The following is a 53,466-nucleotide window of genomic DNA, read 5'->3' as shown; positions in this document are numbered from 1 at the left end:
TCGGCGAGGATGCGAGCATCTGGTATAATTGCGTCATCCGCGCCGATGTGAACCGGATACGGATCGGCGCGCGCAGCAATGTGCAGGACGGCACGGTGATCCATTGCGACAGCCCCGGCGACGGGATCGACCGGCCGCTGGAAGGATGGCCGACCATCATCGGGGATGATGTGCTGATCGGCCATATGGCGATGGTGCATGGCTGCACGCTGGAGGACCGGGCGTTTGTCGGGCTGGGCGCGATCGTAATGGACGGCTGCGTGATCGAGAGTGACGGGATGCTGGCGGCGGGTGCCTTGCTGTCGCCGGGCAAGCGGCTGCCGGGGCGGCAATTATGGGCGGGGCGACCGGCCAAATATATGCGCGACCTGTCCGACGAGATGGTGAAGAAGCTGAGCGGCGGCGCGGCGCGCTATGTCGACTATGCGCGGGCGCATAAGCAGGCGGTGGACGCGGTTTAGGGCTTATATTCAATCAGTTTTGCACGGCTCCTGCTCCTCCCCTTTAAGGGGAGGTGTCGGGCCGAAGGCCAGACGGAGGGGTGTCCCGCTATCGAGAGGGTGACACCCCTCCGTCAACGCTTCGCGTCGCCACCTCCCCTTGCAGGGGAGGATCAATTTCAGGGCTGGGCCAGTTGCCCCTTGAGCGCGTCGATGCGGTCATTCTGGCTGTCGACGATGGCGAGGGCCGTGGTGCGGGCGGTGTCGAGGGCGTCGAGGCCGCCGCTTTCCTTGCCATCGGCAATGGCGCTGGTGCGATTGACATAGAGGGTGTCGAGGCTGGCGAGAGCGGAAACGCTGTCGTTACGGGCGGTTTCCAGCGCGCTGATGGCGACCTGCGCGGCAACCCAGGCGTCGCTGGAGACGGACGATCCCGATGCGGCGCGGGCGGCCTTTTCCGCTTTGGCATAGGCAGCGTCGAAGCCGGTCCGGCCGGTTTCCGCCTGCGCCGTGAAGCGGGCGATCTGCTCGGTCAACTGAGCGTCGGCGGCGACCGGGGCGGGGGGCGGCGCGGCCTGCGCGACCGGGGCGCTCTCGATCGGCCGCTTGGCGAGCGAGGGATAGGTCAGCTGTCCGCCGGTGCAGCCGGACAGGAGCAAGGCGAGATAGGGCAGCAGCCGACGGGTCATCATGAACCTGCATCTAGGGTGGCGGGTGACGGCGCGCAATGGCCCCGTCACCCGCGCACGATCATCCGCGCGGAAGGGCGGCGGCGGCGCGCGCCAGTTGCTCGATCTTCGCGCCGTCGACCGGCCCCTTGGGCACGACCCAGCTGCCGCCGACGCATTTGATGAAGGGCTGGGCCAGCCATGTCGGCGCGCTTTCCAGCGTGATGCCGCCGGTCGGGCAGAAACGGGCGGTGTGCAGCGGCGCGGCAAGCGCCTTGAGCGCGGGCAGGCCGCCCGATGTTTCGGCGGGGAAGAATTTGAAATGGGTAAGGCCCATGTCCATGCCGCGCATGATGTCGCCCGCCGTGGCGGTGCCGGGCAGGAAGGGGATGTTCGCGGCGATCGCGGCCTTGCCCAGCGGTTCGGTCAGGCCGGGGCTGACGACGAAGCGCGCGCCTGCTGCCATTGCGGCGTCGAGCTGTTCGGGATTGAGGACGGTGCCGGCGCCGACGACAGCGCCTTCCACCTGGCTCATTTCGCGGATCACGTCGAGCGCGGCGGGGGTGCGCAGCGTGACTTCGAGCGCGGGCAGGCCACCGGCGACGAGCGCGCGGGCGATGGTGAGGGCGTCCTCCACCCGATCGACCACCAGCACCGGGATCACCGGGGCCAGCTCCATCACCTGTTCGACGGTCAATTCGCTCATAATCATTGCTCCCTGAAGGCGGCGGCGGCCCCAAAAAGGCCGATTTCATCATGGACGGCCATGCGGATCGGAACGGATGCCATCAGGCTTTCGAACCGGCCCTTGGCCTTGAAACGGGTGTGGAAGCCGCTGTGCGGCAGGAAATCGCGCATCCGCTGGGTCAGGCCACCGGCCAGCACGACGGCATGGGGACCATGGGCCAGCGCAAGATCGCCCGCGACCGAGCCGTAGCAGAGGCAGAAGCGTTCGAGCGCATTGCGGGCGAAGGCATCGCTGTCATCCAGCGCCGCCTGCCACAATTCGGGGTCTTCCATCAACATCACGCGATGATGGCCGATCGTCGCCATCGCCTTGTAGATATTGTTGAGGCCGGGGCCGGACACGATCCGCTCGGTCGAAACGCGCAGGAACTTGTCGCGCAGATAGGCGAGGATTTTTTCTTCCAGACTGTCGAGCGGGGCGAAATCGAGATGGCCGCCCTCGGTCGCGATGACGTGGGGATGGCCATTGTCATAGGCGATCATCGCAACGCCAAGGCCGGTGCCGGGGCCAAGAATGGTGACACCGCCATCGCGGGGGAAGGGGCGATCCTCGCCGAACAGCAAGGGCAGATTGTCTTGCGGAAGGCGAGAGACGGCATGGGCGACCGCTTCGAAATCATTGACCAGCTTGACCGTGCGAACGCCCAGATCCTCGGCCAGCGTATCGGCGCGGATGACCCAGCTGGAGTTGGTCAGCTTGATGACGTCGCGGCCAATGGCGGTGGCGAAGGCGATGGAGACGGCGTCGGGCAGGTCGCCCGCGTCGCTATCCGCCTCATCCTGCGTGAAGGCGGCCCAGCAGGATTGCAGGCTGGAATAGTCGGCGACCTTATATTTGCGCACCGTGCCGAGCGTCGGCACGCCGCTTTCATCGAGCGAGGCGCGCGCGAAGCGGGCGTTGGTGCCGCCAATGTCGGCAGCGACGATGTTGGTCATCAGGGCATCCTATCATTATGTCCGTCATGCCAGCGCAGGCTGGCATCCCTCTTCCTTTGCGTAGCGCAAGCAGAAGAGAGATCCCGGCGTTGGCCGGGATGGCGGTGGAGATTATAGTTCGGCTTCCATGGCGGCGAGAATCGGGGACGCCCCCTGTTCGGCCAGGTCGCTATGATGGCGGAACAGGGCGAACAGTTCGCGGCCCGTGTCATAGGGCGGGGGCGGCGCGGCGGGGATGTCGCGCGCGTCCCAGGTTGCAGCGTCGACCAGCGCGTCGATAGCGCCGCTCTGCGCGCAGACCCGGACGAGATCGCCGTCGCGCAGCTTGCCGATGGGGCCGCCGCCCAAGGCTTCGGGCGAAAGATGGATGGCGGCGGGCACCTTGCCGGATGCGCCGGACATGCGCCCGTCGGTCACCAGCGCGACCTTGAACCCGCGATCCTGCAGCACACCAAGCGCAGGGGTCAGCTTGTGCAGTTCGGGCATGCCGTTGGCCTTTGGCCCCTGGAAGCGGACGACGACGACGACGTCGCGTTCCAGTTCGCCCGCCTTGAAGGCGCGCAGGACGTCGTCCTGATCGTGGAATATCGCGGCTGGCGCTTCGATGGTCCAGAGCGCGGGATCGACGGCGCTGACCTTCATGACGCAGCGGCCCAGATTGCCCGCCAGCAGCTTCATGCCGCCATCGGCGCTGAACGGATTGGCAACGGGGCGTAGCATGTTTTCATCGCGCGAGGCGGGGACGTCGCGCCACTGGAGCGCTTCATTTTCCAGCACGGGTTCCTTGCCATAATCGGTGAGGTCGCCGCGTGCGACGGTCATGATGTCGCGATGGAGCAGGCCATTGTCGAGCAGTTCGCGGATGATATAGCTCATGCCGCCAGCGGCGTGGAAATGGTTCACGTCGCCCGAGCCATTGGGATAGACGCGGGCGAGCAGCGGGACGGCATCGGAGAGTTCGGCGAAATCGGTCCAGTCGATGCTGATCCCGGCGGCGCGGGCGATGGCGGGCAGGTGGATGGCATGGTTGGTCGATCCGCCGGTCGCCATCAGGCCGATGATGGCATTGACGATCGCCTTTTCATCGACGCAGTGACCCAGGGGACGATAATCGTCATTTGGTTGTCCGTCTTTGGCCCAGCCGATCGACGCCAGCCGGTGAGTCGCGGCGCGGGTAAGTTCCTGACGCAGCTTCGTGCCGGGATTGACGAAGGCGGCGGCGGGCATGTGGAGGCCCATCACTTCCATCATCATCTGGTTGCTGTTCGCCGTGCCGTAGAAGGTGCAGGTGCCAGCGCCGTGATAGCTGGCGCTTTCGGATTCGAGCAGTTCGTCCTTGCCCACTTTCCCTTCGGCATAAAGCTGGCGGATGCGGACCTTTTCCTTGTTGGCAAGGCCGGAGGGCATCGGCCCGGCGGGGATCAGGATGGTGGGCAGATGGCCAAAGCGCAGCGCGCCGATCAGCAGGCCCGGCACGATCTTGTCACAGATGCCGAGCAGGGCGACGCCTTCGAACATGGCGTGGGACAGCGAGATGGCGGTCGACAGCGCGATCGTGTCGCGGCTGAAGAGCGAAAGGTCCATGCCCGCCTGCCCCTGGGTCACGCCGTCGCACATGGCGGGCACGCCGCCCGCCACCTGAGCCGTGGCGCCGACTTCGCGGGCGGCCAGCTTGATCGCTTCGGGATAGCGGCCATAGGGCTGATGCGCCGAGAGCATGTCGTTATAGGCCGTGACGATGCCGATATTCATCGCCGCGCCGGTGCGGATGACCGGCTTGTCCTCGCCACTGGCAGCAAAGGCATGGGCGAGGTTGCCGCAGCTTAGCTGATCGCGGTTGGTGCCAGCGTCGCGGCCACGCTCGATCAGGTCGAGATAGTGGCGGCGGCTCTTGGCGCTGCGCTTTACGATGCGTTCCGTCACCTTGGCGATGATGGGGTTCAGTTCAGTCATGCCAGCTGGCTCCGTCACGTTCGATAAGGGCAATGGCCGAGGATGGACCCCAGTTCCCGGAAGAATAGGGGGCGGGTTTCATATTGGCTTCCTTCCACCCGTCGATGATCGAATCGATCCAGGTCCATTGCGCCTCCACCTCGTCACGGCGGACGAACAGGGTGGGATCGCCGGCCAGAAGATCGAGGATCAGCCGTTCATAGGCGATGCGGCGGCGCTGCCCGGCAAAGGCGGCGGTCAGCGAGACGTCGAGCGTCACTTCGTCGAGATGCACCTGCCGTTCGAGGCCGGGCCGTTTCGACATGATGGTCAGGCGGATATATTCTTCGGGCTGGAGGCGGATGACCATCGTGTTGGATTCAAGCCCCGATCCATGGCCGTCCCGTCCGAAGATGGAGTGCCGGACCGGCTTGAACTGGATCATGATTTCGGACTGGCGTTCCGGCATCCGCTTGCCGGTGCGCAGGTAGAAGGGGACGCCCTGCCAGCGCCAATTGTCGATATAGGCCTTTACCGCGACGAAGGTTTCCGTGGTCGATGGCTTGCCCAGTTCGTCGGCATAGCCGGTGACGATCTGGCCGCCCACGGCGCCCGGCGTATATTGGCCGCGCACACTATGCGTCTTGACGGTTTCGGCGGTCATCGGGCGCAGCGAGCGCAGCGCCTTCACCTTTTCATCGCGCACCGCGGTCGGGTCCATGCGGGCGGGCGGCTCCATGGCGATGATCGACAGAATCTGGAGCATATGGTTCTGCACCATGTCGCGCAGCGCGCCGACGCCGTCATAATAGGAGACGCGGCCTTCCAGGCCCACGGTTTCGCCGACAGTGATCTGGACATGGTCGATGCCGGTCGCGTTCCACAAGGGTTCGAACATCAGATTGCCAAAGCGCAGCGCCAGCAGGTTCTGGACGGTTTCCTTGCCCAGATAATGGTCGACGCGGAAAATCTGATCCTCTTCGAACAGCGCGCCGATGCCGTCATTGACCTGCTTGGAGGAAGCCAGATCCTTGCCGATCGGCTTTTCCATCGCGATCCGGGTGAGCGGGGTGATGAGGCCGGCGTCCGCCAGACCCTGCGCCGTGGGGGCGAACAGCGATGGCGGGGTGGAGAGATAGACCGACAGGCCGCGTTCCAGCCGCCCGTCGATCCGATCGGCAAGGGCGGCGAACTGGGTCGCATTGCCTGCCTCCACCGGCTGATAGCAGATCATCGCGCGGAAGGTGGCGGCGACTTGGCTGTCATAGCGGTCGGCCGCCAGAAACTGGCGCAGCGCCGCATCGACATCGTCGCGGAAGGCGTCATCGTCCAGTTCCGACCGGCCGGAGGCGACGATCAGAAAATCGTCGGGCAGCAGCCCGTCGGACAGGAGGTTATAGAGCGAAGGGAAGATCATCCGTCGCGCGAGATCCCCCGTAGCGCCGAATAATAGGAACGTAGCAGATGATTCGGCCAAAGGATGGTCCTTTTCCGTTGAACATATCTATATCTGCACGATGACGCCCTTATAGCGCGCGCGGATGATAGCGCAAGGAGGCTATCGTCCCGGCGGCGATGCTGCAACGGCTTGCTATCGCATGGTGAAAGTCTGGCGGGCGTGGCGCTTTGGGCGATGATTATGGCCCGGACTGATTTTCGGCTGGACGAGGGAGCCGGATTTTGTCATTTGGCGGCTCCCAGGCCGTGCGGGCGTGGTGAAACTGGTAGACGCGCCGGACTCAAAATCCGGTTCCGCAAGGAGTGTCGGTTCGATTCCGACCGCCCGCACCATTTTTTGGCCGGACTTTGTTTCCGACATTGCAATTCAGATCGAAGTGCATCCTTCCATGGAAGGGCAGGGCGGTTGCATATGACTTTCCGCTATCCATCCAACGTCATGCTGAATTTATTTCAGCATCCATCTGCCCCACAGGCCGCCGCTCGTAAGGAGAAATGGATCCTGAAACGAGTTCAGGATGACGATGAAGGACGAGGCAGTTCATATGCGAAAAGCCTGCCCTTGCAGAGGAGGATTTCCAGCGTTCAACGCCTGCCTTGCGCCTGAAACCATGGCACCATCCGGGCGATGGCATCCTCTACCCGGTCGGTGGAGACGGCGAAGCTGAAGCGGATGAAGTGGTGTCCTTCGGCCGGATCGAAATCTATGCCGGGCGCGGTGGCGACGCCGGTGTCCTGTAGCAGGCGGTGGCAGAAGGCCAGGCTGTCGTCGGTCAGATGGCTGATGTCGGCATAGAGATAGAATGCGCCATCGGGCGGCGCGATGCTGGCGAGGCCGAGCGCGGGCAGGGCGTCGAGCAGCAACTGGCGGTTGCGGCGGTAGGTGGCGACATGGCCGTCCAGTTCGATGCTTTCCTCAAACGCCTGCAGCCCGGCCTGCTGGGCCAGGACCGGGGGCGTGAGGAACAGGTTGCCCATGCGGGCGCGGGCGGCGTCGATCAGGACAGGCGGCACGACGATCCAGCCCAGGCGCCAGCCGGCCATGCTGAAATATTTGGAGAAGCTGTTGACGATGATCGCGTCGGGCGCGAATTCCAGCATCGAGCGGGCCGGGTCGCCAAAGGACAGGCCGTGATAGATTTCATCCGAGACGATGGCGATGCCGCGCGCGGCGCAGGTCGCGGCGATGCGGGCCAGTTCGTCGGCGGGGATGATGGTGCCGGTGGGGTTGGCCGGGCTGGCCACGATGAGGCCGTCGGGCGCTGGATCAAGCGCGGCGAGCGCGTCGGCGCTGATCTGATAGCGTTCCGCCGGACCGCAGGCGACCTCCACGGGGGAGAGATAGAGCGCCTTGAGCGTGTTGCGATAGGCGACATAGCCGGGGCGGGCGGTGGCGACGCGCGCGCCGGGCGCGAACAGGCTGGTCAGTGCAAGGACCAGGCCGGGGGACGCGCCGCAGGTGAGCAGGATGCGTTCGGCATCGATGGCGAGACCATAGCTGTCGCGATAATGGCGGGCGATCCGGTCCTTGAGCGGCTGGCTTTCCCAATAGCCCATCGGGTCGGTGTCCAGCACATGATGGGCCATGGCGATGGACGCGGCCGGTGCGCCGGTGGAGGGCTGGCCAAATTCCATGTGAAGGATGGAGCGGCCCGCCGCTTCGAGCCTGTGGGCTTCGCGGCTGATGGCGATGGCGTGGAACGGGTCGATGCTGGCGATCATGCCGCCTGCCTAGAGGGGGCGGGGCCGGGCTGCAACCTTGGCGGGTGGCGCGGCGTTGGGGCGGGATGGATGAGGCTGTGCTGACGGGGCTGCAATATTATGGCGCGGCGGCGGCGACGCTGGCGGCGTTGCTGGTGTCGCTCAACATCGGGCGGCGCGTGACCGGATGGGCGTTCGTACTGTTCGTCACCAGCTCGATCGCGCTGATCCTGTGGGGGTTTCTGGCGCAGGACAGCGAGGGGATAGGCTGGCAGAATGTCGCCATGCTGGGCATCAATATGGTCGGCGTCTGGCGCTACCTGCTGTCCTCGCACAAGCCGCGGGATTAGCGGGCAGGTTGCGGGAGGTGGGGGAGGATGGGTCGCCTAAGGGGGGATTGGCGACGTTCTGTTGTCGAGGGGCTAAGGCTCGTAAGCGGACGTTGCCTTCTCAACGAAACGGCTCCAGAACGAACGCATGGCGCAGACCCAACATACGTTCAGCAATAAGAAGGACGGCCCAATCTACATATCGGTCGAACCTTGGCCTCAATGCTTCGAACTGGAACCGGGCGATAAGCTCACGTTGAAATGGGATGCCGATGATAGCGGCGATGCGATGCAGATCGATTTCATAAACGAGCGCGAGCTTGTCGTGTGGCCCAACGGCAAAATCGATGATATAGAGTATCTTTTCAACGGCGATCCGGGCGAAGATCGAAGCTGGACCTTCAAGCACAGATAAGCAAGGACGCTTCGCCTAATGACTGCTCGTTGGACGCGCGCGATCTGCCGCTGTTGTCGCCAACGGTCGTTCCCGATCATCCTCCCCTGTAAGGGGAGGTGGATGGCCGTAGGCCAGACGGAGGGGTATCAGCCTCTCGATAGGGCGACACCCCTCCACCACTTCGTGGTCCCCCTCCCCTTGCAGGGGAGGAATTTCCGGGCGCTTCTGGTCGCTTGCAGACTGGCGCTCTTTTTCGGGCGCCCTTCGTCGTCGGCCTTGAACCAGCCGTTTGCGGCGGGCTTACAGGCGCGTGAAAATTGACTGTAACATATGTTTGGTGTAGTGTTCGCGCGATAGAAGAGGAACCGCCATGCAAAGCTATGCCCCGCCGATCGACGATTATCGATTTCTGCTGAACGATGTACTGGGTTTCGACCAGGCGATGGCGGAGTTGGGGAAAGAGGTGGATGCCGATCTGGCGGTGGCGGTGCTGGAGGAGGCGGGGAAGGTCTGTGCCGAGCGCTTGCAGCCGCTGAACCGCGAAGGGGACGAGCAGGGGAGCCGTCTGGTCGATGGCGCGGTGCAGACGCCCGATGGCTTTGCGCAGGCCTATCGTGACTTTGCCGAGGGTGGCTGGACGTCGCTGTCGGCGGACCCGGCGCATGGCGGGCAGGGGCTGCCCTTTGTCCTGCAACTCTGGTTCGACGAGATGATGTCGGCGACCAACCTGTCCTTCGGCCTGTTCCCCGGCCTGTCGCGCGGGGCGTGCGAGGCGATTGCGGCCCATGCCAGCGACGAACTGAAGGCCGCCTATCTGGAGCCGCTGGTGAGCGGCGAATGGACGGGCGCGATGGCGCTGACCGAGAGCGGGGCGGGGACCGATCTGGCGCTGCTCAAGACGCGGGCGACGCCAAAGGGGGACGGCAGCTATGCGGTGGCCGGGACCAAGATTTTCATTTCGTCGGGCGACCATGATTTTGGCGGCAACATCGTCCATCTGGTGCTGGCGCGGCTGCCCGATGCGCCGCCCGGCGTGAAGGGGATCAGCCTGTTTCTGGTGCCCAAGTTCCTGCCGGACGCCGATGGTGGTTTTACTGTGCGCAACGCCATGTCGGTGGGGTCGCTGGAAAAGAAGATGGGCATCCACGCCCAGCCGACCTGCGTGATGCATTATGACGATGCGACCGGCTGGCTGGTGGGAGAGGCGCATCGCGGGCTGGCGGCGATGTTCACGATGATGAACGCCGAACGGTTGATGGTGGGCATTCAGGGACTGGGGATTGCAGGGGGCGCCTATCAGCAGGCGGTCGCCTATGCGCGGGACCGGTTGCAGGGGCGCAGCGCGGACGGGGCGCGCGGCCCGGTGGCGATCATCGAGCATGCCGATGTGCGGCGGATGCTGCTGAATGTCCGCGCGTTCGTGGAGGCGGGCCGGGCGCTGGCGGGATGGACCGCGCTGCAACTCGACCGGGCGAAAGCGCATGCGGATGCGGGCGAGCGGGGACAGGCGGACGCGCTGGTGGCGTTGCTGACGCCGGTGATCAAGGCGGCCTTTACCGACTATGGCTTTGAATGCGCGGTGCAGGCGCAGCAGGTGTTCGGCGGCCATGGCTACATCCGCGAATGGGGGATGGAGCAATTTGTCCGCGACGCCCGGATCGCGCAGATTTACGAAGGCACCAACGGGGTGCAGGCGATGGACCTGGTCGGGCGCAAGCTGCCCATGGCAGGCGGCGCGGTGGTCGAGGGCTTTTTCGACGGGATCGCGGCGGATGTCGCGGCGGCGGGCGACCGCGTGATCGCGGTGCGGACGGGCGAGGCGCTGGCCTTGCTGCGCGAGGCGACGGCATCGCTGCGCGGGGCGGGCGTGGACGCGACCGGGGCCGCGGCGGTCGACTATCTGCGGCTGTTCGCGCTGGTGGCGATGGGATGGATGTGGACGCGGATGGCGGTCGCCGCCGGGTCTGGCGAGACGGCGCTGCATCAAGGCAAGCTGGCGGTAGCGGATTATTATGCCCGGCGGGTGTTGCCGCAGGCGAGCGGGCTGGCGGCGAGCATCGCGGCAGGCGAAGGGGCGATCATGGCGCTGGCGGCGGAGGCGTTTTAGGGGGGCAAGCATCAACCTGTGCGCACCGTTTCTCGACTTCGCTCGAAACGAACGGAGCAGGGTACAATCATCGGGTTGGCTGTTGCCCCATCGAGAGGGTGACACCCCTCCGTCAGGACTGCGCCCTGCCACCTCCCCTTGCAGGGGAGGATTTCATTTGCGCCGGTAGCGGAAGTACCAGACTTCATGGCCCTTTTTGCGGGCTTTGGCCTCGTAGCGGGTCTGGGGCCAGCCGCCGGGGCGGGTGAGGAAGTCGGCGGGATCGTTGGCCAGCCAGTCGAAATCGGGATGGCCGTTCATCACCATCAGCGCCCAGCGCAGATAGATGGGATGATCGGTGCCAAAGCGGAATTCGCCACCCGGCTTGAGCTTGCGGGCGATCATCGCGACCGGGCCGGGGTTCATCATCCGGCGCTTGGCATGGCGCGCCTTGGGCCAGGGGTCGGGGTGGAGCAGATAGACAAAGCTCAAGGCGCCGTCTGGAATGCGGCTGAGCACCTCAAGCGCATCGCCCATGTGCAGGCGGACATTGCCCAGCGCACCGTCGCGGACATGGCCAAGCGCGGTGACGACGCCGTTCAGGAAAGGCTCGCAGCCGATAAAGCCATGGTCGGGCAGCATGTCGGCGCGATAGGCAAGATGTTCGCCCCCGCCAAAGCCGATCTCGAAATGGAGCGGGCGATCGTAACCGAAGAGGGAGGCAGCGGTGATCTCGCCTTCTTCGGGCACGGAGATGGCGGGGAGGAGGGTGTCGACCAGTTCCTGCTGCCCCTGCCGCAGCTTGTGGCCCGATTGGCGGCCATAGAGGCGGTTGAGGGTCGTTGGATCGCCGGATTTATGCGCTGTCATGGGGCGGCTGACTAGCGGGTAGGAGGGGTGGGGGCAAGGCTGCCTATTTGTCCCCGATCGCATCAGGGGAGAAGGTGATGCTATTGTCCTTTCCATAGACGGTCGTAACCGAAACGGGATGTTCCGACTGGACAGCCAGTATCGCCTGAGCGGGCGGGGGCATTGCATCATAGCTGGCATATTGCAGCCATTTGTCATGCTTCTTGACCGTGAGTGACCAGGGGGCAGGGCCATTGCTGCCTAGCAGCAGGCCAGAGAGTGTGTCGCGCTCTACGACAAGCAATTCACCGGAATCTCCGAGCGGAATGAGATAGCCGTCTTCGCGCTTTTCACCCTGATAAATGGGCAGGCGTCCGGATATGCGATCGCTATGGATGCATAGCGCCAGCGGAGCGGGTACTTCGCCTTTGTCCCGCGCTTTGCTGCGATCGTCGGTGTCGACCTTACCGGCCATGGCACCTAGCAGCACGGCCGCGCCGTCCAGTTTGCGCTTTTTGGCGTCCGGGCCGAAGGGGCGGGCCTTTTCGCAGGCGTGGAAAGGTGTCGCGGCGGTCAGCGGCGGGAGCGTTTTGGGCCAGCCGATCTGCCGGATCATCCGGTCCATCGCAGCGTCGAGTTGAGCGGCGTCGTGGACTGGTGAGGTCATGCGCAATTTGACGATCCATTCGCCGAGAGCGATCAGGGCGACGCCGCTACTGCGGCCCAACTGGGTAACTGAAAAGCTCTGACGTAGCCCCGATGCAAGGGTGGCACCGGGAATGGCGAAGGCAACTGGGTCGGCCTGCGGCGTTACGGTGCCGAACTTGCTGTTGGTAGCGATCATGGTCGCTGCGACATCGAACCAGAGTGCTGTCGAGGGTTCAGCGGCATGGTAGACATAGAAATTGGTGTGGGTTTTGGCGACGGGGTCGTCATAGGCGATCGAGACGTCGAGCAGTCGGCCGTTGCTGAGGTCTTTTACTTCGGTACGGGCGAAACGGTCGATCGCGGCGGGGAATAGGATATTGCTGGGTTCGTGGAGCCACGGCTGGTCGGCAGGAGCCGTGATCTCTGTAGGAGCGGCAGGCTGGGCTGATAGCGGTGCAGCAAGCGACGACGCCGCCAGCGCGATGGTCAGAGCAAAAAATCTAATCATCAGTTGCCCCTGCCCGAACCCATATGGAGCAGCAAGGTAACGGAAAGGATTAGAATAACAAGCGTTTGCCCGGCGGGACGGGGTGCCAGGGACAAGTGGGACGACGGCTCTGTAAAAGGAGGGAGGCGCAGAAGGGTATGGCGGATTGTGGCAAGGCGACGGAAGGCAATCGGGGCTAGCGACAGGGCTTGCCTTCATATTCGCGCCGGTTGGGGACATAGGCCTTGCCGTTCCAGCGAACGACCGGAAAGCAGAAGCCCGGTCCGCCGATGGCAATGTCCGGCCAGCCGCCGACGCCTTTGCTTTTCAGGAATTCCGGAATGCCCGTGCTGTTGACCACCAGTTTCCAGCTGCCGTCGGCCTGCTGGCTGACGAGCCAGAAGGCCATGCCGGTATTGCCATAGCAATAGCTGCCGCCTTCGGTGACGACCGCTTCGGGGCGGCCATCGCCGTTGAGGTCAGTGCGTTTTTCGATTGTGCCGGGGGAATAGCTGATCGTGCCCGGATCATCGCAACCGCTGCGCCATTGATTGCCGCGCCGGGTGAAGCCGGCGGCGCGGAATATGGCGGCATCGCCCGATGGCGCGGCGGTCGTAGTGGTGGCGGGGGCAGGGGCGGGCTTCGGGGCTGTCGACGGCGCGATGGCGGCGGCTTTGTCCTTCCCCCCGGCTATGACATAGAGGCTGCCATTATAGCGCAGCGGATCGGTACGCCCGCCATGGGTCCATTCCAGATCCAGCCACCCGCCGGTGCGTGTGGGGAGTGCGCGGACGGTGCCATTGCCCGCCACCAGCTTGCGCCAGCGGCCATCGGCGCCCTTGGCCGCGATGCCGAAGGTGGCCTTTTCGGGCGCGGCGCATGCCGAGTGATGGAGGAAGAGGGCTTCGGCTTTCCTGTCGCCATTCATGTCGATGAAGCGGATGCTGGGCCGGGCCGGTGCGCCGCAGGCGTCGGTCGGCTGGTCATTGACGATCGGAAAACCGCCCGCTGCATAAAGCTGCGCGGCTTCGGCCTTGCTGATGGCGGGGGCCGGCTTTGTCTGGGCCGTGGCCGATGTCGCGAGCGTCAGTGCCAGCAAGGCACCGGATCGACGATAAGCCATATGCGCACCCCCATGGTCAGCCTGTCCGAGTCGTTTCGGTACGGGCTTATACCATGAAGGGCGCGCGAGGCGGTGTCAGTATATGGGCGTCAGGCCAGAGCGGCCTTGAGCGCGTCCACCAGATCGGTCTTTTCCCAGGGGAAATAGTCACCTTCGGGCGTGCGGCCGAAATGGCCGTAGGCGGCGGTTTTCTGGTAGATGGGCTTGTTGAGGCCGAGATGGGTGCGGATGCCCTTGGGCGTCAGGCGCACCAGCGTTGGCAGGGCCGCTTCGATCGCCGAGGCTTCGACGGTGCCGGTGCCGTGCAGGTCGACGTAGAGCGAAAGCGGTTCGGCGACGCCGATGGCGTAGGAAAGCTGGATCGTGCAGCGGCGGGCGAGCCCGGCGGCGACGATATTCTTGGCGAGGTAGCGGGTGATGTACGCAGCCGAGCGGTCGACCTTGGTCGGGTCTTTGCCGCTGAACGCGCCGCCGCCATGGGGCGACGCGCCGCCATAGGTGTCGACGATGATCTTGCGGCCAGTCAGGCCAGCGTCGCCATCCGGCCCGCCGATTTCGAACAGGCCGGTCGGGTTGACGTAAATCGCTTCTTCGCCGGGCATCCAGCCTTCGGGCAGGATGTCGGCCATGACGCCCTTCACATAGTCGCGCAGCCTGGCGCGGCTTTCATCATTGTCCATGCCCGCGGCATGCTGGGTCGATACGACCAGAGCAGTCGCGCGGACCGGCTTTTCATTGATATATTCGAGCGTGACCTGGCTCTTGGCGTCGGGTTCGAGGAAGTCGACGACCTGCGCGTGGCGGTCGGCGGCCATGCGTTCGAGAATCTTGTGGCTGTAATAGAGGGTGGCGGGCATGAGGTCGGGCGTTTCGTCCGACGCATAGCCGAACATGATGCCCTGATCGCCAGCGCCTTCATCCTTGTTGCCGCTTTCATCGACGCCCTGCGCGATGTGGGCGGACTGGCCGTGGAGATTATTTTCGAAGCGGAAGGTCTGCCAGTGGAAGCCGTCCTGCTCATAGCCGATGCGCTTGACCGTGGCGCGGACGGTGGCTTCGATCTCTTCCTGCGCGCCCGGTGCCCAGGCGCCATTTTCATAGACGCCCTTGCAGCGGATTTCGCCGGCCAGGACGACCAGCTGGGTCGTGGTCAGGGTTTCGCAGGCGATGCGGGCTTCGGGGTCTTTCGACAGGAAGAGGTCGACGATGGCGTCGGAAATCTGGTCTGCAACCTTGTCGGGATGGCCTTCGGACACGGATTCCGAGGTGAAGAGGAATTGGTTACGCATGGGACTCCCGTAAACGGCTGAACCGGAAAACGATATAAAGAATAGTTTATGTGGCTATTAGCTTTTGCTGCGCCGCATGGCAATGGCCAGTCCGGCGAGCAGCAGCATGAGGGCGAAGGGCGCCCAGTTGCCGACCCGTGCGAAGAGGGTAGGGGCAAGCGGCGGGGGCAGGCCGGAATCGAGGAAACCGGCGCGGTTGAGGCCCAGCGCATGGACGACATGGCCGCGCGCGTCGATGATCGCGGAGACGCCGGTGGGGGTGGAGCGGATGATCGGGATGCCCTCCTCCAGCGCGCGGAGGCGGGCTTGCGCCAGATGCTGGACCGGACCCCAGCTGCCGAACCAGGCGTCGTTGGAGGGGTTGAAGAGAAAATCGGGGCGGTTGGCGCGGTCGATCACCTGACCCGAAAAGATGATCTCATAGCAGATCTGCACCCCCATTTTGAGGTCGGGACGACCAAGCGTCGCGGGCAGCGGGAGGCTTTGCGGACCGGGACCGGGCCAGAAATCGGCATCGCCCGGTACGAGGCGCGAGAGGCCGATCGGTTCGAGGATGTTCCGCATCGGCAGATATTCGCCATAGGGGACGAGATGCGCCTTGCTGTAGCGGCCAAGCAGGCGGGCGTCGGGGGTGACGATCCAGACACTGTTGTTTGCGCCCGCCAGCTTTTGCGTGATCACGCCATTTTCCTCGACCGGCTCGAAATAGACCTTGTCCGCGCCGGTCATCAGCAGGTCGCCGGGGCCAAGCAGGCTGGCGAGGCGGGCGCGCCAGCCCGGTTCCATGTCGAGATAGGCGGGGATGGCGGCTTCGGGCCAGAAGATGAGGCGCGGGGCGGGCCGAGGCTGGCCGGAGAGGGCGGCAAGCTTGCGGAAATTGGCGACTTCGTTTTCGACCGAATATTTCTGGTCCTGGCCGATATTGGGCTGGACGACGCGGACGCGCGGCGCGCCGGGGGGCGTGACCGGGGCGGGGGCGAGATGGCCCCAGAGTGCAAGGAGGAGAAGCGGGGCAGCGATCGCGGCGGCCGGGCGGTAGTGGCGCTGGAACGCAAGAAGCAGCGCGCCCGCCGCGAGGATGGTGAGGGCGCTCAGCCCATAGGTGCCGATCAGGGTGGCGGCGATGGCGATGCCGGTGGGGAGCAGGGTGACGCCGAGCGGGTTCCAGGCGAAGCCGGTGAAAGCCCAGGCGCGCAGATATTCCGTGCCCAGCCAGAAGGCGGCGAAGAGGAGGAGGGGGGGCAGTGCCATCCATCCTCCCCTTGCAGGGGAGGTGGCATCGCGTCGCGATGACGGAGGGGTGTCGCCCTCACGATAGGGTGACACCCCTCCACCACTTCGTGGTCCCCCTCCCCTTGCAGGGGAGGAATGAGAAAGCCACCATGTCCCCAGCGTCGCGAGGCCGGGATAGACCGCCAGATAGAGCGACAGCAGCAGCACCGCGCCATAGCCGAACCAGTGCGGCATCATGTCCTGAAAGGTGAAGGCGTGGGCGATCCAGTTGAGGCCGAGGGTGAAATGGCCAAGCCCGAAGAGCCAGCCGCGGGTGAAGGCGGCGCGGCGGTCCGGGGCGTGCTGGATCAGGAGGATCAGCGCGACCAGGCAGGCGAGCGTTACCGGCCAGAGATTGAGGGGAGCAAAGCCGGTGGCGGAGGCGAACCCCGCCAGCAGCGCCGCGACTTTGGGATGGCGAGCGAAGGCTTGCTTCAGCACGTCAGCGGATCGATTCCATCGTTGCGGCGCTGCAACTGTCGCTCTTGCCGGGGCCGCCGGTCAGCATGGACGCGGCGATGAAGCCGCCGACGATGAGGACAAGGAACAGGCCCGACAGGAGGGCCAGATATTTTTCGATGAACGCCTTGATCGGGCGGCCGAATTTCCAGAACAGGAAGCCGACCAGCATGAATTGAAAAGCGCGGCTGAGCAGGCTGGCCCAGATGAAGGTGAAGAGCGGCAGGCCGATGAAGCCCGCCGTGATCGTGATCAGTTTGAACGGGATCGGCGTCGCGCCCTTGATCAGGATGATTTCCGCCCCGAATTCACGCAGATAGCAGGCCGCTACCGGGAATTTGGCCGCAAGGCCGAGCGCGGCGAGCAATTGCTGGCCGACCGTTTCATAGAGGAAATAGCCGATCGCATAGCCCATCAGTCCGCCCAGCACGGATGCCAGGGTGCAGATGAAGCCGAATCGCAGCGCGCGTTCCGGGCGGGCGAGGCACATGAGGCCGAGCAGCGGATGCGGCGGGATGGGAAAGAAGCTGGATTCCATGAAGCTGAAGGCGAACAGCCAGCGTTCGGCGTGGCGGTGGGCGGCTTTCGCCAGCATCCATTGGTAAAGCCTGGTCAGCATCGGGGCCGACCCCTAGCCGAGATGATGGCCGGTCGCCAGCGCCTTTTGCTAGCCGGGCGACAGGTGAAGGCGCGGGGATCGCGGCGCTTGATCGGCTGACGTGCTTGGCGATAGGATTGGCCGCCAGAGGAGAGACAGATGCAAGGCATGGGTGAGGGCGGTTGCCCGTTTGAATTCAATACCGATCCGGCGACATTCAAGGTCGGCGATAGCGTGAGCTATCGCGTGACCGGGAGCCTGGAGGGCTTTCCCTTCGCGGGCGTACTGCTGGAGGTGCATGATGATCATGTCGTGCTGACCAGCGATGTCGACGACAAGGCCAGCCGGATGCGCGCGACGCGGGAGAGCAGGCCCGTGGTCCAGGAAGCGGATGTGTGTTGAGGGCGTGTCGGTTTGATCATGCACGAGAGGGAGCATTTTTGAGGCTGCACCGGCCCTAAGGTGCGAAGGCATATTCGCTCAGTCTGACGCGACGGCGTTGACGGGACGGCGACGTCTGGGCATGAGCCATCATTAGTCCTGTTCGGTCGGCGCGTTTGACAGTTTCAACCATATCCTGGGCCAGAGTGCGGCAACGCGCGGGCGGCATGGCGTTTGCGCTGGTGCTGAACGCTATCCTGCTGCTTGCGCTGTTCACGCTGGCCCCCAAGCCCGAACCCAAAAGGGTGGACGACCGGATGCCGGTGACGTTCGACGTCGAGACCGGGCAGAAGGCGGAGACGGAGCAGAAGCGCGCGCCCAAGGCGGAGCGGCGCGAGAAGGAGGATGCGGCAGCGCCCAAACAGGCCGAGGCGGTGGTGCGGCCCCCCGTGCCGGTCGCCAAGCCCGCCGAAGATCCGCCATCGCCCTTCCCCTTCCTGACGCTGGATCGGGAGCAGATGGCGTCAGCCGATATTGGCCGCATGCCCAAGGCGGCGAAAGGGGCGAGCGCGGCGGGGCAGGGCAACAGCGCCGCGGTTGCGGGACCGGGCGAGGGGCCGGGCGGCGTGCAATTGTTCAACGCCGAATGGTATCGGCGGCCCACCGATGCGGAGCTTTCCCCGTTCCTGCCCGCCAATGCGCCGCCCAATGGGTGGGGTATGGTCGCGTGCAAGACGGTCGATCATTATCATGTCGATAATTGCCAGACGCTGGGCGAATCGCCGCTGGGTTCAGGCTTTGCCCGCGCGGTGCGGCTGGCGGCGTGGCAGTTTCTGGTGCTGCCGCCGCGCGAGAATGGCAAGGTGCTGGTCGGCAGTTGGGTGCGGATACGGATAGATTATACGCGGTCGGTGGCGCGTGCCGGGGGTGGCGCTGGCGCGGGCGGCGAGTGAGCGCCTGCATTAAATAGTTGCATTCTGATACTGTTTCGGCATTTTGCGATCCGGAACAGGACAAGGAGAGATTGCATGATCATCCATGGTGCGCGGCCTTCGCCTTTTGTGCGCAAGGTTATCGTCTTTGCAGCGGAGAAGGGGATTGCGGCAGAGGTAGAGGCGGCCGGTTTCGGGCGCGGGGCGGAAGGCTATCTGAAGGGGTCGCCGTTCGGCAAGATTCCGGCACTGGAAGATGGCGATTTCCTGCTATGCGATTCGAGCGCGATCATAACCTATATGGATGCCCTGCGCCCCGGCGAGGAGATGATCCCGGCAGAACCGAAGGCGCGGGCGCGCACGATATGGTTCGAGGAATTTGGCGACACGATCGTCCAGCCGGCGGGGCAGAAGATATTTTTCAACCGGGTCGTGGCGAAGGCGATGAAGGTGCCGCAGGATCTGGCGGCGGCGGACAAGGCCGAGGCGGAGGAAATGCCGCGCATCTACGACTATCTGGAAGGGGTTTTGCCCGATAGCGGCTGGCTGGTCGAGGATCGTTTCACCCTGGCCGATCTGGCGGCGGCCTGTCCGATCATCAATATAGGCTATTGTTCGGACCAGCTGGCGACGGGGCGTTGGCCGAAGGTCGCGGCGTGGATCGAGGCGGTGAAGGCGTGGCCCAGCGTGGCGGAGGCGCTGGTGCTGGAGGCGCCGATAGTGGAAGGGATGATCGCCAAAAACTAACCCATATGGAACATTCTTCTTGACAGCGTCACGCTGTTCTGGCAGAGATGGCCATAGTGGAAAAATGTGAGTCGCCAACGGGGCGACGCAAAAAGGGGCTGATCCGGACGGGTCGGCCCCTTTTGCGTTGGCCAGGGCGCAGGCGGGGAAGGGACGAGCATGGCGGACGGGATGGAGGCGCAGGTGCTGGAACCGGCGCGCCGCAAGATGGCGGGCGCAGAGCGCGCGCAAATGCGCCGTCCGCGCAAGGATGGATGGACCAGGGAGCAGGAGCGGCTGTTCCTGCAGACATTGGCGATGACCTGCAACACCAGCGAGGCGGCGCGGGTGGCGGGCGTGTGCCGGACCAGCGCCTATGACCGCAGGCAGCGCAACCGGCGCTTTGCCGCCGACTGGGAGCGGGCGATGGATATTGGCTATGCCGAGATCGAGGCGATGCTGATGCGCGAAGCCCTGTTCGGCAGCGAGAGCGAGGAAATCCTGCTGGACGGCGAGGGGAGCGTGAAGAGCCGCAAGATCAAGCGCGGGTATGACCTGAAACTGGCGCTGCAACTGCTGACCCGGCATCGCGACCGGGTGCTGGCCTATCGCACGAGCGCGGCGGCGCAGAAGGAGCGGCCCGACAGCCCGGCGGTGGTACGACGGGTGCGGCGTATGGTGGAAGAGGTCGAACGGATGAGGGCGGCGACGGGGACGTGATGCGTGAGGGCGAACCGGCTTCGTCTCTTTACACTTGTCCGATTGGCGATAGACCTGTGGGTCATGAGAAAATTGATCCTGCTCGCTGCTGCTTCGGCGCTTTCGACTTCGCTTCTGGCTTCGCCCGCGCTGGCGGAGGGGAAGGCGCCTGATCCGGCGCGGTTGAAGGCGACGGTGGAGAAGCTGGTGAGTTTCGGGACGCGGCATACGCTGTCTTCGGCGACCGATCCCAAGCGCGGGATTGGGGCGGCGCGGGCCTGGGCGGCGGCGGAGTTTGCGCGGATTTCCAGGGGGTGCGGCGGTTGCCTGAAGGTTGAGAGCGTGTCGGAGCGCTTCACTGCGCCGCGCGTGCCCGATGGCGCGGATATTGTCGATGTGCTGGCGATCCAGACCGGGACGGGCGATCCCAATCAGGTGGTGATCGTCGCGGGGCATATCGACAGCCGGGTCAGCGACGTGATGGACTTCACCAGCGATGCGCCGGGCGCGAACGACAATGGATCGGGCAGCGCGCTGGTGATCGAGGCGGCACGGGTGCTGGCAGGCGAAAAATTCGACGGGACGATCGTGTACGCGCTGCTGTCCGGCGAGGAGCAGGGGTTACTGGGCGGCAAATTGCTGGCGAACACGGCCAAGGCGCGCGGCTGGCAGGTGCGGGCGATGCTGAACAACGATATTGTCGGCAACACGACCGGGCTGAACGGCCAGATCGTGGCGGACCGGGTGCGGGTATTTTCCGAAGGGATACGATCGTCCGAGGATGGCAAGGCGGGGCTGACCCGGCGCGGCATCGGCGGCGAGGATGACGGGCCGTCGCGGGCGCTGGCCAAGGCGATCGACGGGATTGCGGAGGCCAATCCGCAGATCGGGCTGGACGTGTTTGCGGTGCGGCGGCCCGACCGTTTCGGGCGCGGTGGCGATCATACCCCGTTGCTGGAGGCGGGCTATCCGGCGGTGCGTTTTTCGGTGGGGATCGAGAATTACGACCGGCAGCATCAGGACCTGCGGGTCGAGGGCGGGCGCGACTATGGCGACACGGTTGTCGGCATGGATTTTCCCTATCTGGCGAAGGTGACGGCGCTGAATGTCGCGGCGTTGCGTGTTCTGGCAAGCGCGCCTGCGGCACCGGCGAGCGTGTCGCTGGATGGCGCGCTGTCGATGGATACGCGGGTGTTCTGGGACGCGGTGCCGGGGGCGGCGTCCTATCGCGTCTATTGGCGGCGGGCGGATGCGCAGGACTGGACGGATAGCCGGCTGGTGACCGGGGCGACCGAATTGCTGCTGAAAGATGTGGTGGTGGACGATCATTTCATCGGCGTGGCAGCCGTGGCCAAGGATGGAAGCGAGAGCATCGTGACGTTCGGCGGGATGGCGCCGCGCAAATAGGGGCGCGCCTGTCGCCGCCCCTGTAAGAAAAGTCCATGTGTGTGCGTGTTTGGTCGGCGAGCGGCTTAATGAAGGGGCGGTTCGACGCAGAAGCTGACGATGAGGTCTCTCATGATTTCCAGCGTCTCCGGCGTAGCTTCTATGACGCATTTGCGAGAATCGTGCCGGTCTTCGCGCCGCTGAATTTTGCCGTCCCGTTCAAGCCTGCTGAGGTGACGCAGTGCCGTCGTCATCGGTGAGCCGCTGGCGTAACATAAGGATGTGACGCATGACGTGCGATATTCCGTCGCATCCGTGACAAGAGCGAGCAGCATGTTCCAGCCAGGGTCCGATATGGGATAATGCAACGCTTCCCCACGACGCAGCGAGGATTTATGAAAAGTGCGGGCAATTTGCCCTATTTCGGCAGTCAAGACCTGCGGGTGGATGGCAGGGTCAGCGTCCGGTGCGACAGTCGCGTGCGCACGAATCATGGTTGAAAGGTCTGCTATGGCCTTTTTGCTGATCCCAAGCAGGATCATGTGGCGTTCAATCTCTCCTATCCGGTCAACCATCAGTTGTACCTCTTCATTGCTGTTCTGCTGGTGAAGTGAAGGATTCTGACGCATTTTCGTCTGTTCGAAAATGCCTCCGGGCGATCAAATCGGTTAAATATGATCCGATATGGAGTTTCTTCCGGGCACGCCCCGGCGAGAGCATCGTGACGTTCGGCGGGATGGCGCCGCGCAAATAGGGGCGCGCCTGTCGCCGCCCCGGCAAGGGGAGGGCGATGGAGACTTCGCATGACGAATGGCTGGACCAGCAAGAGCAGACGCAGGCGAGGATGTTGCGGCGGCTGAAGGAGGCTGGCCGCGAACGTATGAGCCGCGAATGGGACTGGCTGGCGCGGCCAGGGCAGAAGGCGCCGGGGGGCGATTGGCGTATCTGGCTGATGATGGCCGGGCGCGGTTTTGGCAAGACGCGGGCCGGGGCCGAATGGGTGCGGGGCATTGCGGAGGCCCAACCCGGCGCGCGGATCGCGCTGGTCGGTGCGACGCTGGGCGAGGCGCGGCGGGTGATGGTGGAAGGGGCTTCCGGGTTGCTGGCGATCGCGCCCTGGTGGTGCCGTCCGGTCTTTGCCCCGGCGCTGCGCAAGCTGACATGGCCCAATGGCGCGGTGGCGACCCTGTTCGGCGCGGCGGAGCCGGAAAGTCTGCGCGGGCCGCAGTTCAGCCATGGCTGGGCCGACGAGATCGCCAAATGGCCCTTAGCGCTGGGCGCCTGGGATAATCTGATGATGGCGATGCGGCTGGGGAAAAGCCCGCGCGTCATGGCGACGACGACGCCGCGCCCGGTGGCGCTGGTGCGGCGGCTGGTGGCGGACGGGGATGTCATCGTCACGCGGGGCCGGACGGCGGACAATCGCGCGAACCTGGCCGAGGGCTTCGTCGAGGCGATGGAGCGCAGCTATGGCGGCACGCGGCTGGGGCGGCAGGAACTGGACGGCGAGCTGATCGAGGAGGTGGAGGGTGCGCTCTGGTCGCGCGACCTGATCGAACGATGCCGGGTGGCGCATGTGCCGGGCGCAGGCGACGGGGCGGCGCTGCATCGGGTGGTGGTGGCGGTCGATCCGCCTGCGTCCGCCCATGGCGATGCGTGCGGGATCGTGGTGGCGGGCGTGGGCGGTGACGGGCGCGCCTATGTGATTGCCGATGCGAGCGTCGAGGGCTGCTCACCCGAACAATGGGCGCGCGCGGTGGCTGCGGCTGCGCTGGTGCATGGCGCTGACAAGGTGGTGGCCGAAGCGAATAATGGCGGGGCGATGGTGGAAAGCGTGCTGCGCGCGGCGGACGCCATGCTGCCGGTGAAGCTGGTCCATGCCTCGCGCGGCAAAGTGGCGCGGGCCGAACCCGTGGCGGCCCTGTACGAAGCCGGGCGGGTGGCGCATCGCGGGGCGTTCGCGCGGCTGGAGGATGAGATGTGCGGCTTGCTGGCCGGGGGCGGCTATGTGGGGCCGGGACGATCGCCCGATCGCGCCGACGCGCTGGTATGGGCGCTGACCGAACTGATGCTGGGGCGGCGGGGCGAGGCGCGGGTGCGGGGGTTGTGAGGGGAACCCCGTGGTGCCGTCGGTCGTTTCGGGAGCATCGGATTTGAAGTGGAGATTTGGCGATGAAGATGGTGACGATGCTCGGCGCGCTGGTCGGGGCGACGCTGGTGGCTACCCCGGTGATGGCGGTGACGCTGAGCGCGAAGGAGCGGGCGCGGGTGGCGAGGGCGGCACCGCGCGATCGCGACGATGTGCGCTATTGCCTGATCCAGGGGAAGAAAGGGCGCGACAAGGGCACCGTGATCGGCGCGGCTGGCGGTGCTGGCGTCGGGCTGGTCGCCGGTGGTGGCCTGGGCGAGACGCTGCTGGGCGCGGGCGCCGGGGCGCTGGCGGGCCGGGTGATCGGCAAGAGCGAGGGGACGAACTCGACCTGCGACCGGGTGTTGCGGCGTAATCCTTGATCTAGCGAGGGTAGCTCGACCTTGACCCGTTCGGGTCTGGTTAGGTTGAGAAACGGCGGCGTGCGGTTTCTCGACTTCGCTCGAAACGAACGGAGGTTGGGGGAGCAAACGAAAGCCTTAATGGTTTGACTTGAGGGTGGGGCGGTCTCCCTCTCGCAGCTTCGGCAGGCGGCTTTGCTGCCAGCCTTCGCTTTAGGTTTAGGGCGATTTCCGAATCATCGGAATTCTATCTGATTGGCAATCGCTTTGGCCCTCTCCCCGTCGGGGTGAGGGTTTTTTGTTGTGCGGGAGGAAAGCATGAAATTCTTTGGGATGAAGGCCGCGCAGGCGGATGCGCGGCCGGTGCTGGCGCGCGCCTGGGGGACGGGTGCGGTGGCGCTGGGCGAGTGGCCCGCCAGCTATGAGGCGCAGGTGCGTGGCGGCGTGATCGGCAATCCGGTGGCGCAGCGGGCGATGCGGCTGGTGTCGGAAGGGGCGGGGGCGACTGCGCTGAAAGCCTCTGGCGTGGAGGATGGGGCGCGGGTGCTGGCGCTGGTGGCGCGGGCTTCGGCGGGGCAGGGGCTGGTGGAAGCGCTGGCCTGCCACCTGTTGCTGCATGGCAATGCCTATGTGCAGGTGATCGGCGGGGCGGACGGGATGCCCGCCGAATTGTTCGCGCTGCGCCCTGAGCGGGTGTCGGTGGAAGCCGATGCGCGGGGGTGGCCCGCGGCCTATCTCTATCGGGTCGGGGAGAGCGTGACGCGCCTGTCGCCCGAAGATGGCGCGGGGCGGACCACGGTGCTGCATCTCAAAAGCCTGCATCCGCTGGACGATCATTATGGATTGGGCTGTGTCGGCGCGGCGGCGGGGGCGGTGGCGATCCACAATAGCGCGACGGTGTGGAACAAGGCGCTGCTGGACAATGCGGCGCGGCCCAGCGGGGCGATGGTTTATGATCCGGGGGACGGATCGGTCATGGCGCCCGACCAGTATGAGCGGGTCAAGCGCGAGATGGAGATCGCCTTTGCGGGCGCGGCCAATGCCGGGCGGCCCATGCTGCTGGAGGGTGGGCTGAGCTGGAAGGCGCTGAGCCTGACCCCGGCGGAGATGGACTTTGTGGGGCTGAAGGCGGCGGCGGCGCGGGAGATTGCGCTGGCCTTTGGCGTGCCGCCGATGCTGATGGGGCTGCCCGGCGACAATAGCTACGCCAATTATCGCGAGGCGAACAAGGCGCTGTGGCGGCAGACGATATTGCCGCTGGTGAACAAGATCGGCGCGGGGCTGGGGCAGGGGCTGAGCGGCTGGTGGCCGGGGCTGCGGATCGAGCCGGACCTGGATGGCATCGCGGCGCTGAGCGACGAGCGGGCGGCGCTGTGGGAGCGGGTGGCGGGGGCGGATTTCCTGTCGGCGGAGGAGAAGAAGGGGCTGTTGGGGTTGTGAGGGGGGCTGGGGTTCCCCCGCTCCCAACTGCGCCAAGGGGGCGAGGGGCTTGGAGGGCGTGATGAAACAGGATGGCGAGATGCTGGCGCGGTTGGTGGCGCAGGCGGAAGGTGGGCCGGGGGCGATGGACATGGTGATGATCCGGGCGCTGGTGGAGGAAGCGAGCGAGCTGGGCGCGGGGCGGGCGCTGGAGCGGCTGGGGCTGGCCGACCGGCGGGCGGAGGGCGATGTGCGCGAGCTGCGCGAACTGCTGCGCGCCTGGCGCGACGCGAAGAAGGCGGCGCGCGGGGCGGTGATCGGCTGGCTGGTGCGGATCGCGCTGGCGCTGGTGCTGCTGGGGATTGCGGTCAAGACCGGGCTGGTCGGGTTGGTCAGAACGTGAGCGGCGATGGGGCGCCTGTTCCGTTCGGGCTGAGCGAAGTCGAAGCCCTTGGCCGAGTGGAGCGAGGTCAGAAGCCTTCGACAAGCGCAGGCAAGCCCCCTTCGACTGCCCGCCTGCGGCAGGCGCTCAGGACAGGCTTCGACAGGCTCGGGGCGAACGGAGATTATATGGTTCAAGACGTGCGCTTTGCCGGTTATGCGGCGATTTTCGACCGGGTGGACCGGGGCGGGGATGTGGTGCGGGCGGGGGCGTTCGGTGGCGTGCGGGCGACGGGGGTGCCGTTGCTGTGGCAGCATGGGCCGGGTCAGGTGATCGGCGCGATCGAGCGGCTGGAGGAGGATGCGCGCGGGTTGCGGGTGATCGGCCGGGTGTCGGCGCGGACGGCGGCCGGGCGAGAGGCGGCGGCAGGGCTGAAGGCCGGGGCGCTGGATGGGCTGTCGTTCGGGTATCGCGTGCGGGAGGCGCGCGGGGCGGGACCGCGCGAATTGCTGGCGTTGGAGCTGGTGGAGGTGAGTCTGGTGACGCATCCGATGCAGGATCGGGCGCGGGTGCATAAGGTGGAGGGGTTTACGCCAACGCGCGCCCCCTCATCCAACTGCGCCTAGCCAGCAAGCTGGCAAGGCTTCGTATCCTTCTCCCCCGTGGGGAGAAGGTTTGTTTTTTTAGGGGCGGTCCCATCCGGGGCCGCCCTTTTTTGTGTTTTCTAGCGGGAGAATGACATGACGGACGGCGTGACGGATGCTCTGGAGGGGAGCTTTGATGTGGTGCTTCAGGGGGAGCGGATTGCGGCTTTGGAGGCGGATTTGAGCGCGATGCGGGTGGCGATGCAGCGGCCTGCATTGGATGGTGTGAAGGGCGGGGCGCCAGGAAATTTTGGTGATCCGGCGCGCGCGGCTTTTGTCGATCGTTACCTGCGGCAGGGGCAGGAAGCGGGGGTGGAGCTGAAGAGCTTTTCCGGGGCTAGCGGTGCGACGGGTGGTTATGCGGTGCCGCGCGAGATTGATCAGCTGATCGATGCGACGCTCAAAAGCATTTCGCCCGTTCGCGCCATTGCCAATGTCGTGCGGACCGGGACGGCGGGCTATCGCAAGCTGGTGAGTGCGGGCGGGATCGTGTCGGGTTGGGCCAGTGAGACGGGGGCGCGGGGCGAGACGGGGACGCCAAGCTTCAATGAGATCGCGCCGCCATCGGGCGAGTTGTTCGCCAATCCGGCGGCGAGCCAGGCGATGCTGGACGATGCGCAGTTCGATGTCGAAGGCTGGCTGGCGGGCGAGATTGCCCGTGAATTTGCCGTGGCGGAGGGCGCGGCCTTCATCACCGGCAATGGCACGAACAAGCCCAAGGGCTTCCTGACCTATACGACGACCAATGAGGCGGACAGCGTGCGGGCGTTCGGATCGCTGCAATATGTCGCGTCGGGCGCGGCGGGGGCTTTTGCCGCGTCCAACCCGCAGGACAGGTTGATCGACCTGGTGCAGAGCCTGCGCGCGCCCTACCGGCAGGGGGCGAGCTTCGTCATGAACAGCGCGACGCTGAGCGCCATTCGCAAGATGAAAACCAGCGATGGCGCATTTTTGTGGCAGCCGTCGATGAGCGCTGGCCAGCCCGCGACGCTGCTGGGCTATCCGGTGGTCGAGGCCGAGGATATGCCGGACATCAGCGCGGGCAGCCTGTCGATCGCGTTCGGCAATTTCCAGGCGGGCTATGTGATTGCCGAGCGCAGCGACACCAGCATCCTGCGCGATCCGTTCAGCAACAAGCCGTTCGTGCATTTCTACGCGGTCAAGCGGATCGGCGGGGCCGTGGCGAATTCGGAAGCGATCAAATTGATGAAGTTTGCGGCTTCGTGACGGGCGAGGGGGTGGTTCCCCCTCTTCCAACTTCGCCTAACCCGCTGCGCGGGTAAGGCTGCGTATCGTTCTCCCCCAAGGGGAGAAGGTTTTTAGGGGGGAGGCGTTTGGCCTTCCCCCTTTTTTGTTTGGGGGGAGCAAGCGGCGATGAGCCTGTATCTGAAGGATGCCGACAGCAGCATCGATCATGGGATCGACTGGTCCGCCCATCTGGCGGGGCAGAGCATCGTCGCCAGCCTGTGGAGCGTGGCGCCGGTCGAAGCGGGCGGATTGAGCGTGGAAGCTTCCGCGTTCGAAGGCTTGCGGACCAGCGCGCGGGTGAGCGGCGGGCTGATCGGGCGGCTCTATCGACTGACGAACCGGATCACTTTGTCCGACGGGCAGGTGGACGCGCGGTCGGTGACATTTCGGGTGGAGGAATGCTGATGCTGGCGCAGGATGAGAGCGGGACGCTGGCGGCGTCGCTGGCCGAGCTGAAGGCCTATTTGCGGATCGAGACGAGTGGCGAGGACGGGGTGCTGGCCGGGTTGCTGCGCAGCGCGTCGGCCCTGTGCGAGCAGTTTGTCGGGCAGTGGCTGATCGTGCGGGGCGCGCAGGAGATGGTGGCGGGGGACGGGAGCTGGCAGCGGCTGACGGCGCGGCCCGTGGTGGGAATCGAGAGCGTCGAGGCGGTGGAGGCGGACGGCATGGCGGTCGCCCTGCCGGTCGATGGCTATGCGATCGACATCGATGCGACCGGCGAGGGGTGGGTGCGATCGACGCGCGCGGGCGACGGGCGGCGATTGCTGGTGCGCTATTCGGCGGGCATGGCGAGCGAGATGAACGGCCTGCCCGAAGCATTGCGGCAGGGGATCGTGCGGCTGGCGGCGGAGCATTTTTCCGCGCGCGGGACGGAAGGGGCCGCGCCCCCCGCCGTGGTGAGCGCGCTGTGGCGGCCATGGCGGCGGATGCGGTTGCGATGAGGGCGGCGCTGGCGCGGATGGTGGCGCAGCGGGCGGCGCGGCGACGGGCGGCGGTCGCGGTGGCGCTGGATGAGGCGGGGCTGGACGTCAGCATCGAGGGCGAACTGGTGCGGGCGTCCGGGCGCGGCCTGGTGGCGCGCTGGTGGCGGGATCTGGCGCTGCGGGAAGCGGGGAGGGGCGGACTATGAGCGCTGAAGTGGCGGTGCGCGCGGCGGTGATCGATGCGTTGCGGGCGGACACGCTGTTGATGGACGGGCTGAACGGCCTGTTCGACGGTGATCCGGTGCGGGCCAGCCAGCCCTATGGCGTGGTGGGCGAGTGCATCGGCGCGGACTGGGGCGGCAAGGATGTGGCGGGGCGCGAGTTGCGGCTGACCATCGGCCTGCATGACGGTGGCGAGACGCCGGCGCGGCTGGCGGGGATGATCGCGCGGATCGACCCGGTGCTGGCGGGCGTGGCGGTGCGCGATGGGTGGCGGGTGATCACGGCGCGGCTGGTGCGGTCACGGGTGGCGCGGGTTGCGCGGCAGGGCGGGGGCTGGTCGGCGGTCGTGGATTATCGGTTGCGGGCGGTGTGGGAGGGGTAGCGCGCGCGATGCCGCGAACGCCGTGCCCCCTCTCAACTGCGGCTAGGCAGCAAGCTGCCAAGCCTTCGTATCTCTCCCCGGTGGGGAGAGAGGGGGTTGAGGTTGATCTGTTCTGAAAATCCTCCCCTGCAAGGGGAGGTGGCTGGCCGAAGGCCAGACGGAGGGGTGTCGCCCTGACGATAGCGGGATACCCCTCCGTCATCGCTACGCGCTGACACCTGGATTGGGGCGGCGTGCAATCCTGGCCGACTGCGCGTCAGCCCGGCGCGTTGTAATCCTCATATTCGCTGGTGATCTTGTCGACATATTCCGAAATCTGGTCGTCGGCGTCGGCCTGTGCTGCTTTTTCGGACATGCCGTCAGCCTTGTCCGCCGCGACGATCGCGGTGCGGAAGGCGGTTTCCTTGGCGGCGCAGGTCTTTTTCATGTCGGCCTGAAAATCGCCCAGCGTCAGCTTCTTTTCCAGGCCGGGCTGAATCTGGGCCGACAGGCATTGCGAATAGGCCTTGCGACCCATGCCGACAGGATCGGCGGGGGCGGCGGCTGCGGTTGTGACCAGCAACATAAGCGGTGCGATGAAGATCATTGAGACTCTCCTTAACCAGCGTTTTGCACGCTTTATCGGAAGAAAGGATGCGCCATGGGCGTCGAAAAGGGAAGTGCGTTTCTGTTGAAGGTTGGTGATGGCAACATTCCGGCAACATATGCCACGGTCGCGGGGATGCGCACTACGCAATTGTCCGTGAATGGCGAGGCGGTGAACATTACGTCCAAGGATTCGGGCGGATGGCGCGAATTGCTGTCGGGCGCGGGGGTGCGATCGGTCAGCGTGTCGGCGGCGGGGCTGTTCACCGGATCGGCGGCGGAGGTGGCAATCCGCAACCATGCGCTGTCCGGCACGATCGAGGATTATGAACTGAGTTTCGAAAGCGGCGAGCGGATGCGCGGGCGCTTTCTGGTGACGCGGCTCGACTATGCCGGGGACTATAATGGCGAGCGCAATTATGCGCTGAGCCTGGAAAGCTCCGGCGCGGTGGTGTCGGAATGAGCAGGGCTAAGGCGGAGCGCCCAAATCCGGAACGGGGCGAGGCGGCGCTGGCGATTGGCGGCGACATGCTGGCGTTGCGGCCGAGTTTTGCGGCGCTGGTGGCGGCGGAGGCGGAACTGGGGCCGCTGTTCGCGCTGGTGGAGCGGGCGGCGGATGGCAAGCTGTCGCTGGGCGATCTGGTGGCGTTGTTCTGGCATTGCCTGGTCGATCGCGACCGGATGGATCGCGATACGCTGGGCGAGGCGATCCTGGCGGTGGGACTCGCCAAGGTGACGCCGGTGCTCAAGGCCATTTTGCAGCAGATATTGGCGGGCAAATGACGCGCTTTGCGCAAGGGGCGGCGCGGCTGGCCGGGGTGGCCGGGTGGCTGCTGGGCTGGCGGCCCGATGAATTCTGGCGCGCGACGCCCGCTGAACTGGCGGCGGTGCTGGCGGCCGCGCGCGGGGACGAGGCGGTCGATGCGGGGGTGGATGGGCGTGAGCTGAAGCGGTTGATGGGGGCGATGCCGGACTAGCAGCGCGGCGTGCTCTCGCCTGCGCGGGAGCACTGGCGAGAGGGCGGGACTGGGCTCCCGCCTGCGCGGGAGCACTGGGTTCAGGTGGCGGGGGCGATGCCGGATTGACCCATTTGCCGTTCGGCCCTTCGACAAGCTCAGGAGAGCGAAGTCGAAGCCGACCACTGAGCCGCAGGCGAAGTGCCTTCGCTCTGCTCAGGCTGGCCCTTCGACTTCGCTCAGGGCGAACGGAAATTGAAAGGGAGTGACCCGGATGGACGAGGAAATCGAGACGCTGGTGGTGCGGGTTCGGGCCGATACGCAGGGGTTGAGCCGGGACGTGGAGGCGATGCGGGCGGGGATTGAGGGGCCGCTGGGCGACGGGGCGGAGCGGGCCGGGCGAAGGATCGAGCAAGGGCTGTTGCGCGCGGTGCGGACGGGCAAGTTCGGTTTTGAGGATTTGCGGCGGATCGCCCTGTCCGTGCTGGACGAGATTGCGGGCAGCGCGTTGCGCGGGGCGATGGGCGGCAGTGGTGGCGGCGCTGGCGGGCTTGTCAATCTGGGTGCGTCGCTGCTGACGTCGGCATTGGGGCTGCCGGGACGGGCGACCGGCGGGCCGGTGGCGCCGGGGCGGGCCTATATGGTCGGCGAGCGCGGGCCGGAAATGTTCGTGCCGACGAGCAGCGGGCAAGTGGTGGCGCATGGCGGCGGCGCGCGCGATGTGCGGGTGAGCATTGCGGTGAATGGTCGCGGGCAGGAGAGCGAGGCGCGGCTGCTGGCGCGAAGCGCGCGGCAGGTGGCGCGGGCGGTGAAGGGGGCGCTGGGCTGATGGGGAAGCTGGACTATTGGCTGGCGGATGCGCGGCGGGGGCAGGAGACGCGCTGGATGAAGCGCTTTGCGCCGAGCCACTGGACCGTCAATTTTCCGCGCCCGATGATGGCGAGCGTGGTCACGACCGGGGCGGATGCCTTGCGGGTGGATGCGACCTTTTACGGGTCGGGCGATCTGGCGGGGCTGATCTGGGAGGCGGTGGACGGGTGGAGCCATCCCCTGCTGGCCTATGAGACGGCGCGGGATTTCAGGGCATGCGTGCTGCGGTTCCGGTGGCGGAGCGGCGGCCTGCGCACGCTGGACGAGACGCATGGGCCGACGCTGACGATCGAGGGGCGGGATGCGGCGGGCAATCCGCGCGCCTGGTATGTGCGGCTGTGGAATTATGCGAACGGTGGGCCGGAAGACGCGGTTATCACGCTGGATTTCGCGGCGCTGGAGGGCGGCTTCCTGTTGCCGGAGGAGGCCGATCCGGTGTGGGCGGGGGATGTGGACCGGATGTTCCTATCGCTGGTGCCGCCCGATTATGATGCGGGGGACACGCCCTTTGCCAGCGGGGTCGAGGGCTGGGCCGAACTGTCCGACATGGCGTGCGATGGGGCGGGTTCCGTGCTGGCGACAGGTGACATCATGGTGCCGGACCATGGGCTGGCGATGGCGACCGGCTATGACGACTGTTTCAACCAGACGCCCGAACGGGTGGTCGCGGCGATCCATGCGCTGGGCTATCGCGGGGCGATCAACCATTATGTGGGCATGAGCCATTATTTCCGGCTCGAACGGCCCGATCCTTCCAGCGCGGAGGGGCTGTACGTCAGTCTGACCGGCGGGGCGCTGAACGCGCCCTGCGCGGCATGGCACCGGGATTTTGCGCGCCGGGCGAAGGCGCTGGGCTTCGATGTCATCTGGTCGCTATCCTATGAACTGTTCGACGCGCATTGCTGGAACGACTGGAAGCAGCGGGCGGAGAATGGCGACCCGGCGCTGACCGGCTGGGTGCCGCCATCGACTTTGCTGTCGCCCGCGCATGGCGGAGCGATGGGATATGTGCAGGCCGTCGCAAGCGCCTTTGTTTCCATTGGGTTGGAAGTCGGTCTGCCGATCCTGTTTCAGGTCGGTGAGCCATGGTGGTGGGTCGTGCCGGGCGACGGGCGGATATGCATTTATGACGATGCGGCGCGGGCGGCCTTTGGCGGCAGTCCGGTGTCGATTGCGAGCATCTGGACGCCGCTGGACGAGGCGCAATGCGCTTTGCTGGATCAGGCGGGGGCGGTGCTGGCGGCGTCCACCGCGGCCTTATGCGCGGCCGTAAAGGCGGTCGCGCCGGGGGCGGTGACGCATTTGCTGGCCTATCTGCCGACGATATTGGACCCGCGCGCGCCGCAGGCCAAACGGGCGAACATGCCGCTGGGCTGGGCCGCGCCAGCCTTCGACGTGCTGCAACTGGAAGATTATGACTGGGTGACGGAGGAGCGGCCGGGGCTGACGGCGCGGGGCATAGAGCTTGCGACGGCGCGGCTGGGCTATCCGATCGAGGAGCAGCATTATTTTTCGGGCTTCGTGCTGTTGCCCGAACAGGCGGGCCAGTGGCGCGCGATTGCGGCGGCGGCGCAGGCGTCGGTGGACCGGGGGACGGCAGCGACCTTCATCTGGGCGCTGCCCCAGGCGTGCCGCGATGGCTTTACCGCGTTCAGGATCAATGGAGAGGGTGCGATGCAAGCCTTTGACGATATTGTCTTTCCGCTGGGCATAGGGCGCGAGGCAAGCCTGTCGCCCGCCTTTTCGACGCAGATCGTCGAAAGCCCGTCGGGGCATGAACGGCGCAGCAGCGACTGGGCGGATGCGCGGCTGTCCTTCGACGCGGGACCGGGGGTGCGGTCCGAGGCGGACATAGCGACGCTGATCGGCTTTTTCCGGGCGCGCCGGGGCGCGGCGCGGGGGTTCCGGTTCAGCGATCCCTATGACGATCGCAGCGGCGCGCCGGGGCAGGCGCCGGGGCCGATCGACCAGAGGCTGGGCGTGGGGGACGGGGTGCAGGCCTCGTTCCAGCTGATGCGCTATTATGGCGCGGGCGAGGATGCGCAGGCGCGGATCATCACCCGGCCGGTCGCAGGGACGATCCGGGTCGCGGCCGATGGCGTGGAGCTGACCAGCGGGTGGAGCCATGCGGGAATGGGGATCATCGCCTTTGACGAGGCGCCGGCGGCGGGCGTGCTGCTGACCGCTGGCTTTCGCTTCGACGTGCCGGTGCGCTTTGCCGAGGACCGGCTGGACATCAACCGCGCGACCTTTGCCGCCGGGGAAGCGCCGTCGGTGCCGCTGGTGGAGATACGCGAATGGGCATGATCGAGGCGCTGGAGCAGCCGCTGGTCACGCTGGCCTTTTGCTGGCGGATCGAGCGGCGGGACGGGGTGACGATCGGGTTGACGAGCCATGATCGCGATCTGGCGATCGGCGGGCTGACCTATCGCGCCGCGCCGGGGATGACGCCATCGGCGATCCGCAGCGGCATCGGGCTGGAGGGCGAGGATAGCGATCTGGCGGGGGCGCTTTCCAGCGATGCGATCAGCGAGGCGGATTTGATGGCGGGGCGCTGGGATGGCGCGGCGCTGGAAGTGTGGCTGACGCAGTGGGGGGCTTTGGGGGAAGCGCCGGGCGACCTGTGGCTGTCGCTGGCGCGGGGCGAGATTGGCGCGGTGGCGCGCAAGGGGGCGGCGTTCAGCGCGGAACTGATCGGCGCGGCGGCGGTGCTGGGGGCGGCGGTTGCGCCATCGACATCGCCCGATTGTCGCGCGACCCTGGGCGACCGGGCGTGCCGGGTGGACATGGCGGCGCGGCGGCGGGTGGTGAGCGTGTCGGGTGTGGACGGGGCGGTGGTCGCCGCGACCGGGCTGACGCCCGGCGACTATGCGTTCGGGACGTTGCGCTGGCTGGGCGGGGCGAATGTCGGGCTGGTGCAGGCCGTGGCGGACAATGGGGCGGACGCGGTGACGCTGGCCGATCCGCCAGCCTTTGCGGTGGCGGCGGGGACATTGGCGTTGCTGACGGAGGGGTGCGACCGGCAGATGGCGACCTGCGCCGGGCGCTTTGGCAATGGCGTGAATTTCCGGGGCGAACCCTATCTGCCGGGGATGGATCTGCTGACCCGCTATCCCGGCGCATGAGCGTGGTGGCGCGTGCGCGGGCGCTGGTCGGCGTGCCGTTCCGCCTGCATGGGCGCAGCGAGAGCGGTCTGGATTGTGTCGGGCTGGTCGCGCTGGCGCTGGGGCGGAATGCGCCCTGCGCCTATGGTTTGCGCAGTGGCGATGCCGGGCGGGCCGAAGGCTGGCTGCGGGCGGCTGGGCTGGTGCCGGTAGCAGGCGGCGCGCCGGGCGATGTTGCGCTGGTGCGGCCCGGTCCCCTGCAATTGCATCTGATGATCTGTGTGCCGGGCGGGTTCGTCCATGCCCATGCCGGGTTGCGACGGGTGGTCGAGATGCCGGGGCCATCGCCCTGGCCGGTGACGGGTTGGTGGGCCTTGATATGAACGTGCGCCCGCCTGCGCGGGAGCAGGATGCGTTTGGGGAGATTTTTATGGCGACAGTGGTGCTGAGCGCGGTGGGCACGGTGATTGGCGGGCCGATCGGCGGGGCTGTCGGCGCGCTGATCGGCAATGCGATCGACCATGCGGTGCTCTTCAAGCCCAAGGGGCGGGAAGGGCCGCGCCTGAATGAATTGCAGGTGCAGACGTCGAGTTACGGGACACAGGTGCCGCGGCTGTTCGGCACGATGCGGGTGGCGGGAACGGTGATCTGGGCGACCGATCTGCGCGAAACGAAAAGCAAGAGCGGCGGCGGCAAGGGGCGGCCGAGCGTGACCAGCTACAGCTATTCGGCGAGTTTTGCAGTCGCCTTGTCGGCGCGGGCGATCGGGTCGATCGGGCGGATATGGGCCGATGGCAATTTGCTGCGCGGGGCGGCGGGGGATTTCAAGAGCGCGCTGTCGGCTTTCCGGGTGCATGACGGCGGGGCGGATCAGGCGGTCGATCCGCTGATCGCCGCGGCGCAAGGCGTGGCGGTGACCCCGGCCCATCGGGGCATGGCCTATGTCGTGTTCGAGGATCTGGCGCTGGAGGATTATGGCAATCGTATCCCGTCGCTGACGTTCGAGGTGGTAGCGGATGCGCAAGCCGTGGCGATCGAGGCGATCGCGGCGGCGGTGAGTGACGGGCGGATCGGCGGGGCCGGGCTGGCCAGTATCGAGGGCTATGCCGCGAGCGGGGCGGACGTGCGCGAGGCTATCGCGCCGCTGGTCGAGTCGCATGGGCTGGCGTTGCAGGGGTTGCGGCTGACGGCGGCGGGCGAGAGCGCGGACGAGATCGGCGCGGCGGCGCTGGCGGCGCGGGTCAATGGACGGAGGATCGACGCGGTGGAACATGCTGGCGGGGCAGCCGACGCTGTGCCGGTGGCATTGTCGCTGCGCCATTATGATGCGGCGCGCGATTATCAGGCAGGCGTGCAGCGCGTGACGCGGCCGGGGCCGGGGCGGGCCGAGCGCGGGATCGAGCTGCCCGCGGTTCTGGCGGCGGATGCGGCGCGGGAACTGGCGGGGGCGCGGCTGGCAAGCGGCTGGACCGGGCGGGCGACGATGGTGATGCGCTGTGGCTGGGCCGCGCTGGGGCTGGAACCGGGCGAGGTGGTGCGGGTGAGCGATGTACCGGGACTATGGCGGATTGAGGAGCGGGAATGGGAGGCGATGGCGGTGCGGCTGTCGCTGCGGCGGGTGCCGGGGGCTGGCGGGGTGATGCCAGGCGGCGCTTCGTCCGGCGCGATCGTGCGGCAGGTGGATGCGCCCCATGGCGTCACGAGCCTGATGCTGGCCGACCTGCCGCGACTGACCGAGGGCGTGGCCGATGCGCCGCTGGTGATCGCGGCGGCCAGTGGCGGGCCGGGGTGGCGCAGCGCGGCGCTGTTTGCGATGAGCGGAACGGGCGAGGCGATACCGATCGGCCGGAGCGCGCCGCGGGCGGTGATGGGCGTGGCGGATCATGCTCTGCCACCGGGCAGCGTGACGATGGTGGACGGGCGCAATGCGCTGGACGTGACATTGCTGGCTGCGGACATGGCATTGTTGTCTGCGGACGAGCAAGGGTTGGCGCAGGGGCGCAACCTGTGTCTGGTGGGGCGCGAACTGATCCAGTTCGGCGCGGCGGTGCAGAACGGCGAGGCGCGCTATCGCCTGAGCGATTTGCGCCGGGGGTTGCGCGGGACCGAATGGGCGATGGACGCGCATGTGGCGGGCGAACCGTTCCTGCTGATCGAGGAAGAGCGACTCGCCGATCCGCTCGCGATGCTGGGCGTGGCGGGCGAGATTGGCGGGACGGTGCAATTGTCGGCGATCGGGCTGGGCGATGTGGAGCCTGTGGTGGCCGGCGTCGCCATCACCGGCGAGGCGCTGATGCCGCCTGCGCCCGTGCATGTGCGGGCGCAGGCGGACGGTGGCGGCTGGCAGATCGGCTGGACGCGGCGCAGCCGGGCGGGATGGCGATGGAGCAGCGGGGGCGACGTGCCGCTGGGCGAGGAGAGCGAACGCTATGCCGTGCGGGTGCTGAAGGGCGATGTCGTGGTGCGCAGCGCCGAGACGATCGCGCCCGGCTGGACCTATGATGCGGCGATGATCGCTGTCGACAGCGGCGCGGGGCATGACGGCGCGCTGAGCGTGGAGGTGCGGCAGGTCGGCACTTTTGCGACCGGGCGGGCAGCGACGGTCGCCATCGCGATCTGACACGGAAATTCAAGCATAGGGGAGCAAGCGTGATGGACATGACGGCGCGATGGGCGATGCCGATGCTGTTTGCCGGGCAGGCGCAGAAGGAAGTTTTTCACAATGAAGCGCTGGCGCGGATCGACGCGCTGCTGCACGGCAGGGTAGAGAGTGCGGATGTCGCAACGCCGCCCGAAACGCCGACGATCGGGCAATGCTGGATCGTGGCGGCGGGCGCGACCGGGGCTTGGGCGGAGCAGGCGGGCTGCATCGCTTGCTGGAGCGAGGGCGGCTGGCGGTTCGTCGCGCCGCGTGCCGGTCTGTCGATGGATGTCGCGGACCGGGGGCATGCGCTTTTTCATGACGGCAGCCTTTGGCGCGACGCATTATTGCGGAGCGACGGGCTGTATCTGGACGGGCAGAAAGTGGTCGGCGCGCGGCAGGCCGCGATCGCGGCACCCACGGACGGGGCGACGATTGACGTTGAGGCGCGCACTACACTGGGTGCTGTCCTAGTTGCTTTAAGGACACATGGGCTGATCGAAAGCTGAGTTTGGCAGAATTTACTTTTTATTGTCATGACCTCTGGCTATTGGAGCGATAAACCTTGCGATTAGCCTCGTAGCTGGCGCTCCCAGGCGCTACTGCGTTATTTTTGCAACGGTTTCACTATTTGTGGACTTGCCATGAAACTTTCTTCCCGATACAGGGTTTCAGCAGTCCTTCGTGACACTTTTGAAAGGGGAATTCAGATGCGGAAGCTTGCCCTCGCGGCTGCTCTTGCTACCACTGCTTTGGCCACCCCGGCTATGGCACGTGACGACAGCTGGTATGTCGGCGTTGACGCCGGTGTGCTGCTGGTCGAAGACCAGGACATGACTTTCTCGGCAGTGCCTGCCGGTGGCCGTCCGGTCCCTTCGATCGATTATCATAAGGGTTATGATTTCGACGCCAACATCGGCTATGATTTCGGCGGTTTCCGTCTGGAAGCCGAAGCCGCTTACAAGCGCGCAAAGATTGATCTCGACAAGACCGGTGGCGGTTTTGGCGGCGCGGCTTCGGCCCTGTCGTTCATGCTGAACGGCTTGCTCGACTTCGGTCCCGACGATGGCCTGCAGGGCTTTGTCGGCGGCGGCGTCGGCGTTTCGCGTGGCAAGGTTGCTTCGGACATCGTCAACGACAGCGATACGGGCTTTGCCTGGCAGGCAATCGCCGGTGTTCGCTATCCGGTGACCAACAATGTCGACGTTTCGCTGAAGTATCGCTTCTTCAACCAGGACGATATCAAGCTGATCCCGGCTTACACCACCCCTTACGGCGTTGCAGGTTCGACCGCCGACACCAAGCTGCGTACGCACAGCCTGTTGCTGGGTCTGACCTACAACTTCGGCGAACCGGCTGCTCCGCCGCCGCCTCCGCCGCCCCCGCCGCCGCCTCCCCCGCCGCCTCCGCCGCCGCCGCCTCCGCCGCCAGTGGCAGAGTGCAGCCCCGGACCGTACATCGTGTTCTTCGAATGGGACAAGTCGGACGTCACGCCTGACGCCGCCACCATTCTGGACAACGCGGTTTCGGCCTACAGCAACTGCGGCAGCGCCCAGGTCATGCTGGCGGGTTATGCGGACAAGTCGGGTTCGGCTTCGTATAACGTCGGCCTGTCGCAGCGTCGCGCTGACGCCGTCAAGGCTTACATGGCTTCGAAGGGCATCCCCGACGGCGTCATGACGACCCAGGCGTTCGGTGAATCGAACCCCCGCGTCGAAACCGCCGACGGTGTTCGCGAACTGCAGAACCGTCGCGTGGAAATCACCTACGGTCCGGGTTCGGGCATGTAAGAGACTTTTCCGTCCGCAAGGATGGAAAGCCGTTGAAGGGGCTGGTCGAAAGACCGGCCCCTTTTTCGTCGCGCTCCAGGTGACGTCGGCAGCGCGGGGTCGGGCGATTGGCGTTTGCGAAATGCACCAAGCCTTGTGTGCCTGACTTAGCCGGTACCGCGCGGATAGCGGGCAGGTATGGGCTTTCCTGGTCCCGGCATGGCTAAGGTCTTGGCCTACTGTGTGGCGCGGAACCATGTTCGTCTGTGTGACGGGCTGGGGGAGGCTGGATCAGGTTTTTAGGAATCTGCCGGGCGAAATCACAGTGACAGCCCCGTAATGATCGGCAACAAAAGCGAGGCTTCGGCGTTCGCTTTCATATTCGCCATCTCCGGGAGTGTATCATGAAATTTACCCCTATCCTGTTCGCGCTGCCGCTGGCCGTCGCTTTTTCAGCTTGCGCAACGACCGCGACACCCGCGGCTGCGCCGATGGCTGGCACCAAATTGATGGCAGCAGATGGATCGGCGCGCGGCACCGCCAGCGTTACCGAGGCGGCGGACGGGCTGCATGTGCTGGTCAAGGCGCAGGGGCTGACGCCGGGTATCCACGCCGTCCATGTGCATATGACTGGCGCCTGCACGGCACCGGATTTCACCAGTGCCGGAGGCCATTGGAACCCGACCGGGCGGCAACATGGCATGGATAACCCGGCGGGCAAGCATATGGGCGACATGCCCAACATGACGGTCGGAACGGACGGGACCGGTGCGATTGAATATGTCATCGCCGACGGGACGATCAGCAGCGGGGCGATGCCGTTGCTGGATGCCGATGGCGCGGCCGTGGTGATCCATGCAAAGGCCGACGACAATGTCAGCGACCCGGCTGGCAATGCCGGTGGACGGGTCGCCTGCGGTGTCCTGAAGGCGAGTTAATGATCGGATTTTGATATTTGCATGTCCATGCCAGTGCCATGGGTTGCAAATATCAGAACCAATTCATCAGTCCGGGCTGCCGGGGCCATAATCCTCAACGATCTGATAGTGTGCGCCATTGTTGCCGAGGCGGCTTTCGAACAGGGCGAAGCTGTCGATCGTGAAGGGTGGGCTGTTCAGCGCAGCGTGGGAAGCCAGGAAGGGGTCCACGAGAGCGCCGCTTCGCCCGAAGCGGGCGAGGGTGATGTGCGGCCAATAGGCGCGCTCTTCGGGTGGCTGACCCATGGCGACGCAGGCGCGATCGACCTTGCGATGCAGGCTGGCAGCGGATCGCGCGGCTGGACCCCGGCCCAGAGCGTGTCGATGAGACCGCGACGATCAAACACCCCGACGCCCGCAATTCTGGCGTCGAACGGGGCGAAGCGGATGGTGCGCAGCGCGTCGGCAATGTCGCTCGCGCGGTGTCGATCGACCTCTCCGATGAAGCGCAGCGTCAGATGCAACTGATCGTCGCGTTGCCAGCGGGCGCCCGCGACCCCGCCCATCAGTGCAAGCAGTTGCGCGCGGTGGGCAGCCGGCGGGCGGATGGCGACGAACAGGCGATGCATGACGGGCCGACTATAGGCTTTACCGCGCGTTAGGCCAGTGCGGTTACGAGAGCGCTTGAATATCCGGCCATAAGCGCCGATAATGGAATCAGCGGCGACAATGACGCCGGCGAAGGAGAATTTTCATGGCCAACTGGTCCGATCCCCGTTCCAATATTGCGGGCTTTGGCGGCAATAGCGTCGCGCGGGGCGAGGCGTTCGACGCCGGTCTGCGCAGCTACATGCTGTCGGTCTATAATTATATGGCGAGCGGCGTTTTGCTGACGGGCATCGTCGCCGTGCTGTTTGCGTCGAGCGGGCTGGCCTATCAGGTGCTGGCTGGTCCCGGCATCCTGAAATATGTCATCATGTTTGCGCCTTTGGTGTTCGTGATGGTGCTGAGCTTTGGCATCAACCGGCTGTCGACGGTGGCGGCGCAGGGTCTGTTCTGGGCCTATGCGGCGGTGATGGGCCTGTCGCTCTCGTCCATCTTCCTGGTCTATACCGGCACCTCGATCGCCCAGACCTTCTTTGCGACGGCAGCCGCTTTTGCGGGGCTGAGCCTGTTTGGCTATACCACCAAGAAGGATCTGTCGGGTTTCGGCACCTTCCTGATCATGGGCGTTGTTGGCCTGCTGGTCGCCAGCCTCATTAACCTGTTCCTGAAATCGAGCGCGATGGATCTGGTCATCAGCTTCATCGGTGTGCTGCTGTTCGCGGGCCTGACCGCCTATGACACGCAGAAGATCAAGAGCATCTACGCGCATGTCGCGGGCACGGACATGATGGGTAAATCGGTCGTCATGGGGGCGCTGAACCTCTATCTCGACTTCATCAACATGTTCCTGTTCCTGCTGCGCTTCATGGGCAATCGCGACTGATTGGCCTGGACAGCGAGATAAAGGAAGGCCCGGCGGAGACACCTCCGCCGGGCCTTTTTTGTACGAGTCTTGCGCCAATATCCGTTCGTTTCGAGCGCAGTCGAGAAATGAGGCGCGCCAGGCGCGAATGCTGCGCTGCTTGCTTCTCGACTACGCTCAAAGCGAACGGGGCGGGGGAGACTTAACCCTGGTTCTGCATCGCCGCGATCAGGGCGCCGTCGATCTCCTTTTGCCGCTTATAGGCGGGGCGCGCGCGCAGGCGTTCCGCATAGGCGGTGAAGGCGGGCCGCTCCGGCACGGTGCCGAAGGACAGGCCCCAATCAATCTGAGACCCCACATAGACGTCGGCGGCGGTGAACTGGTCGCCGCAAATCCATGCCTCGCCCGCCACCGCCTGTTCGAGCGTATTTAGCACGTCGTCGAGCGAGCCATAGCCTGCGGTCCGTTCGCGCCCTTCCGGCAGGACGAAGCCCATGGCGTTGTTGGTGATCGCGGCTTCGAGCGGCCCGGCCGCGAAGAAGAGCCAGCGATAATAGGCGCCGCGTGCTTGGGCTGGCGGGGCGAGGTTGGCGGCGGGGAAAGCATCGGCGAGATAGGCGCAGATGGCGGCACATTCGGTGACGATGGTACCGTTATGGACGATCGCGGGTACCTTGCCCATCGGGTTGATCGCGAGATAGTCGGGAGCCTTCATGGTCGTCGCATAGTCGAGCAGGACGGGGTCATAGGGGACGCCAACTTCCTCCAGCATCCAGCGGACGATCTGCCCGCGCGACATGGGGTTGGTGTAGAAGGTGAGGGTCATGACATATATCCTCTGCAATGACGGCGGCTGGAACATAACGAAAACATGATCGTGTGGCCAGACCGGATGGAGAGGGACTTCGGCGGCTATGCGCTATGGGTGCTGGAAGGTGCCGTCGCGCAGGAAATGCATGACCTGATCAGCGACCGGCCGCGTGTAGATCATGGCGGTGTGGGCGACGGGCATGACAATATGGTCGCTCTGCCCAGCGAGGTGGGTGGCGCGGACACTAACCTTGCCGTCGTTGGCCGCGCGAAATATCCGGTTGGATGTCATGCCGTTCATGGGCTTGTCGCCCGCAATGATTCCCAAAGGATAGTCGACGGTGCCCAACGTCGCCTCGATCGCTGGGAGCCGTCGGGTCCGCAGCAGGTCGCCGGCATGGTGGAGGATCGGGCGATTCAGTCGCAGACGATACAGAAGGTCGGCGATCTCACTGCCGCTATTGGGTGTGCCCAGCATGACGACGCGACCGAGCCGGATGGGACGATGGCGGGCGATATAAGCGCGCAATATGAGGCCGCCCATGGAATGACCTACGCCATGGATGCTGGCGGCATGGGCGATTGGCGACGCTGCGAGGCGATCGTGCAGATGGTCCAGCACGCGCTCGAGCGGCCAGCGCCAACTAGGGTAACCGACATTCGCGACGATGTAGCCGGCTTCACGCAAACGACGCGCGAGCAGGGCTGTCTGGAGATGATGGCCGCCGAAGCCGTGGAGGAGGATGACGCCTTCAGTCACCGACATTCCCGTCGTCATCGAGCGGTTCATATGTCCCGGTTTCGAAGTTGCGGAGCGTAGCAATGTCGGCTGTGCCGCCAATATAGAGGACGCCTCTTGGCTCAGTGGTCATGACATGGGTGTAGCCGCCTCGCGCCATATCCGACTTTAGCGCATCTACGCCTGAGACCCCAGCCTTCGCTGGGGTGACGGTGAGATTCATGTCTCCTTTACGGTGCTTGCACCCGTAAAGCCGCTATTCGGCTACCCACCTATATTGGGTTAGCGATCTGACCTCCTCTGCCATCGCCAACCTCGTTGCGTGGCGAGAGATGGATCCCCGCCTCCGCGGGGATGACGGGGTTGGGGGATTGGTGAGGTGGCATGAAAAAGGGCGGCCTTTGCGGCCGCCCTTTTCGTTTGCGACTGAAAGCGCGCTTATTTGGTGCCTTCCGGCGTCTTGGCCTTGCCGCCCTTCTTGCCCTTTTTGGGAGCGGCGGGGGTGATTTCGAAGGCCAGGGCCCCAACCCCATCGGTTTCTTTCATATGGACATGGACTTCGCCGCCATGGACCAGCTTGCCGAAGAGCAGTTCCTCCGCCAGCGGCTGCTTGATCTTTTCCTGCATCAGGCGACCCATCGGGCGGGCACCGTAGAGCTTGTCGTAGCCCTTCTTGGTGAGCCAGGCCTTCGCCTCTTCGTCCAGGGTGATGTGGACGTCGCGGTCGGCCAGTTGCAGTTCGAGTTGCAGCACGAACTTGTCGATGACGCGGGCGACGATTTCTGGCGGCAGATAGCCGAACGGCACGATCGCATCGAGACGGTTGCGGAATTCGGGGGTGAAGAGCTTTTTCACCGCGTCTTCCTGCACATCTTCGCGCGTGAGTTCGCCAAAGCCGATGCTTTCCTTCGCCATGTCCGACGCACCGGCATTGGTGGTCATGATGAGGATGGTGTTGCGGAAATCGACGGTCTTGCCGTGATGGTCGGTCAGGCGGCCATTATCCATCACCTGCAACAGGATGTTGAACAGGTCCGGGTGCGCCTTTTCGATTTCGTCGAGCAGCAGGACGCTGTGCGGTTGCTGGTCGACGGCATCGGTCAGGAGGCCGCCCTGATCATAGCCGACATAGCCCGGAGGCGCGCCGATCAGGCGGCTGACCGAATGGCGTTCCATATATTCCGACATGTCGAAACGCTGGAGCGGGATGCCGAGCAGGGTCGCAAGCTGACGCGCCACTTCCGTCTTGCCGACGCCGGTTGGGCCGGAGAAGAGATAGTTGCCGATCGGCTTGTCGGGATCACGCAGGCCCGCGCGCGACAGCTTGATCGCGCTGGATAGCACTTCGATCGCCTTGTCCTGGCCAAAGACGACGCGCTTCAGGTCCGTGGTCAGCGATTCCAGAACGCTCTTGTCATCGGACGACACGGTCTTGGGCGGGATGCGGGCCATGGTCGCTATGACCTGCTCGATCTCCCTGGGCGTGATCGTCTTCTTGCGCTTGGAGGGCACGACCAGCATCTGCATCGCGCCGACTTCGTCGATCACATCGATCGCCTTGTCGGGCAATTTGCGGTCGTTGATGTAGCGCGCGGACAGTTCCACCGCCGCCTTGATCGCGTCCGGCGTATATTTGACGTGGTGATGCTCCTCGAACGCCGAGCGCAGGCCAGCGAGGATCTTGATCGTATCCTCGACCGAGGGTTCGTTGACGTCGATCTTCTGGAAGCGCCGGAGCAGCGCCCGGTCCTTTTCGAAATGGTTGCGGAATTCCTTGTAGGTGGTCGAGCCGATGCAACGGATCGTGCCGCCGGACAAAGCGGGCTTCAGAAGGTTTGAGGCATCCATCGCGCCGCCACTGGTTGCGCCAGCGCCGATCACGGTGTGGATTTCGTCGATGAACAAGACGGCGTGCGGCAGCTTTTCCAGTTCGGTGACGACGGCCTTCAGCCGCTCTTCAAAATCGCCGCGATAGCGGGTGCCGGCCAGCAGCGCGCCCATGTCGAGCGAGTAGATGACGGCTTCCTTGAGCACGTCGGGCACTTCGCCTTCGATGATCTTGCGCGCCAGACCTTCGGCGATCGCGGTCTTGCCGACGCCGGGATCGCCGACATAGAGCGGGTTGTTCTTCGACCGGCGGCACAGGATCTGGATCGTGCGATCAACCTCCGATGCGCGGCCGATGAGGGGGTCTACCTTGCCCCGCTCCGCCTTTTCATTCAGGTTGACGGTGAACTGATCGAGGGCGCTGTCCTTCTTACCCTTGCCGTCCTGCACCTTCTTCTCCTCTTCGGCTGCCCCCTTGGTCTCCTGACGCTCAGGCGTGGGCGTACCCTTGCCGACGCCATGGCTGATGAAGCTCACGGCATCGAGACGGCTCATATCCTGCTGTTGCAGGAAATAGACGGCGTAGCTTTCACGTTCGGAAAAGAGCGCGACGAGGACGTTGGCCCCGGTCACTTCATCCTTGCCGGAGGATTGTACGTGGAGGATGGCGCGCTGGACCACGCGCTGAAAACCGCTGGTGGGGGAGGGGTCGCTCGCCCCTTCGACCTTGAGGCTGTCCAGTTCGGTATCGAGATATTGGGTGACGGCATCACCCAGCTCGCCGATTTCGACGCCGCATGCCTGCATCACCTTCGACGCATGTTCATCGTCGATCAGCGCCAGCAGAAGATGCTCCAGCGTCGCATATTCATGCTTGCGTTCCGACGCATGGGTCAGCGCATTGTGCAAGGTGGTTTCCAGAGCGGGTGCGAAAGAAGGCATGTCTGTTCTACTCCTGGCCCGATGAGAGGGCGGTATTGAACCTTATGTCGGCATTGCTCGACGCCGGATCAAGACGCGCGCCTTGACCTGCGGAATTGCCAGACTGACCGTGCCCGGTAGAACCCTTCGTCAGGGTGCGTGGGGCAAGGCGCGGGTTCATCGCTTGAATAACGCCTCGGCTATTGCCTTATGGTTAACGGCGTATTCCATTTTCGCTTCTGTTCGCGCTATTTCCGCCTTCAGGGCGGCGATGCGGGCGTCCAGTTCAGCCACGGACAAAGGGTCCAGATCCTGCATCAGCAGCCGGGCCAGTGGATCGTCAGCCCGGTGAGGGAGATCATCATCCTTGTCCATGAACGGTAATGTTGACCCTGCGGGCCACTCTGTCAATAAGGGCGCGCATTCCGCCGGTCGATTTTGGTGCGATGCAGCATGAGCAGGTTTTGGGGGGAAGCGACGATGGCCGATGGCAACCGCGTACCGGGCGAGATGATGGCGATCGCCATTCCCGTGCCGGGTGGGCCTGATGCGCTGGTGCCGCAGACGCGGCCAGTGCCGGTACCGGGCGATGACGAGGTGCTGATCCGCGTGGCCGCCGCCGGGGTGAACCGGCCCGACGTGCTGCAACGGCAGGGCAAATATCCGCCGCCGCCCGGCGCTTCGGACATTCCGGGGCTGGAAGTATCCGGCACGATCGTGGCGGCCGGGCAGGGCGGCGAGTTGCTGATCGGGCAGCGCGTCTGTGCGCTGCTGGCCGGGGGCGGTTATGCGGAATATGCCCTGGCGCCCGCGGGGCAATGCCTGCCGGTGCCGGAGAGCTATGACCTGATCGAGGCGGCGGCGCTGCCGGAGACATTGTTTACCGTATGGACCAACTTGTTCGAGCGCGCCTATGCGGTGGGCGGCGACACGGTGCTGGTGCATGGCGGGACCAGCGGGATCGGCACCATGGCGATCCGGCTGTGCAACCTGTTCGACGTGAAGATCATCGTCACCTGCGGATCGGACGAGAAATGCGCGGCCGCCAGGGCATGGGGCGCGGACGAGGCGATCAATTACAAGACCCAGGATTATGTCGCGGAAGTGAAGCGGATCACCGGCGGGCAGGGCGTTCAGGCGGTGCTGGACATGGTGGGCGGCGACTATCTGCCGCGCAACCTGGAGTGCCTGGCCGAGGATGGGCGGCATGTGTCGATCGCGGTGCTGGGCGGGGCGAAGGCGGACGTGTTTATTCCGGCCATCATGCAGCGGCGGCTGACACTGACCGGATCGACGCTGCGGGCGCGGTCGGTGGGCTTCAAGAGCCTGGTCGCGGACGAACTGGTGCGGACGGTGTGGTCCTTCGTCGAAGACGGCAAGCTGCGCCCGGCGATGGACCAGCGGTTCGCGCTGGCGGACGCAGCCAAGGCGCATGCGCGGATGGATGCGGGCGAGCATTTCGGCAAGATTGTGCTGGTGGTTTGAGGGGGCGTGGAGCTGGCGGCGTAGGCTAAACGCGCTTCCCGCAGCATGAAGACCGTGCAGGACGTCGTTCCTATCCCCACGTCATGCTGAACTTGTTTCAGCATCTATTTCTCGTCACAAGCGGAGGCTCATGGCGCGCGATGGATGCTGAAACAAGTTCAGCATGACGAAGTGAAATTCAGCATGACGAAGTGAAATGACGCGCCTTCAATCTGTGATAGCTCCGTCCCGTGGGCGGGAGGGGAGCTGTAAAACCCACGCAAACCGTAGCATTTCCGTCATATTCGCTTCGGAACTGTAACATTGCGGCGGTAGGGAACCGGTCCTGAGGGCATCAGTCTTTGGGGATCGCATCATGAACGCCATCACGCGCCTGCCATTTCTGGCGGACCTGCCGGAGGACGGCGCCGAGCCATTTTCCGTACCCGAACGGACGCAGGGCGAGCGCCGCCGGTTTCGCACCATCTGGATCTCCGACATCCACCTTGGCACGCGCGGATGCAATGCGGCGATGCTGATCGATTTCCTCGACAATGTGGACAGCGACACCATCTATCTGGTGGGCGACATCATTGACGGATGGCGGCTGAAGAAGCGCTTTTACTGGCCCGCCAGCCATAATGACGTGGTGTGGCGGCTGATGAAGCGGGCCAAGCGCGGCACGCGGGTCGTCTATATTCCCGGCAATCATGACGAGATGTTCCGCCAGTTCACCGGCATGAATTTCGGTGGCGTGGAAATCCGGCGCAAGGCGATCCACATGACGGCCGACGGGCGCAAGCTGCTGGTGCTGCATGGCGATGAATTCGACACGATCATGCTGGCGCATCGCTGGTTGGCCTTTGTCGGCGACGCCGCCTACACCACGCTGATGCGGCTGAATGTTGTGGTCAATGCGGTGCGGCAGCGCATGGGCCTGCCCTATTGGTCGCTCAGCAAGATGGCCAAGCACAAGGTCAAGAACGCCGTATCCTTCATTTCCCAATTTGAGGAAGTGGTCGCCCATGAAGCGGGCGCGCGGGGCGTGGATGGCGTGGTATGCGGGCATATCCATAATGCCGAAATGCGTGAGATTGCCGGCGTCGCTTATTATAATGATGGCGACTGGGTGGAAGGCTGCACCGCGCTGGTCGAGCATGAGTGCGGGCGGATGGAAGTGCTGCACTGGGCCGATGAAATCGCCGCGCGGACGCAGGGGCAGCAGGGCGAACGGGCGCGGATGGCGGCTTAAGAATTCAAGCAGTCGTGCTCCCGCGAAGGCGGGAGTCCAGTCCAAACGTCTGAACTGGGTTCCCGCCTGCGCGGGAACACGCGGGATTAGGGCGAGATGACGGAGTGATCCCATGCGCATTATGATCGTCACTGATGCATGGACGCCGCAGGTCAATGGCGTGGTGCGCACGCTCCAGACGATCCGGGCGGAACTGGAGGCGATGGGGCATGAGGTTCGGGTGCTTTCGCCTGATCTGTACGGGTCCATTCCCTGCCCGACCTATCCCGAAATAAGGCTGGCGCTGGTGCGACCGGGCGTGGTGGGGCAGGCGATCGCCGCCTTCCAGCCCGAAGCCGTGCATCTGGCGACGGAAGGGCCGCTGTGCCTGGCGGCGCGGCGCTGGTGCCTGCGCAGCGGCGTGCCGTTCACCACCGCCTATCACACCCATTTCCCCGATTATGTGGCGCAGCGCACCGGGCTGCCACCGGCCTGGTTCTGGCGCTATATCCGCTGGTTTCACGGCCCGGCGCAGGCGGTGCTGGTGTCGACCGGATCGGTGCGCGCGCAACTGCGCGCCCATGGGCTGCACAATGTATTGCCATGGGGCCGGGGCGTGGACCTGAGCGCCTTTACGCCGGACGCGCAGCCGCCCGCCCTGTTCGCCGATCTGCCCCGGCCGATCATGCTGGCGGTTGGCCGGGTGGCGGTGGAGAAGAATCTGGAAGCCTTTCTGGCGACCGATCATCCCGGCACCAAGGTGGTCGTCGGCGACGGCCCGGCGCGCGCATCGCTGGAGCGGCGCTATCCCGAAGCGCTGTTCATGGGGCCATTGTTCGGCGAGACGCTGGCGGGAGCCTATGCCGGGGCCGATGTGTTCGTTTTCCCCAGCCGTACCGACACGTTCGGCCTGGTGATGATAGAGGCGCTGGCCTGCGGCACGCCGGTCGCGGCCTATCCCGTCACCGGGCCGGTCGATATTGTGACCCCCGAATGCGGCGCGCTGTCGGAGGATCTGGGGCAGGCGATCGCCACTGCGCTGGCCTGCGACCGGGCGGCCTGTGCCGCCTATGGCCGCAGCTTTAGCTGGGAACGCAGCGCGCGCGAGTTCCTGGCGGGACTGCACACCATCGACCGGTTGGGGCTGGACAGCGCGGCCTGACGCTTTTCCTTGCTCGAACGGGCATGATCGACTATCTCCAGACGGTCGCGGCCGCCCTGCTTGGGCGGCCCTTATCGTTTTTGTGCCGGAGAATGTTCCCGTGTCCCAGCCACTCATGCCCCATGCGACCGCCAGCTGGCTGGTCGACAACAGCGCTCTGAGCTTTGAACAGATTGCGGAATTTTGCGGGCTTCACATCCTGGAAGTGCAGGCGATCGCCGATGATACCGCCAGCACCAAATATACCGGCCGTGACCCGGTGCGCGCCCATGAAATCACGATGGAAGAAATCCACAAGGGCGAACAGAATCCCGACTATAAGCTGAAGATGCTGAAAGGCCCGGAGCCTGTCCGCCGTACCAAGGGGCCGCGCTACACGCCGGTGTCGAAGCGCCAGGACAAGCCCGATGGCATCGCCTGGATCCTGCGCAACCACCCCGAAGTGTCCGACGGCGCGATCGGCAAGCTGATCGGCACTACCCGCACCACCATCGCGGCGATCCGCGACCGCACCCACTGGAATATTTCCAATATCACGCCCAAAGACCCGGTGACGCTGGGTCTGTGTTCGCAGCGCGAACTGGACGCTCTGGTGGCCAAGACCGCCAAGAAGCTGGGCATTGAGGCGCCGGCCGATTCGCGGCTGGATGGCGACCGTGCGGCGCTGATCGAGGAGCTGCGGCGCGAGCGTGACGACAACGCCCGGCGCGCTGATGAGGCGCTGCGCAGCGAGGCGGAACTGATTTCGGGCATCGCCACGATCCTTGATCCGTTCAGCAACAACAAGGGCAGCGTTTGATGCCGTAGCGTCATTGGGCGACTGGCCGTAAGTCGCCGCAATGCAGCATTTTTTCGGGGCCGCGCCGGGCAATCGGCGCGGCCTTTTTGCTGAGGTTGACGCTTGCGTAAAGTGACCGTTGGCCATAGACTTCCCCCATGGAGAGCATAGAGAAAATCTGGCGGGAGCATTATCAGCACCCCACCGTATGGGAACGAACATTCCCCCCTTTGTCGATGGGTGAGATGGTCACCAGCAGCGCGCTGGCCCACCCCGATGCACCGATGATCGACTTCATGGGTCGCCGGTTCAGCTATGGCACGATGTTCGGGCAAATCCGCCGCATTGCATGCGGTTTGCAGGCAATGGGGGTGCAGAAGGGCGACCGGGTCGGCCTGTATCTGCCCAACACGCCCCATTATGTCGCGGCCTATTATGGCGCGCTGATCGCTGGCGCGATCGTCGTCAATTTCTCCCCCCTCTACACCGCTGCCGAACTGGAACATCAGGTCGAGGATAGCGGGACGAAAATCCTGTTCACCCTGTCGGCCAAGGCGCTGCTTCCTACCGCGCTGGAAGTGCTGGAGCATAGCAGCCTGGAGAAGCTGGTCGTCGGATCGGTGGCGGAGATGCTGCCCCCGGTCAAATCCCTGCTCTTCCGCCTGTTCAAGGCGAGCGAGTCCGTGCCCTTGCCGGACGATCCGCGCGTGCTGCGCTATGACAGGCTGATCGCCAATGCGGGCGACTGCACGGTGCCCTCGATCGACCCGGAGCGGGACATCGCCCTGCTGCAATATACAGGCGGGACGACAGGCACGCCCAAGGGGGCGATGCTGACCCATCAGAATCTGACCGCCAATGCGCGACAGGCGCAGGCGATCGACCCGCACGCGAATGAGGAAGATCGCATCATCGCGGTGCTGCCCTTCTTCCATGTGTTCGCCAATACCTGCACGCTCAACCGCACCGTGATCAATGGCGGCGAGATGGTCATGCTGCCCCGTTTCGACGCAGCGCAGGTGCTGGCGGCGGTGCAGCGGGTCAAGGCGACATCGCTGCCGGGCGTGCCGACCATGTTCCAGGCGCTGCTGGATCATCCAGCGATCCGCAACATCGACTTTTCGTCGCTGCGGGCCTGTATTTCGGGCGGTGCGCCGCTGCCGCTGGAAGTGCGGCAACGGTTCGAGGCGGCGACGGGCGCCAAGCTGATCGAAGGTTATGGCCTCACCGAAACCAGCCCGATCGTCTGTTCCAATCCCTATGAGGGGCTGAACAAGACCGGGACGGTGGGACAGCCGGTGCCGGGGACGCGGGTGAAGCTGGTGGATCGCGAAGACCCCACCAGGCCGCCGCCGCCGGGCGAACCGGGCGAATTGCTGTTCGCCGGGCCGCAGATCATGAAAGGCTATTGGAACCGGCCGGATGCCGACGCCGATGTCTTTATCGGCGATTTCATCCGCACCGGCGATGTGGGCGAGATTGACGAGGATGGTTATGTCCGCATCGTCGACCGATTGAAGGACATGATCGCCGTTGGCGGCTTCAAAGTGTTTCCGAGCCAGGTCGAGGCGGTCCTCTACCATCATCCGATGGTCAAAGAAGCGTTGGTCATCGGCATTCCCGACCGTTATCGCGGCGAACAGCCCAAGGCGTTCGTGACGCTGGCCGAGGATGCGGAGATTGACGGCGCGGCGTTGAAGGACTGGCTCAATCCGCAACTGGGCAAGCATGAACGGGTGTGCGAGGTCGAGGTGCGGCTGAACCTGCCCCGCACGCTGGTCGGCAAGCTATCGCGCAAGGAACTGGTCGCCGAGGAACGCGCGAAAGCGGCCGCGCGCGCTGCGGAGGCTGGAACAGCGGCCTGAGCCTTCCTATCTGCATGTCCAAGCATTGCTCCCGCCACCGTTCGGACGAATGGCGGCGGGACTAATCAGGTTTGGAAGGAATAATCATGGCGCAGGAAATCGCGACGCTGGCAGGTGGATGCTTCTGGTGCACCGAGGCGGTGTATCAGAATCTGAAAGGCGTGAGCGCTGTCGAGAGCGGCTATATTGGCGGGGAGCGGCCCAACCCGACCTATGAACAGGTCTGTTCCGGCACGACCGGCCATGCCGAGGCGATCCGCGTCAGTTTCGATCCCGACGTGATCAGCTATGCCGATCTGCTCGACATTTTCTTTGCGACGCATAACCCGACGACGCTGAACCGGCAGGGCAATGATGTCGGCACCCAATATCGATCCGCCATCTTTCCCCATTCGCCCGCGCAGGAGGCCGAGGCGAAAGCCGCGATCGGCCGGGCGCAGCCAGACCATGCCGACGCAATCGTCACCACGATCGAGCCGGACGGCCCCTGGTATCCGGCGGAGGATTATCATCAGCAATATTGGGATCGGGTCGGCGATCGCAATCCCTATTGCATGGCGGTGATCCCGCCCAAGCTCGCGAAGCTGCGCAAGGGCTTTGCCGAAAAAATGGACGCCTGATTTTCCGCGACGTGCTTTACCGCTTTTTGTAGCCAGCTTAGGCTATGGTTAAGATGGGCTATGCCAGTAGGGCGGCGAACCACGTCGGGGGACTGAAGATGAACAAGATGATGATGCTGGCCGCGCCGCTGATGCTGCTGGCTCTGCCCGGCTGTATTGCCAAGACGGCGCTGGACATCGCCACCATGCCGGTGCGCGCGGGCGCGCAGGCGGCGGACTGGGCGACGACCAGCCAGGACGAGGCCGACCGCAATTATGGTCGCAAGATGCGCGAGCAGGAAGCGCGCGATGGCAAGGCGCGCAAGAAGGCGGACAAGGAACGCCGCCGCCAGTGCAGGGATGCCGGCTACGACAATTGCGATTAAACACCGACTTTCGACTGCAATCACGAACCCCGCAGGTGGAATTGCGCCGCTCTAAGCCGCCGCGCGTTTCAGCCGGTCGTTGATCGCCGCGCCTATCCCATCATCGGGGATGGGGGCGACG

Annotated in this window: 58 protein-coding genes, 1 tRNA gene and 1 pseudogene (2 of these 60 running past the window's edge); 39 read left to right on the top strand and 21 right to left on the bottom strand. The window is 65.2% G+C overall.

Features of this window, described 5'->3' with window-relative positions; translation table 11 throughout:
* Nucleotides 1-461, top strand: the 3' portion of a protein-coding gene (locus AC07X9_RS08265; protein ID WP_026002582.1) for a gamma carbonic anhydrase family protein. The gene continues 109 nt to the left of window position 1, outside the view; only the last 461 of its 570 coding nucleotides appear in the window; its start codon lies off the left edge, out of view; its stop codon occupies nucleotides 459-461.
* A gap of 158 nt (nucleotides 462-619) precedes the next feature.
* Here the strand turns inward: AC07X9_RS08265 and AC07X9_RS08260 are convergent, their stop codons facing one another.
* The 5 genes from AC07X9_RS08260 to zwf all read right to left on the bottom strand — a co-directional run bounded on the left by AC07X9_RS08260 (nucleotide 620) and on the right by zwf (nucleotide 6,200).
* The gene (locus tag AC07X9_RS08260) at nucleotides 620-1,132 is read right to left on the bottom strand and encodes a hypothetical protein (RefSeq protein ID WP_017184182.1); all 513 of its coding nucleotides are present in this window, start codon (nucleotides 1,130-1,132) and stop codon (nucleotides 620-622) included.
* Nucleotides 1,133-1,190: 58 nt separating this feature from the next.
* The gene (eda, locus tag AC07X9_RS08255; RefSeq protein WP_026002581.1) at nucleotides 1,191-1,814 is read right to left on the bottom strand and encodes a bifunctional 4-hydroxy-2-oxoglutarate aldolase/2-dehydro-3-deoxy-phosphogluconate aldolase; all 624 of its coding nucleotides are present in this window, start codon (nucleotides 1,812-1,814) and stop codon (nucleotides 1,191-1,193) included.
* Between the two features lie 2 nt (nucleotides 1,815-1,816).
* Complete coding sequence (glk, locus tag AC07X9_RS08250; RefSeq protein WP_017184180.1) at nucleotides 1,817-2,791, bottom strand: glucokinase; 975 nt, start codon at nucleotides 2,789-2,791, stop codon at nucleotides 1,817-1,819.
* Nucleotides 2,792-2,902: 111 nt separating this feature from the next.
* Complete coding sequence (edd, locus tag AC07X9_RS08245; RefSeq protein ID WP_017184179.1) at nucleotides 2,903-4,744, bottom strand: phosphogluconate dehydratase; 1,842 nt, start codon at nucleotides 4,742-4,744, stop codon at nucleotides 2,903-2,905.
* Nucleotides 4,737-6,200 (bottom strand): glucose-6-phosphate dehydrogenase, encoded by a 1,464-nt coding sequence (zwf, locus tag AC07X9_RS08240; protein ID WP_026002580.1) that lies wholly within the window; start codon nucleotides 6,198-6,200, stop codon nucleotides 4,737-4,739. Before zwf ends, edd begins: the two co-directional genes overlap by 8 nt.
* Nucleotides 6,201-6,429: 229 nt before the next feature.
* On the opposite strand from zwf, the gene AC07X9_RS08235 reads away from it, so the two are divergent.
* Nucleotides 6,430-6,514, top strand: a tRNA-Leu gene (locus AC07X9_RS08235).
* A 252-nt stretch (nucleotides 6,515-6,766) separates the two neighbouring features.
* Here AC07X9_RS08235 and AC07X9_RS08230 read toward each other — a convergent pair.
* Nucleotides 6,767-7,903: a pyridoxal phosphate-dependent aminotransferase gene (locus AC07X9_RS08230; protein WP_017183672.1), complete on the bottom strand. Its 1,137-nt coding sequence runs from the start codon at nucleotides 7,901-7,903 to the stop codon at nucleotides 6,767-6,769.
* Between the two features lie 65 nt (nucleotides 7,904-7,968).
* Here AC07X9_RS08230 and AC07X9_RS08225 point away from each other — a divergent pair, with 65 nt between their 5' ends.
* The 3 genes from AC07X9_RS08225 to AC07X9_RS08215 all read left to right on the top strand — a co-directional run bounded on the left by AC07X9_RS08225 (nucleotide 7,969) and on the right by AC07X9_RS08215 (nucleotide 10,715).
* Complete coding sequence (locus AC07X9_RS08225; protein ID WP_017183673.1) at nucleotides 7,969-8,232, top strand: hypothetical protein; 264 nt, start codon at nucleotides 7,969-7,971, stop codon at nucleotides 8,230-8,232.
* Nucleotides 8,233-8,359: 127 nt separating this feature from the next.
* Complete coding sequence (locus AC07X9_RS08220; RefSeq protein WP_017183674.1) at nucleotides 8,360-8,626, top strand: hypothetical protein; 267 nt, start codon at nucleotides 8,360-8,362, stop codon at nucleotides 8,624-8,626.
* A 352-nt stretch (nucleotides 8,627-8,978) separates the two neighbouring features.
* Nucleotides 8,979-10,715 carry an acyl-CoA dehydrogenase family protein gene (locus AC07X9_RS08215; RefSeq protein ID WP_017183676.1) on the top strand — a complete coding sequence of 579 codons (1,737 nt, stop codon included), beginning with the start codon at nucleotides 8,979-8,981 and terminating at the stop codon, nucleotides 10,713-10,715.
* Nucleotides 10,716-10,868: 153 nt separating this feature from the next.
* Here the strand turns inward: AC07X9_RS08215 and trmB are convergent, their stop codons facing one another.
* The 6 genes from trmB to AC07X9_RS08185 form a co-directional block, all read right to left on the bottom strand.
* A complete protein-coding gene (gene trmB, locus AC07X9_RS08210; protein WP_017183677.1) occupies nucleotides 10,869-11,564 on the bottom strand; it encodes a tRNA (guanine(46)-N(7))-methyltransferase TrmB in 696 nt (231 codons plus the stop codon).
* Nucleotides 11,565-11,607: 43 nt separating this feature from the next.
* A complete protein-coding gene (locus tag AC07X9_RS08205) occupies nucleotides 11,608-12,699 on the bottom strand; it encodes a hypothetical protein (protein WP_017183678.1) in 1,092 nt (363 codons plus the stop codon).
* A 175-nt stretch (nucleotides 12,700-12,874) separates the two neighbouring features.
* The gene (locus AC07X9_RS08200; protein WP_017183679.1) at nucleotides 12,875-13,801 is read right to left on the bottom strand and encodes a hypothetical protein; all 927 of its coding nucleotides are present in this window, start codon (nucleotides 13,799-13,801) and stop codon (nucleotides 12,875-12,877) included.
* 89 nt (nucleotides 13,802-13,890) lie between these two features.
* On the bottom strand, nucleotides 13,891-15,090 hold the full coding sequence (gene metK / locus AC07X9_RS08195) for a methionine adenosyltransferase (RefSeq protein WP_017183680.1): 1,200 nt from the start codon (nucleotides 15,088-15,090) through the stop codon (nucleotides 13,891-13,893).
* A gap of 57 nt (nucleotides 15,091-15,147) precedes the next feature.
* Complete coding sequence (gene lnt, locus AC07X9_RS08190) at nucleotides 15,148-16,803, bottom strand: apolipoprotein N-acyltransferase (RefSeq protein ID WP_140159582.1); 1,656 nt, start codon at nucleotides 16,801-16,803, stop codon at nucleotides 15,148-15,150.
* Between the two features lies 1 nt (nucleotide 16,804).
* Nucleotides 16,805-17,440: a YqaA family protein gene (locus AC07X9_RS08185; RefSeq protein WP_017184525.1), complete on the bottom strand. Its 636-nt coding sequence runs from the start codon at nucleotides 17,438-17,440 to the stop codon at nucleotides 16,805-16,807.
* A gap of 138 nt (nucleotides 17,441-17,578) precedes the next feature.
* On the opposite strand from AC07X9_RS08185, the gene AC07X9_RS08180 reads away from it, so the two are divergent.
* The 5 genes from AC07X9_RS08180 to AC07X9_RS08160 all read left to right on the top strand — a co-directional run bounded on the left by AC07X9_RS08180 (nucleotide 17,579) and on the right by AC07X9_RS08160 (nucleotide 21,564).
* Nucleotides 17,579-17,821 (top strand): reeler domain-containing protein, encoded by a 243-nt coding sequence (locus tag AC07X9_RS08180; RefSeq protein WP_017184524.1) that lies wholly within the window; start codon nucleotides 17,579-17,581, stop codon nucleotides 17,819-17,821.
* Nucleotides 17,822-18,027: 206 nt separating this feature from the next.
* Nucleotides 18,028-18,753 (top strand): hypothetical protein, encoded by a 726-nt coding sequence (locus tag AC07X9_RS08175; RefSeq protein ID WP_017184523.1) that lies wholly within the window; start codon nucleotides 18,028-18,030, stop codon nucleotides 18,751-18,753.
* A 75-nt stretch (nucleotides 18,754-18,828) separates the two neighbouring features.
* Nucleotides 18,829-19,479 (top strand): glutathione S-transferase family protein, encoded by a 651-nt coding sequence (locus AC07X9_RS08170; RefSeq protein WP_017184522.1) that lies wholly within the window; start codon nucleotides 18,829-18,831, stop codon nucleotides 19,477-19,479.
* A gap of 159 nt (nucleotides 19,480-19,638) precedes the next feature.
* A complete protein-coding gene (locus AC07X9_RS08165; protein ID WP_017184521.1) occupies nucleotides 19,639-20,178 on the top strand; it encodes a hypothetical protein in 540 nt (179 codons plus the stop codon).
* Nucleotides 20,179-20,241: 63 nt separating this feature from the next.
* Entirely contained in the window at nucleotides 20,242-21,564 is a 1,323-nt protein-coding gene (locus AC07X9_RS08160; protein WP_026002652.1) for a M28 family peptidase, read from the top strand.
* A 65-nt stretch (nucleotides 21,565-21,629) separates the two neighbouring features.
* Here the strand turns inward: AC07X9_RS08160 and AC07X9_RS08155 are convergent, their stop codons facing one another.
* A complete protein-coding gene (locus AC07X9_RS08155; protein ID WP_026002651.1) occupies nucleotides 21,630-22,172 on the bottom strand; it encodes a winged helix DNA-binding protein in 543 nt (180 codons plus the stop codon).
* A 215-nt stretch (nucleotides 22,173-22,387) separates the two neighbouring features.
* Between AC07X9_RS08155 and AC07X9_RS08150 the strand changes: the two genes are divergently transcribed.
* The 10 genes from AC07X9_RS08150 to gp17 all read left to right on the top strand — a co-directional run bounded on the left by AC07X9_RS08150 (nucleotide 22,388) and on the right by gp17 (nucleotide 29,253).
* Complete coding sequence (locus AC07X9_RS08150) at nucleotides 22,388-23,653, top strand: DNA-packaging protein (RefSeq protein ID WP_086012019.1); 1,266 nt, start codon at nucleotides 22,388-22,390, stop codon at nucleotides 23,651-23,653.
* Between the two features lie 62 nt (nucleotides 23,654-23,715).
* Entirely contained in the window at nucleotides 23,716-24,054 is a 339-nt protein-coding gene (locus AC07X9_RS08145) for a hypothetical protein (RefSeq protein ID WP_017184517.1), read from the top strand.
* 297 nt (nucleotides 24,055-24,351) lie between these two features.
* On the top strand, nucleotides 24,352-25,473 hold the full coding sequence (locus AC07X9_RS08140) for a phage portal protein (protein WP_026002650.1): 1,122 nt from the start codon (nucleotides 24,352-24,354) through the stop codon (nucleotides 25,471-25,473).
* A gap of 61 nt (nucleotides 25,474-25,534) precedes the next feature.
* Complete coding sequence (locus AC07X9_RS08135; RefSeq protein WP_017184515.1) at nucleotides 25,535-25,855, top strand: DUF6127 family protein; 321 nt, start codon at nucleotides 25,535-25,537, stop codon at nucleotides 25,853-25,855.
* A gap of 167 nt (nucleotides 25,856-26,022) precedes the next feature.
* Nucleotides 26,023-26,460, top strand: a complete 438-nt coding sequence (locus AC07X9_RS08130) for an HK97 family phage prohead protease (RefSeq protein ID WP_017184514.1) — start codon at nucleotides 26,023-26,025, stop codon at nucleotides 26,458-26,460.
* Nucleotides 26,461-26,574: 114 nt separating this feature from the next.
* Entirely contained in the window at nucleotides 26,575-27,705 is a 1,131-nt protein-coding gene (locus tag AC07X9_RS08125; protein WP_017184513.1) for a phage major capsid protein, read from the top strand.
* Between the two features lie 147 nt (nucleotides 27,706-27,852).
* Nucleotides 27,853-28,131, top strand: coding sequence for a phage fiber-tail adaptor protein (locus AC07X9_RS08120; protein WP_017184512.1), 279 nt, complete (start codon nucleotides 27,853-27,855; stop codon nucleotides 28,129-28,131).
* Nucleotides 28,131-28,667 (top strand): head-tail connector protein, encoded by a 537-nt coding sequence (locus AC07X9_RS08115; RefSeq protein ID WP_026002648.1) that lies wholly within the window; start codon nucleotides 28,131-28,133, stop codon nucleotides 28,665-28,667. Before AC07X9_RS08120 ends, AC07X9_RS08115 begins: the two co-directional genes overlap by 1 nt.
* Complete coding sequence (locus AC07X9_RS08110) at nucleotides 28,643-28,855, top strand: hypothetical protein (RefSeq protein ID WP_026002647.1); 213 nt, start codon at nucleotides 28,643-28,645, stop codon at nucleotides 28,853-28,855. The genes AC07X9_RS08115 and AC07X9_RS08110 overlap by 25 nt, the downstream gene beginning before the upstream one ends.
* Entirely contained in the window at nucleotides 28,852-29,253 is a 402-nt protein-coding gene (gene gp17, locus AC07X9_RS08105; RefSeq protein WP_017184509.1) for a tail completion protein gp17, read from the top strand. Before AC07X9_RS08110 ends, gp17 begins: the two co-directional genes overlap by 4 nt.
* 256 nt (nucleotides 29,254-29,509) lie before the next feature.
* Here gp17 and AC07X9_RS08100 read toward each other — a convergent pair whose 3' ends face one another.
* On the bottom strand, nucleotides 29,510-29,839 hold the full coding sequence (locus AC07X9_RS08100; RefSeq protein ID WP_017184508.1) for a hypothetical protein: 330 nt from the start codon (nucleotides 29,837-29,839) through the stop codon (nucleotides 29,510-29,512).
* A 54-nt stretch (nucleotides 29,840-29,893) separates the two neighbouring features.
* Between AC07X9_RS08100 and AC07X9_RS08095 the strand changes: the two genes are divergently transcribed.
* The 11 genes from AC07X9_RS08095 to AC07X9_RS08045 all read left to right on the top strand — a co-directional run bounded on the left by AC07X9_RS08095 (nucleotide 29,894) and on the right by AC07X9_RS08045 (nucleotide 40,116).
* Nucleotides 29,894-30,301 (top strand): phage major tail protein, TP901-1 family, encoded by a 408-nt coding sequence (locus AC07X9_RS08095; protein ID WP_017184507.1) that lies wholly within the window; start codon nucleotides 29,894-29,896, stop codon nucleotides 30,299-30,301.
* Nucleotides 30,298-30,621, top strand: coding sequence for a gene transfer agent family protein (locus tag AC07X9_RS08090; RefSeq protein WP_017184506.1), 324 nt, complete (start codon nucleotides 30,298-30,300; stop codon nucleotides 30,619-30,621). Before AC07X9_RS08095 ends, AC07X9_RS08090 begins: the two co-directional genes overlap by 4 nt.
* Entirely contained in the window at nucleotides 30,618-30,815 is a 198-nt protein-coding gene (locus tag AC07X9_RS08085) for a phage tail assembly chaperone (RefSeq protein ID WP_017184505.1), read from the top strand. The genes AC07X9_RS08090 and AC07X9_RS08085 overlap by 4 nt, the downstream gene beginning before the upstream one ends.
* Nucleotides 30,816-31,068: 253 nt before the next feature.
* Nucleotides 31,069-31,623 carry a hypothetical protein gene (locus AC07X9_RS08080; RefSeq protein WP_017184504.1) on the top strand — a complete coding sequence of 185 codons (555 nt, stop codon included), beginning with the start codon at nucleotides 31,069-31,071 and terminating at the stop codon, nucleotides 31,621-31,623.
* Nucleotides 31,623-33,971: a DUF2460 domain-containing protein gene (locus tag AC07X9_RS08075; RefSeq protein WP_017184503.1), complete on the top strand. Its 2,349-nt coding sequence runs from the start codon at nucleotides 31,623-31,625 to the stop codon at nucleotides 33,969-33,971. The genes AC07X9_RS08080 and AC07X9_RS08075 overlap by 1 nt, the downstream gene beginning before the upstream one ends.
* The gene (locus tag AC07X9_RS08070) at nucleotides 33,962-34,789 is read left to right on the top strand and encodes a phage/gene transfer agent baseplate hub protein (protein ID WP_037515197.1); all 828 of its coding nucleotides are present in this window, start codon (nucleotides 33,962-33,964) and stop codon (nucleotides 34,787-34,789) included. Before AC07X9_RS08075 ends, AC07X9_RS08070 begins: the two co-directional genes overlap by 10 nt.
* Entirely contained in the window at nucleotides 34,786-35,151 is a 366-nt protein-coding gene (locus tag AC07X9_RS08065; protein ID WP_017184501.1) for an NlpC/P60 family protein, read from the top strand. The genes AC07X9_RS08070 and AC07X9_RS08065 overlap by 4 nt, the downstream gene beginning before the upstream one ends.
* A 47-nt stretch (nucleotides 35,152-35,198) precedes the next feature.
* Nucleotides 35,199-37,388, top strand: coding sequence for a phage tail protein (locus AC07X9_RS08060; protein WP_026002645.1), 2,190 nt, complete (start codon nucleotides 35,199-35,201; stop codon nucleotides 37,386-37,388).
* A 32-nt stretch (nucleotides 37,389-37,420) separates the two neighbouring features.
* Nucleotides 37,421-37,918, top strand: coding sequence for a DUF2793 domain-containing protein (locus AC07X9_RS08055; protein ID WP_017184499.1), 498 nt, complete (start codon nucleotides 37,421-37,423; stop codon nucleotides 37,916-37,918).
* 201 nt (nucleotides 37,919-38,119) lie between these two features.
* Nucleotides 38,120-39,199 (top strand): OmpA family protein, encoded by a 1,080-nt coding sequence (locus AC07X9_RS08050; protein WP_026149594.1) that lies wholly within the window; start codon nucleotides 38,120-38,122, stop codon nucleotides 39,197-39,199.
* Nucleotides 39,200-39,582: 383 nt separating this feature from the next.
* On the top strand, nucleotides 39,583-40,116 hold the full coding sequence (locus tag AC07X9_RS08045) for a superoxide dismutase family protein (RefSeq protein WP_017184497.1): 534 nt from the start codon (nucleotides 39,583-39,585) through the stop codon (nucleotides 40,114-40,116).
* Between the two features lie 66 nt (nucleotides 40,117-40,182).
* Here the strand turns inward: AC07X9_RS08045 and thpR are convergent.
* Nucleotides 40,183-40,724, bottom strand: a pseudogene (thpR, locus tag AC07X9_RS08040) (RNA 2',3'-cyclic phosphodiesterase).
* 125 nt (nucleotides 40,725-40,849) lie between these two features.
* Here thpR and AC07X9_RS08035 point away from each other — a divergent pair.
* Nucleotides 40,850-41,584 carry a Bax inhibitor-1/YccA family protein gene (locus AC07X9_RS08035; protein WP_017184495.1) on the top strand — a complete coding sequence of 245 codons (735 nt, stop codon included), beginning with the start codon at nucleotides 40,850-40,852 and terminating at the stop codon, nucleotides 41,582-41,584.
* A gap of 181 nt (nucleotides 41,585-41,765) precedes the next feature.
* Here AC07X9_RS08035 and AC07X9_RS08030 read toward each other — a convergent pair whose 3' ends face one another.
* From AC07X9_RS08030 to AC07X9_RS08010, 5 genes are all read right to left on the bottom strand, one after another.
* Nucleotides 41,766-42,389 (bottom strand): glutathione S-transferase family protein, encoded by a 624-nt coding sequence (locus tag AC07X9_RS08030; protein WP_026002643.1) that lies wholly within the window; start codon nucleotides 42,387-42,389, stop codon nucleotides 41,766-41,768.
* A 93-nt stretch (nucleotides 42,390-42,482) separates the two neighbouring features.
* Nucleotides 42,483-43,139, bottom strand: a complete 657-nt coding sequence (locus AC07X9_RS08025; protein WP_017184493.1) for an esterase/lipase family protein — start codon at nucleotides 43,137-43,139, stop codon at nucleotides 42,483-42,485.
* Nucleotides 43,126-43,335, bottom strand: coding sequence for a GIY-YIG nuclease family protein (locus AC07X9_RS08020; RefSeq protein WP_017184492.1), 210 nt, complete (start codon nucleotides 43,333-43,335; stop codon nucleotides 43,126-43,128). Before AC07X9_RS08020 ends, AC07X9_RS08025 begins: the two co-directional genes overlap by 14 nt.
* A 215-nt stretch (nucleotides 43,336-43,550) precedes the next feature.
* Nucleotides 43,551-45,881, bottom strand: coding sequence for an ATP-dependent Clp protease ATP-binding subunit ClpA (gene clpA / locus AC07X9_RS08015; protein WP_019052618.1), 2,331 nt, complete (start codon nucleotides 45,879-45,881; stop codon nucleotides 43,551-43,553).
* 156 nt (nucleotides 45,882-46,037) lie between these two features.
* Complete coding sequence (locus AC07X9_RS08010) at nucleotides 46,038-46,235, bottom strand: DUF1192 domain-containing protein (RefSeq protein WP_017182772.1); 198 nt, start codon at nucleotides 46,233-46,235, stop codon at nucleotides 46,038-46,040.
* A gap of 78 nt (nucleotides 46,236-46,313) precedes the next feature.
* On the opposite strand from AC07X9_RS08010, the gene AC07X9_RS08005 reads away from it, so the two are divergent.
* The 7 genes from AC07X9_RS08005 (at nucleotide 46,314) to AC07X9_RS07975 (ending at nucleotide 53,345) form a co-directional block, all read left to right on the top strand.
* On the top strand, nucleotides 46,314-47,345 hold the full coding sequence (locus AC07X9_RS08005; RefSeq protein WP_174703635.1) for an NAD(P)H-quinone oxidoreductase: 1,032 nt from the start codon (nucleotides 46,314-46,316) through the stop codon (nucleotides 47,343-47,345).
* Nucleotides 47,346-47,700: 355 nt separating this feature from the next.
* On the top strand, nucleotides 47,701-48,576 hold the full coding sequence (locus tag AC07X9_RS08000) for a UDP-2,3-diacylglucosamine diphosphatase (RefSeq protein ID WP_017182774.1): 876 nt from the start codon (nucleotides 47,701-47,703) through the stop codon (nucleotides 48,574-48,576).
* Between the two features lie 112 nt (nucleotides 48,577-48,688).
* Nucleotides 48,689-49,717 (top strand): glycosyltransferase family 4 protein, encoded by a 1,029-nt coding sequence (locus tag AC07X9_RS07995; protein WP_017182775.1) that lies wholly within the window; start codon nucleotides 48,689-48,691, stop codon nucleotides 49,715-49,717.
* A gap of 115 nt (nucleotides 49,718-49,832) precedes the next feature.
* Nucleotides 49,833-50,516, top strand: coding sequence for a DUF1013 domain-containing protein (locus AC07X9_RS07990; protein ID WP_017182776.1), 684 nt, complete (start codon nucleotides 49,833-49,835; stop codon nucleotides 50,514-50,516).
* Between the two features lie 137 nt (nucleotides 50,517-50,653).
* A complete protein-coding gene (locus AC07X9_RS07985; protein WP_026002322.1) occupies nucleotides 50,654-52,360 on the top strand; it encodes an AMP-binding protein in 1,707 nt (568 codons plus the stop codon).
* An 86-nt stretch (nucleotides 52,361-52,446) separates the two neighbouring features.
* Complete coding sequence (gene msrA / locus AC07X9_RS07980; protein WP_017182778.1) at nucleotides 52,447-52,980, top strand: peptide-methionine (S)-S-oxide reductase MsrA; 534 nt, start codon at nucleotides 52,447-52,449, stop codon at nucleotides 52,978-52,980.
* Between the two features lie 98 nt (nucleotides 52,981-53,078).
* Entirely contained in the window at nucleotides 53,079-53,345 is a 267-nt protein-coding gene (locus AC07X9_RS07975) for a hypothetical protein (RefSeq protein WP_017182779.1), read from the top strand.
* A gap of 51 nt (nucleotides 53,346-53,396) precedes the next feature.
* On the opposite strand, the gene AC07X9_RS07970 is transcribed toward AC07X9_RS07975, so the two are convergent.
* On the bottom strand, nucleotides 53,397-53,466 hold the 3' end of the coding sequence (locus AC07X9_RS07970) for an L-threonylcarbamoyladenylate synthase (RefSeq protein ID WP_017182780.1). It continues 887 nt past the right edge of the window; 70 of the gene's 957 nt are visible here — the last part of the coding sequence; its start codon lies beyond the right edge, outside the window; the stop codon is at nucleotides 53,397-53,399.

This window comes from Sphingobium sp. GW456-12-10-14-TSB1 (assembly GCF_059424385.1).
The sequence above is the reverse complement of the archived record's forward strand: the minus strand, read 5'-3'. Positions and strand labels throughout refer to the sequence as shown.

What these genes read in the sequence shown, in the direction of transcription:
- AC07X9_RS08260 (WP_017184182.1), bottom strand. Translation starts at nt 1,132, where the DNA reads ATGATGACCCGTCGGCTGCTGCCCTATCTCGCCTTGCTCCTGTCCGGC.
- eda (WP_026002581.1), bottom strand. Translation starts at nt 1,814, where the DNA reads ATGAGCGAATTGACCGTCGAACAGGTGATGGAGCTGGCCCCGGTGATC.
- glk (WP_017184180.1), bottom strand. Translation starts at nt 2,791, where the DNA reads ATGACCAACATCGTCGCTGCCGACATTGGCGGCACCAACGCCCGCTTC.
- edd (WP_017184179.1), bottom strand. Translation starts at nt 4,744, where the DNA reads ATGACTGAACTGAACCCCATCATCGCCAAGGTGACGGAACGCATCGTA.
- AC07X9_RS08230 (WP_017183672.1), bottom strand. Translation starts at nt 7,903, where the DNA reads ATGATCGCCAGCATCGACCCGTTCCACGCCATCGCCATCAGCCGCGAA.
- AC07X9_RS08225 (WP_017183673.1), top strand. Translation starts at nt 7,969, where the DNA reads ATGGATGAGGCTGTGCTGACGGGGCTGCAATATTATGGCGCGGCGGCG.
- AC07X9_RS08220 (WP_017183674.1), top strand. Translation starts at nt 8,360, where the DNA reads ATGGCGCAGACCCAACATACGTTCAGCAATAAGAAGGACGGCCCAATC.
- AC07X9_RS08215 (WP_017183676.1), top strand. Translation starts at nt 8,979, where the DNA reads ATGCAAAGCTATGCCCCGCCGATCGACGATTATCGATTTCTGCTGAAC.
- trmB (WP_017183677.1), bottom strand. Translation starts at nt 11,564, where the DNA reads ATGACAGCGCATAAATCCGGCGATCCAACGACCCTCAACCGCCTCTAT.
- AC07X9_RS08205 (WP_017183678.1), bottom strand. Translation starts at nt 12,699, where the DNA reads ATGATTAGATTTTTTGCTCTGACCATCGCGCTGGCGGCGTCGTCGCTT.
- AC07X9_RS08200 (WP_017183679.1), bottom strand. Translation starts at nt 13,801, where the DNA reads ATGGCTTATCGTCGATCCGGTGCCTTGCTGGCACTGACGCTCGCGACA.
- metK (WP_017183680.1), bottom strand. Translation starts at nt 15,090, where the DNA reads ATGCGTAACCAATTCCTCTTCACCTCGGAATCCGTGTCCGAAGGCCAT.
- AC07X9_RS08185 (WP_017184525.1), bottom strand. Translation starts at nt 17,440, where the DNA reads ATGCTGACCAGGCTTTACCAATGGATGCTGGCGAAAGCCGCCCACCGC.
- AC07X9_RS08180 (WP_017184524.1), top strand. Translation starts at nt 17,579, where the DNA reads ATGCAAGGCATGGGTGAGGGCGGTTGCCCGTTTGAATTCAATACCGAT.
- AC07X9_RS08175 (WP_017184523.1), top strand. Translation starts at nt 18,028, where the DNA reads ATGGCGTTTGCGCTGGTGCTGAACGCTATCCTGCTGCTTGCGCTGTTC.
- AC07X9_RS08170 (WP_017184522.1), top strand. Translation starts at nt 18,829, where the DNA reads ATGATCATCCATGGTGCGCGGCCTTCGCCTTTTGTGCGCAAGGTTATC.
- AC07X9_RS08165 (WP_017184521.1), top strand. Translation starts at nt 19,639, where the DNA reads ATGGCGGACGGGATGGAGGCGCAGGTGCTGGAACCGGCGCGCCGCAAG.
- AC07X9_RS08160 (WP_026002652.1), top strand. Translation starts at nt 20,242, where the DNA reads ATGAGAAAATTGATCCTGCTCGCTGCTGCTTCGGCGCTTTCGACTTCG.
- AC07X9_RS08155 (WP_026002651.1), bottom strand. Translation starts at nt 22,172, where the DNA reads ATGCGTCAGAATCCTTCACTTCACCAGCAGAACAGCAATGAAGAGGTA.
- AC07X9_RS08150 (WP_086012019.1), top strand. Translation starts at nt 22,388, where the DNA reads ATGTTGCGGCGGCTGAAGGAGGCTGGCCGCGAACGTATGAGCCGCGAA.
- AC07X9_RS08145 (WP_017184517.1), top strand. Translation starts at nt 23,716, where the DNA reads ATGAAGATGGTGACGATGCTCGGCGCGCTGGTCGGGGCGACGCTGGTG.
- AC07X9_RS08140 (WP_026002650.1), top strand. Translation starts at nt 24,352, where the DNA reads ATGAAATTCTTTGGGATGAAGGCCGCGCAGGCGGATGCGCGGCCGGTG.
- AC07X9_RS08135 (WP_017184515.1), top strand. Translation starts at nt 25,535, where the DNA reads ATGAAACAGGATGGCGAGATGCTGGCGCGGTTGGTGGCGCAGGCGGAA.
- AC07X9_RS08130 (WP_017184514.1), top strand. Translation starts at nt 26,023, where the DNA reads ATGGTTCAAGACGTGCGCTTTGCCGGTTATGCGGCGATTTTCGACCGG.
- AC07X9_RS08125 (WP_017184513.1), top strand. Translation starts at nt 26,575, where the DNA reads ATGACGGACGGCGTGACGGATGCTCTGGAGGGGAGCTTTGATGTGGTG.
- AC07X9_RS08120 (WP_017184512.1), top strand. Translation starts at nt 27,853, where the DNA reads ATGAGCCTGTATCTGAAGGATGCCGACAGCAGCATCGATCATGGGATC.
- AC07X9_RS08115 (WP_026002648.1), top strand. Translation starts at nt 28,131, where the DNA reads ATGCTGGCGCAGGATGAGAGCGGGACGCTGGCGGCGTCGCTGGCCGAG.
- AC07X9_RS08110 (WP_026002647.1), top strand. Translation starts at nt 28,643, where the DNA reads ATGGCGGCGGATGCGGTTGCGATGAGGGCGGCGCTGGCGCGGATGGTG.
- gp17 (WP_017184509.1), top strand. Translation starts at nt 28,852, where the DNA reads ATGAGCGCTGAAGTGGCGGTGCGCGCGGCGGTGATCGATGCGTTGCGG.
- AC07X9_RS08100 (WP_017184508.1), bottom strand. Translation starts at nt 29,839, where the DNA reads ATGATCTTCATCGCACCGCTTATGTTGCTGGTCACAACCGCAGCCGCC.
- AC07X9_RS08095 (WP_017184507.1), top strand. Translation starts at nt 29,894, where the DNA reads ATGGGCGTCGAAAAGGGAAGTGCGTTTCTGTTGAAGGTTGGTGATGGC.
- AC07X9_RS08090 (WP_017184506.1), top strand. Translation starts at nt 30,298, where the DNA reads ATGAGCAGGGCTAAGGCGGAGCGCCCAAATCCGGAACGGGGCGAGGCG.
- AC07X9_RS08085 (WP_017184505.1), top strand. Translation starts at nt 30,618, where the DNA reads ATGACGCGCTTTGCGCAAGGGGCGGCGCGGCTGGCCGGGGTGGCCGGG.
- AC07X9_RS08080 (WP_017184504.1), top strand. Translation starts at nt 31,069, where the DNA reads ATGGACGAGGAAATCGAGACGCTGGTGGTGCGGGTTCGGGCCGATACG.
- AC07X9_RS08075 (WP_017184503.1), top strand. Translation starts at nt 31,623, where the DNA reads ATGGGGAAGCTGGACTATTGGCTGGCGGATGCGCGGCGGGGGCAGGAG.
- AC07X9_RS08070 (WP_037515197.1), top strand. Translation starts at nt 33,962, where the DNA reads ATGGGCATGATCGAGGCGCTGGAGCAGCCGCTGGTCACGCTGGCCTTT.
- AC07X9_RS08065 (WP_017184501.1), top strand. Translation starts at nt 34,786, where the DNA reads ATGAGCGTGGTGGCGCGTGCGCGGGCGCTGGTCGGCGTGCCGTTCCGC.
- AC07X9_RS08060 (WP_026002645.1), top strand. Translation starts at nt 35,199, where the DNA reads ATGGCGACAGTGGTGCTGAGCGCGGTGGGCACGGTGATTGGCGGGCCG.
- AC07X9_RS08055 (WP_017184499.1), top strand. Translation starts at nt 37,421, where the DNA reads ATGGACATGACGGCGCGATGGGCGATGCCGATGCTGTTTGCCGGGCAG.
- AC07X9_RS08050 (WP_026149594.1), top strand. Translation starts at nt 38,120, where the DNA reads ATGCGGAAGCTTGCCCTCGCGGCTGCTCTTGCTACCACTGCTTTGGCC.
- AC07X9_RS08045 (WP_017184497.1), top strand. Translation starts at nt 39,583, where the DNA reads ATGAAATTTACCCCTATCCTGTTCGCGCTGCCGCTGGCCGTCGCTTTT.
- AC07X9_RS08035 (WP_017184495.1), top strand. Translation starts at nt 40,850, where the DNA reads ATGGCCAACTGGTCCGATCCCCGTTCCAATATTGCGGGCTTTGGCGGC.
- AC07X9_RS08030 (WP_026002643.1), bottom strand. Translation starts at nt 42,389, where the DNA reads ATGACCCTCACCTTCTACACCAACCCCATGTCGCGCGGGCAGATCGTC.
- AC07X9_RS08025 (WP_017184493.1), bottom strand. Translation starts at nt 43,139, where the DNA reads ATGTCGGTGACTGAAGGCGTCATCCTCCTCCACGGCTTCGGCGGCCAT.
- AC07X9_RS08020 (WP_017184492.1), bottom strand. Translation starts at nt 43,335, where the DNA reads ATGAATCTCACCGTCACCCCAGCGAAGGCTGGGGTCTCAGGCGTAGAT.
- clpA (WP_019052618.1), bottom strand. Translation starts at nt 45,881, where the DNA reads ATGCCTTCTTTCGCACCCGCTCTGGAAACCACCTTGCACAATGCGCTG.
- AC07X9_RS08010 (WP_017182772.1), bottom strand. Translation starts at nt 46,235, where the DNA reads ATGGACAAGGATGATGATCTCCCTCACCGGGCTGACGATCCACTGGCC.
- AC07X9_RS08005 (WP_174703635.1), top strand. Translation starts at nt 46,314, where the DNA reads ATGAGCAGGTTTTGGGGGGAAGCGACGATGGCCGATGGCAACCGCGTA.
- AC07X9_RS08000 (WP_017182774.1), top strand. Translation starts at nt 47,701, where the DNA reads ATGAACGCCATCACGCGCCTGCCATTTCTGGCGGACCTGCCGGAGGAC.
- AC07X9_RS07995 (WP_017182775.1), top strand. Translation starts at nt 48,689, where the DNA reads ATGCGCATTATGATCGTCACTGATGCATGGACGCCGCAGGTCAATGGC.
- AC07X9_RS07990 (WP_017182776.1), top strand. Translation starts at nt 49,833, where the DNA reads ATGCCCCATGCGACCGCCAGCTGGCTGGTCGACAACAGCGCTCTGAGC.
- AC07X9_RS07985 (WP_026002322.1), top strand. Translation starts at nt 50,654, where the DNA reads ATGGAGAGCATAGAGAAAATCTGGCGGGAGCATTATCAGCACCCCACC.
- msrA (WP_017182778.1), top strand. Translation starts at nt 52,447, where the DNA reads ATGGCGCAGGAAATCGCGACGCTGGCAGGTGGATGCTTCTGGTGCACC.
- AC07X9_RS07975 (WP_017182779.1), top strand. Translation starts at nt 53,079, where the DNA reads ATGAACAAGATGATGATGCTGGCCGCGCCGCTGATGCTGCTGGCTCTG.